The organism is Lysobacter sp. Root983 (genome assembly GCF_001429345.1).
Classification (GTDB): Bacteria; Pseudomonadota; Gammaproteobacteria; order Xanthomonadales; family Xanthomonadaceae; genus Lysobacter.
This window is the reverse complement of the sequence record NZ_LMJO01000012.1, coordinates 1,025,088-1,081,856: the sequence shown is the minus strand read 5'-3', so window position 1 is coordinate 1,081,856 and position 56,769 is coordinate 1,025,088. Positions and strand designations below refer to the sequence as shown.

Here is a 56,769-nt window from a genome sequence, read left to right as displayed (position 1 = left end):
CCCAGTGCTCGCACAGGTACCACAACGCGGTCAGATCGCGCTGGTCGGGCAGGCAGTCGGTGTGGGTGAACAGCATGTCGCCGAAGCTGGCGACGTTGGTATAGGCGCGATACGGTTTGTAGCCGTAGCCCGTGCCGGTGAAGCCCAGCACCGCGCGCCGGGTCAGGTCGAAGATCGGCTGCTGCACCAGGGCCTCGAGCTTCACCTCGGTGGCCCAGTGCTTGTAGTCGTTGGTCTCCGGCCGCGCGACCTCGGTGCGCGTGAACGGCGCACGCGCCAGACTGCGCACGTAATCGCCGACGTTGGACAGCAGGCCGTCGTACACCCGCAGCGGGCGGCCGTCGATCAGGAGTTCACGACTGGCCGCGATCGCGGCGGGGTTTGCGACGGACATGCAGGTCTCAGCGGGCCAATGCGGCGGCGATGCGTTGCTGTTCGTCCTTCAGCGCCTGCGGCATACGCGGACCGTACTCGTCCAGGTAACCGCCGATACTGTCGAACTCGGCGCTCCAGCCGGCATGGTCGAAGCCGAACAGCTTGGCCCGCGCTTCGTCGGACAGGCTGACGCCGTCGAGATTGAGATCGCCCGGCGCCGGCAAATGGCCGATCGGCGTTTCCACCGCGCCGGCCTCGCCCTTGACGCGTCCGATCATCCACTCCAGCACGCGCAGGTTGTCGCCGAAGCCCGGCCACAGGAACTTGCCGTCGTCGCCCTTGCGGAACCAATTGACGTGGAAAACCTTGGGCAGCTGGGCCTGGGCGCCGTCGAACGACAGCCAATGGCTGAAGTAATCGGCGAAGTTGTAGCCGCAGAACGGCTTCATCGCCATCGGATCGCGGCGCATCACGCCGACCGCACCGGTCGCGGCGGCGGTGGTTTCCGAGCCCATCGCGGCGCCGACCAGCACGCCGTGGGTCCAGTCGCGCGCTTCGAACACCAGCGGCACCAGCGAGGCGCGGCGGCCGCCGAACACGATCGCCGAGATCGGCACGCCCTGGGCGTCCTCGGCCTTGTCCGAATAGCTCGGGCACTGCTTGGCCGACACCGTGAAGCGCGAGTTCGGATGCGCGGCCGGGCCCTTGGCCGGATCGTAGGGATTGCCGCGCCAGTCGGTGACCGGGGTCTGGCCGTTGTCCAGGCCTTCCCACCAGGGCTGGCCGTCGGCGGTGACGCCGACGTTGGTGAAGATGGTGTCGTGCTGGATCGTCGCCAGCGCGTTCGGGTTCGACTTGCTCGAGGTGCCCGGGGCGACGCCGAAGAAACCGGCTTCCGGATTGATCGCGTACAGGCGGCCGTCGGCGCCGGGGCGCATCCAGCAGATGTCGTCGCCGACCGTCCACACCTTCCAGCCGGCGTCGCGATAGCCCTGCGGCGGAATCAGCATCGCCAGATTGGTCTTGCCGCAGGCCGAGGGGAACGCGGCGGCGACGTAATGGGTCTCGCCCTGCGGGTTCTCGATGCCCAGGATCAGCATGTGCTCGGCCAGCCAGCCTTCGCTGCGCGCCTGATGCGAGGCGATGCGCAGGGCGTGGCACTTCTTGCCGAGCAGGGCGTTGCCGCCGTAGCCGGAGCCGAACGACTTGATCGTCAGTTCCTCGGGGAAATGCATGATGAAACGACGCTCGGGATCGAGCTCGCCGATCGAATGCAGACCGCGTACGAACGCCCCCTCGCGCTCGATCCGCGCCAGCGCCGGCGCGCCCATGCGGGTCATGATGCGCATGTTGGCGACCACGTAGGGGCTGTCGGTGATCTCCACGCCGCAACGCGACAGCGGCGAATCGATCGGGCCCATGCAGTACGGGATCACGTACAGGGTGCGGCCGCGCATGCAGCCGGCGTACAACGCGTCCATCTTGGCGTGCGCCTCGGCCGGCGCCATCCAATGATTGTTCGGACCGGCGTCCTCGGGCGAGCGCGTGCACACGAAGGTCAGGTGCTCCACGCGCGCCACGTCGTCCGGATGCGAGCGGTGCAGATAGCTGCCCGGATGGGTCTGCTCGTTGAGCTGCTCCAGGGTGCCGTCGGCGAGCATGCGCTCGATCAGCGCGGCGTTTTCCGCATCGCTGCCGTCGCACCACTGGATGCGGTCGGGACGGGTCAGGGCCGCGACCTGCGCGACCCACTCGTTCAATGCGGCTAACCGGCTGCCTGCGCTCCCCAGCGCGGGCGCAGTCGGTACGTCTTTGGAAATGGCATTCACGGCAAGGGCCTCCAGCCGGGGGACTGTTTAAGAGTTAGGGATGAGCGTGGCCATCATGTGCTCGACATAGGCCTCGAATTCGTCGTGCTGCATCCGCGTCTGGTGCAACTGCAGATTGAGCTGCAGGAAACCGACGTAGGCGGCGTACAGCAGTCGCGCGCGATGTTGCGCATCGGTGCGGCTGAGTCCGGCCTGGCGGAAGGATGCGGTCAGATAGTCCAATCGGCGCTCGGAGACGCGGCCGATCACCGGCTGCACGGCCGGATGGTCCAGCGCCTTGAGCAGCTCGGAATAGATGATGTGCGACTTGACCTCGTGGGCGACGAGGTGGAACAGCGAGCGCAAACGCTGGCGCGGATCGGGGATCGGTTCGAGCTGACCGAACACGGTCTCCTGCTCGACTTTCTCCCAACGCTCCAGCGCCGCGACCAGCAAGGCGTCGCGCGACGGGAAATGCCAGTAGAAGCTGCCTTTGGTGACGCCGAGCCTGCGCGCAAGGGGTTCGACCGCGACCGCGGCCACGCCCTGTTCGGCGATCAGGTCTAGGGCGGCCTGCGCCCAATCGTCGGCGCTCAGGCGGCCGTTGCGTTCTTGCTTGGTCTGGACGGGCTGGCTCATGGATGACAAGTGTAACCATACGCCACCGACGGGAACAGTATGCACCGCAGCATCGGCGAGTTGACAGCGGCCGGGGAACCTTACCATACTCGTGCGTATGTTGAGCGTTTGATGCTGGCGTTTGAACGCGGCGCGGCCCGCAAGCCCACGCGCTAAGGCACTCGCATCACGCCCGCCCGACTAGCCTGAGCCTAGCCAACACGTCGTAATACCGCTGGAGCGTCGCCATGAGCATCGCCATTCCCTTCCTCGCTTTCCTCCTTGTTGGTGCGATCGCCGCCTACCACCGGCTGCGTCTGCCGGTCTGGGCCGCCCTCACCGCGACCGTGCTGGTCGCGTGCTGGCTGTTCGGCGCCAATCCGATCGCGACCATCGTCGCGGCCGCGATCGTGGCCCTGATCGCAGTGCCGCTGCTGATCCCGCAGATCCGCCTGCCGCTGATCACCAAGCCGCTGCTGGGCTTCTACACCAAGATCCTGCCGCCGCTGTCGGAAACCGAGCGCACCGCGCTGGAAGCCGGCACGGTCGGTTTCGAGGGCGAACTGTTCTCGGGCAAGCCGGACTGGGACGCGCTGCTGTCGCAGCCCAAGCCCGAGCTGAGCGCCGAGGAACAGGCCTTCCTCGACGGTCCGGTCGAAGAGCTGTGCAAGATGACCAACGACTGGGAAATCACCCACGTCTACGCCGATCTGCAGCCGGAACTGTGGGACTACATCAAGAAGAACAAGTTCTTCGGTCTCAACATTCCCAAGGAGTTCGGCGGCCTGGGCTTCAGCGCGCTGGCCAACCACAAGGTGATCCAGAAGCTGGCCTCGGTGTCGAGCGTGGTCAGTTCCACCGTCGGCGTGCCCAACTCGCTGGGCCCGGCCGAGCTGCTGATGCACTACGGCACCCAGGAGCAGAAGGAACACTACCTGCCGCGCCTGGCCGACGGCCGCGAAGTGCCCTGCTTCGGCCTGACCGGTCCCTGGGCCGGCTCCGACGCCACCTCGATTCCGGACTACGGCATCGTGACCATGGGCGACTGGAACGGCGCGCGCGTGGTCGGCGTCAAGCTCACCTTCGACAAGCGCTACATCACCCTGGCGCCGGTCGCGACCCTGATCGGCCTGGCCTTCCGCATGTACGACCCGGACGGCCTGATCGGCGACAAGCGCGACATCGGCATCACCCTGGCGCTGCTGCCGCGCGACACCGCCGGCGTCGAAGTCGGCCGCCGCCACTTCCCGCTCAACAGCACCTTCCAGAACGGCCCCATCCACGGCAAGGAAGTGTTCATCCCGCTCAGCCAGCTGATCGGCGGCGAAGCCTATGCCGGCAAGGGCTGGCAGATGCTGGTCGAGTGTCTGTCGATCGGCCGCTCGATCACCCTGCCCTCCACCGGCAGCGGCGGCGCCAAGATGGGCGCGATCGTGACCGGCGCCTACGCGCGCATCCGCAAGCAGTTCGGCCTCTCGGTCGGCCGCTTCGAAGGCGTCGAGGAAGCGCTGGCGCGCATCGCCGGCCATGCCTACGCGGTCAGCGCGCTGTCGCAGGCCACCGCCGCGGCGGTCGCGCGCGGCGAAAACCCGGCCGTGCCCTCCACCATCGCCAAGTACCACTGCACCGAGATGGCGCGCGAAGTCGCCAAGGACGTGATGGACATCCACGGCGGCAAGGGCATCATCCTGGGCCCGAAGAACTACGCCGGCCGCAACTGGCAGGCGCTGCCGATCATGATCACGGTCGAGGGCGCCAACATCATGACGCGCTCGCTGATGATCTTCGGCCAGGGCGCGATCCTGTGCCATCCGTGGGTGCTCAAGGAAATGAAGGCAGCGATGCTGCCCGACAAGAAGGAAGCCCTGCGCGAGTTCGACAAGAACCTGTTCGGCCACATCGGCTTCGCGATTTCCAACGCGGTGCGCAGCTGGTGGTACGGCTTCACCGGCTCGCGCATCGGCGCCGCCCCGGGCGACAGCTACACCCGCCGCTACTACCGCAAGCTCAACCGCTATTCGGCGACGCTGGCGGTGATGGCCGACACCTCGATGCTGCTGCTGGGCGGCAAGCTCAAGTTCAAGGAGTCGCTGTCCGGGCGCCTGGGCGACGTGCTCAGCCAGCTCTACATCGCCAGCAGCATGCTCAAGCGCTACGAGGACCAGGGCCGTCCGGTCGGCGACCAGCCGCTGCTGGCCTGGGCCTTCCACGACGCCGTGCACAAGATCGAGCTGGCGCTGTCGGGCGCGCTGCGCAACTTCCCGATCCGTCCGGTCGGCTGGCTGCTGTGGGCGCTGATCTTCCCGTGGGGCCGCCGCGCGCAGGCGCCCAGCGATCGCCTGGGCCACCGCGCCGCGGCGCTGCTGATGTCGCCCAACGATGCCCGCGACCGTCTCGCCGAGGGTGTGTTCACCACGCCTTGCGCGAACAACCCGGCCGGCCGCATCAACAGCTACCTGCAGAAAGTGATCCTGGCCGAGCCGGTGGAGCGCAAGTTCCTCAAGGCGCTCAAGAACAGCGACATCGAAGCGCTGGACTTCCCCAGCCAGCTCGACGAGGGCGTGCGCGAGGGTTGGATCACCGCCGAAGAGCGCAAGCAGCTGGAAGAACTGCGCGAGATGACGATCGATGCGATCAGCGTCGACGACTTCGACGCCGAAGAGCTGCGCTCGGCCGGTTACCGCGGCCTGCACGACCACGGCCACGACGCGCGCGCCGCGGCCTGACGCGGGCGCCGGCGTGCAACGCCACCACGCATGATCGCGACGGCGGGCCCTCGGGCCCGCCGTTTTCGCATGCGGCGGCGAGATGCGCCTGGCCGCCCACCCCATCGATGCAGCGCGCGTCGCCGTTCGACACGACGAACGCGCCCCAGCGGAAATCCCGACATGAGCAGCAACGTCCTCGCCCTCTACCGCAAGTTCGAACGCATGCCCGCCGGGCGCTGGCTGTTCTCGCGCGCGGTCTGTCTGAAGGCGCCCTACTTCGCCAGCATCTCGCCGCGCTTCGTGGCGCTGGAGCCGGGCCGCTGCGAAGCGACCCTGCGCCACCGCCGCCGCGTCACCAACCACCTCGGCACCGTGCACGCGATCGCGCTGTGCAACCTGGCCGAACTCACCGCCGGGGTCATGACCGACGCCACGATCCCGCCGAGCATGCGCTGGATCCCCAAGGGCATGACGGTCGAGTACCTGAAGAAGGCCACCGGCACCATGCACGGCATCGCCACGCCGGATATCCCGGTGGTCGAAGCCGCGTCCGGCTACGACCTGCCGGTCAGCGTGGTGGTCAACAACGAGGCCGGCGAAGCGGTGTTCCGCGCCCGCATCGCGATGTGGGTGTCGCCGCGCAAGTGAGCGCGATTCCCGGTCGTCCGATGCGGGACATTCGGTCGATGGCGGCACAATCCGCGCCGCGGGCATCGGCTAGAGTGCGGCCATGAGCGCGCATACCTGGATCTGGCTGGGCGGCCTGCACAGCCTGGCTTTCGCCGGCTTCCACCTGGCGTTCTGGAAACTGTTCCGCTGGCGAGACACGCTGAAGACCGCGACCGTGGCCGATCGCGCGATCCTGCAGATCCTCAACCTGCGCCTGATCTACGTATTCCTGGGCGTGGCCGTGCTGTGCTTCTTCTACACCGACGAATTGCAGACCAGCGCGCTAGGGCATGCCGTGCTGGCCGGCATGTCCTTGTTCTGGGTCGGACGCACGATCGAGCAGTTCGTGTTCCTGCGCATCAACCGGTCGCTGGTGCATGCGCTGACCGCGCTGTTCGTGCTGGGCGCGGTGGTGTTCGCGATGCCGTTGCTGGGTTGACGGGTTCGCAGGCCGAACCATCGCCCTTTTGCACATCATTCCCGCCAAGGCGGGCTCCGCTCTGCTTTGGCTGAACCGAACATCCAGCGCCTTGGGCGAGTTCGCAACGTGTCGAACCACGCCCGCTGAAGTCGCTGGATTCCCGCTTTCGCGGGAATGACGAAGCGGAGCATTCGCAGGGCGGTGGAATAAGGCATCGCGGGCCGACCTGGCGCGCGAAGCGGCGCGCCTGCCGCCTATCGCCTGCCGCCTATCGCCTGCCGCCTATCGCCTGCCGCATCGCTCGACGGGCCCGATCAACCCGCCAGATACAGCGCCGCGATCGCGGCCAGCGCCGGCACCGCCTGCACGAAGAAGATGCGGCGGTTGACCGTGGCCGCGCCGTAGACTCCGGCCACCACCACGCAGCCCAGGAAGAACAGCGCCACGTCGCGGCGGCCGCCGGCCGCGGCCCAGATCAGGCCGGCGGCGAGGAAACCGTTGTACAAGCCCTGATTGGCCGCGAGCACCTTGGATTGCTCGGCCTTCTCGCGCGACTGGCGGAACACCTTCAAGCCGGCGGGCTGGGTCCACAGGAACATCTCCAGGACCAGGAAGCCGGCGTGCAGCGCGGCGACCAGCAGGATCAGCGAGACGGCGAGCAAGGACATGGCGACTCCGACGAGGTTGTATCCGGCCTAGTCTAGGGCCGGAACCGGCCGCGCGCTCAAGGCCGCAGCTGCACGCCCTGGCGCAGGCCGAACTCGGTCTGCGCGTCGTAGCGACGGGTCAGGCCGGTGTAGCGCCGCAGCTGCGCGCGCGCGGCATCGTCCAGCGCGCGCCGCAGCAGTTTGCAGTCGGGCGCCGATCGCCGCGCCAGCATCGCGTCGCGCACCGCGATCACCGCTTCGCGGCCGTGCTGGACGTGGCCGGCCTCGTGCGCTTGCAGGCTTTTGTAGAAGCGCCGCCACTCGCGCGCCAAATCGCTGTCGACGCGCGCGCCGCTCCACTCCGGCAGGGTGGTCACGATCTCGGCGCCCACCGTCACCGAGATCAGTTCGCAGCGGTCGCGCCGCGGCAGCGACTGATAGGTCCAGGTCACGTTCCAATCGGTGCTGCCGGCCAGGCGGCGCCCGCCGTAGGCGTGCTGCGGGCCGTACTGGCGCATCTGCCCGGCCAGCTCCAGCGCGCTGCGCCCGAAGATGCGGTAGGTCGCGATGCGCTCCTCGATCGAGACCTCGGCGGTCGGCGCGTCCTGCGCGGCGCAAGGCAGCGCCAGCGCCCACAACGCCATCGTCCATCGCCACGCGCGTCCGCCTGCGGCCATGCCTCAGCGCTCCTCGTCGTGCTAACGACAGGCCCGGTCGCGATCGCGGCCCTGCCCGCACAGATGCAGCCTGGAAATCTCCGGCGGCACGCCGAAGCGGATCGGCAGGATGCTGGTGCCGATGCCCTGTGTCACGAACAACTGCCGCCCGCCCTCTACGAAATGCCCGACCGGATACGCGCCGTCGGCCTCCTTCCACAAACCCGGCCGCCCCAGCAGCGGAAACGCGATCTGGCCGCCGTGGGTATGCCCGGCCACCACCAGCGACGCGCGCGCGGGCATGCGCCGGAACACCAGCGGATTGTGCGTGATCGCCAGGGCCGGGGCTTGGTCATGGATTGCGGAAAACGCGCGCGCGACGTCGTGCGGCGCCTCCAGCAGATCGCCCACGCCGACCATCCACAGGCGGCAGCGGCCCAGCCTTACTTCCCGCGCCTGGTCCTCCAGCACCACCACCCCGGCCGACTCCAGCGCGCGCCGCACGCGCTCGCCGTCCTTCCACCAATCGTGGTTGCCCAGCACGGCATACACCGGCTTGCGCGCGGTCAGCGGCTTGAGGTGCTCGGCGACGGTCTCGGCGGGGATGTAGGTGCCCAGGAACACGCTCAGGATCACGTAGTCGCCGGCCATCAGCACCGCCTGCGCATCGCTGGCCGCGAGCCGCGCGACCAGGCGGTCGAACTGCTCCACGCCGTTGCGCGGCGAGCCCACGTGCAGGTCGGACACCAGATCCACGCGCAGGCCGTCGCATTCGCGCGGCCAGTTCGGCAGCGCGAACGCGTAGTCGCGTTGGGTCAGCGACCCGGGCTCGATCACGCAACCCCAGACCGCGAAGCTCAGCACCAGCAGGGCGAGGATGCGCGCGCTCCAGCGCGGCCGCCACATCCACCGCCGGCGCGGCGCGCTCATCCCGCCTTGGACTTGGCCTGTGCGTGCCAGGCCGCCAGCACTTCGGCCTCGCGCGCGGCGGACAGGCCAGCCTTGGGCTTGGCGCGGCGTTCGGCGGGCAGGCCGCGCCAGTACGCGAGAGTGTCGCGCACGGTGTCGGGCAGCGGCCGGTAACGCAGGCCCGCGGCCTGGGCCTTGGCGCTGCTGATGCGGCCGAAACCGGCGTACTCGCCCTGCGCCGGAATCCACACCGGCATGTCCTGCCAGGGCCCGACCTTCTGCGCTTCCAGGAATGCCGCCGGCACCCAGGTCACGCTGGATTTCGGCGCCTGCATCCGGCCCGCGACCTGCTGGCAGGTGCTCAGCAGCTCGCCCATGCTCAACTTGCCGGCCGGTGCGTCGGCGTTGTAGATGCCGACATTGCGCTGCTCCAGCGTGCGCAGCAGAAAGGCCGCCAGATCGCGCACGTCGATGAACTGGGTCGGATCCTGCGCGCTGCCCGGCGCCAGGATCTCGCCGCCGCGGTCGGCGCGCGCCGGCCAATAGGTGAAACGGTCGGTGGTGTCGCCGGGGCCGACGATCAGGCCCGGCCGCACCACGGTCACGCGGCCCGGCATTTGCGCTTCGGCGGCGCGCTCGCACAGCGCCTTGAGGCCGCCGTAAGTCTCGCCGGTCACCTCGGTCACCTTGGGATCGGCCAGCTGCGCCAGCGGCGCGCTCTCGTCCTGATTGGGGGTATCGGTCTTGGCGTAGACCGAGATGGTCGACACCAGCAGGTACTGGCCCACGCGCGATCCCAGCAGTTGGGTCGAGCGGGTCACGTCGGCCGGCAGATAGGCCGAGGTGTCGAGCACCGCGTCCCAGCGGCGTTCGCCTTCCAGCGCCTTCATGTCGGTCTTGCGGTCGCCGTGCAGCTGTTCGATGTCGCGAAAATCTTCGCCCGAGAAACGCTCCGGGTTGGTCTTGCCGCGGTTGAACAGGGTCAGCGTATGCCCGGCCTTGCGCGCGGCCTCGACGAAGTGCGGGCCGAGAAAACCGGTACCGCCCATGACCAGGATCTTCAGCGCCTTCGGGCGCAGCTTGGTACGCGCGAATGCGGGCAAGGCCAGCAGGCTGGCGCCGGCGAGGCCGGCAACGAGAAAGTCGCGGCGGTCGGTCATCGGTCGGTCCCCGGCGTGGTGGCGTCGACCGGCAGCGTGCGCTGGGCGCGGATCACCCGCCATGCGCCGAAGGTCATGCCCAGGGCCACGCCGATGCCGGCCATGAACACCATGCGCGTGCCGAACACGGCCAGCGCCTTGTGCAGCCAGACGAAGGTCAGGTCGCCGGCGCGGTAGACCACGGTGTCGATCACCGCCTTGGCCTTGTAGCGCGACTCGCGGTCGACCCGCGTGTAGATCGTCTCGCGGCCCGGCTTGGCCAGCGAGAACTCGCCCGCGCGCGTGGCCACCTGCACGATCGCCACCAGCAACGGCAGCGGCGACAACGCCAGCAGCGCGTAGCCGAACAGGATCGCGAACGCCGGCACCAGCAGGGTCGGCGCCACGCCCCAGCGCCGCAGCAGGAAGCGCGTGAGCAGCAGCTGCACCAGGATGGTGGTGCCGTTCACGAAGCCGTCGATGATCGAGTAGTAGCGCGCCGCCGCCTGCGCGTTCGGGTAGAACTGCTTCACGATCGCGGCCTGTTCGTTGTACAGCAGCGTGCCCACGCCGACGCCGAAGAACATCACCAGCGCCAGCGCGCGCAGCACCGGCCGCTGCCAGACCAGCTTCAGGCCAGCCAGCACCGAGCCGCCCATCGCGACTTCGCCGCTGGCCGCGCCGGTGACCTGCTCGCGCCGGATCGCCCACACCCGCAGGCGCAGGATGCACAGCAGGCACAGGCCCAGGAACGCCGCCGACACCAGCAGCAGGTTGGCCACGCCCAGGCGTCCGACCAGCAGCCCGGTGATCAGCGGCCCGACCAGCGCGCCGATCGTGCCGCCGGCGCCGATGTAGCCGTACACGCGCTTGGCGTGCTCGTGATCGAACACGTCGGCCATGAAGCTCCAGAACACCGTGACCGCGAACAGGTTGAACACCGCGACCCAGACGAAGAACAACGCGCCGCGCCCGGGCAGTTCGCGGTGGAAGGCCCAGTAGAAGCCGATCAGGCAGGCCACGAAGATCAGATACACCACCGGCAGGAACACCCGCCGCGGGAAGCGCGACACCAGCGCGCCGTAGATCGGCTGCAGCGCCAGCATCGCCAGGAAGGTGCAGGTGAACAACACCTGCAGGGTGAATTCCTTCAACGACACGCCATGGCTCAGGGCCCAGGCGATCAGGCCGGGCGGGAACACGGTCTCGATGTCCCCCGAAGCGCCCATCGCGTCGCGCACCGGGCGCAACACGTAGTAGCCGCAGAGCAGGCTGAAGAAGTACAGCAGCGACCACAGCAGCGGCGGCGACTCGGCCACGGCGGCGCGGAAACGGCCCCAGCGGCCCGCCATCGCGGCCGCGCCGCTGGCGGGGTCGGCGGCGGCGCGGACCGGATCAGTCACGCCCGCGGCCTTGCGGTCGGCGGCGGCCGGGGATCGGCTGGCGGGGGTCGCGCGTCATGTCCTCGCTCCCGTGCGCGCTGGCCGGCACGTGCTGGCGGAACGTTAGCCCAAGCCGCCTTACCCCGCCAGCGCGGCGAACCGGAGCGATTGGGAGCATTTGCTCTAATCGCCGGGCTTACGGTCGCCCGGTCACAGACAGGGCGTGGGCGTGTACGACTACATCATCATCGGTGCCGGCTCGGCCGGCTGCGTGCTCGCCAATCGCCTTAGCGAAGACCCCGACACCAAGGTGTTGCTGCTCGAGGCCGGGCCGCGCGATCGCCACCCCTTCATCCACATGCCCGCGGGCCTGGCCAAGCTGGTCGGCAAGAAGGGCGTGAACTGGGATTACGACACCGCGCCCGAGCGCGAGCTCAACGACCGCACCCTGTGGTGGCCGCGCGGCAAGGTCCTGGGCGGGTCGAGCTCGATCAACGCCATGTGCTACATCCGCGGCGTGTCCGGCGACTACGACGACTGGTCGGCCCAGGGCGCCAGCGGCTGGGACTGGAAGACGGTACTGCCCTACTTCCGCCGCTCCGAGCGCAACAGCCGCGGCGACGACGCCCTGCACGGCGCCAACGGCCCGCTGTACGTGTCCGACCTGCGCTACGCCAACCCGCTGTCGCAGGTGTTCATCGAGGCCGGGCGCGAGGCCGGCTACGCCGCCAACCGCGACTTCAACGGCCCCGCGCAACAGGGCTTCGGTTTCTACCAGGTCACCCAGAAGAACGGCGCGCGCTGCTCCAGCGCGGTCGCCTACCTGGACCCGGCGCGCGAACGCCACAACCTGACCATCGTCACCGGCGCCCAGGTCAACCGCATCACCTTCGACAAAGGCCGCGCCAGCGGTGTGATCTACACCGCCGGCGGCCAGGCCTTCCATCAGGAGGTCTCGCGCGAGGTCCTGCTCAGCGGCGGCGCGATCAATTCGCCGCAGCTGCTGATGCTGTCCGGCGTCGGCCCGGCCGCGCAGTTGCGCAAGCTCGGCATCGACGTGGTCGCCGACGTCGGCCAGGTCGGCGAGAACCTGCAGGACCATCTCGACATCTGCACCCTGCAACACTCGACCCAGCGCGTCACGTACGACCGCGTCAGCGATGTGCGCATCGCCTTCGACTACTACCTGCGCGGCCACAGCGGCCCCGGCAGCAGCAACATCGCCGAGGCCGGCGCCTTCGTGCGCTCGGCGCTGGCGCCGGACGAGCGCGCCGACATCCAACTGCACTTCGTACCGGCCATGCTCGACGACCATGGCCGCCGCCGCCTCGTCGGCGATGGCTACACCCTGCACGCCTGCTTCCTGCGTCCGCGCAGCCGCGGCCGCATCTCGCTGGTCAGTGCGCGCGCGTCCGACAAGGCGCGCATCGAGGCGCGTTACCTGACCGACCCGGAAGGTTTCGACCTGAAGATGATGCTGGAGTGCGCCAAGCTCTCGCGCGAGGTGTTCGCGCAGAAAGCCTTCGATGCCTACCGCGGCGCGCCGATTTTCCCGCCGCGCAACGACTACAGCGATGCCGAGCTGATCGAGTTCATCCGCGAGAAGGCCGAGACCGTCTACCACCCGGTCGGCACCTGCCGCATGGGCAGCGATGAGGCCTCGGTGGTCGACCCGCAGCTGCGCGTGCGCGGCGTCGAAGGCCTGCGCGTGGTCGACGCCTCGGTGATGCCCACCCTGATCGGCGGCAACACCAACGCGCCGACCATGATGATCGCCGAGCGCGCCGCGGATTTGATCCGCGGGCGTACGCAGTAACAGCGCGATGGCGGGCCGGAGCCCGCCATCGCGCTAAACCGAAGACCGTAGCGCGGCCACCGCGGGCCCAAGCCCGCGACAAGCCCTTACATCTCGACGATCGGCCCGTTCGGATCCGGCTCGGGCGGACAGCCGTTGCTCGCCGTGCAGATGCCTACCAGACGCCAGGCACCGCCGCGGCACTGGTAGTAGTAGCCCGGATCGACCGGATGATCGTAGGGCACCAGGAACATATGCCCCTCCGTTTCCGCGGTGCACACATAAGTCGGTTCCGCCGCGACCGGAGCGGCCAACAGCATCGCACCGACGAACAGCGCCAACCCCACGCGTTTTGCAGCCCTTCCTTTCATTGCGGTTTCCTCCATTGAAAGCCGCTGAACATCGTCCCTACCGGGCAACGAAAGCGCTCGCTCCTACTGACAGACAGCCCCAGCGAACCGCTCAGGGAGGCAGCGGCGGCCTCCGCACGCTAGTCGGAGCCACACGCTAGCAGATTCCACTGGCCGGTCAGAAGCACGGTGCAACGCCCCCGCTGCCGCACGCCCCAACGCCGGCGCCCGCTGCCACTGCGGTTGCGGTTGCGGTTGCGGTTGCGGTTGCGGTTGCCGTTGCCGTTGCCGTTGCCGTTGCCGTTGCCGCGGCATTCAAATCCAAAAGCCCCGCACTCACACGACCAACCGTAGACCCGAAGGGCGGCGCGCAGGACGCGCGCCGTTTTTCGAATGGACAGGGATGTCCATTCGAAAAATCCCGGCGCAAGCCTCGAACTCGCAGGGGAGGGTTGGTCNAGGGCGGCGCGCAGGACGCGCGCCGTTTTTCGAATGGACAGGGATGTCCATTCGAAAAATCCCGGCGCAAGCCTCGAACTCGCAGGGGAGGGTTGGTCACGCCAGCCCTTCTCTTTGGTTACTTTCTCTTGGGCTAGCAAGAGAAAGTGACCCGCATGCGCAGCAGGCGGAAGCCGTTGACCTTCGGCCAGAAAAGACGAAAGCAAAGCAAAAGCAAATCCTCCCCAACCCTCCTTTTTCAAAGGAGGGAGCTAGGAGCAAGAGCCTGCCGGCGTTCACCCGTGCACGAACCTGCGGTTCGTAAGCCGCACGGCTTCACCCTTTTCCAAAGGAGGGAGCTAAAGGCAAAGGAGGGAGTCACAGGCGGACTTGCGTGCAGGAGGACGCTAAAGGCACTGGATCCCCGCCTTCGCGGGGATGACGAGCAAAAAAAGCAACTGGCGAACGCTTTCAGGCCTTGGCCAACATCGCCGGCAACGGACAATGCAACACCGCGCAGATCGTGCGCAGCAACTCCGCCTCCGCCACCGCCACCCGGTTGTCGTGGCTGATCGCCGCGGTCACCGCCTCCACCAGCGACTGCTTGGCCAACGGATCCAGCGCATCCAAGGCCTCCCACACCCGATCCAAGGCCAACACCCCGTCCGCGGGAGGCGCATAGGGGCGGTGCTCCTGCGGCAGAATGCGTTGCAGACCGGCCAGATACGCGCGCTGCGCCAACGTCGCATCGGCGTGACCGCTCTGCGCGACCACCGCCAACAACGTCGCCAGCTCGGCCGCCACCGCCTGCGGCTTGCGCCGCCCGAAGCGCGCATGCCGCGACGGATCCAACGACTCGGTCACCTGCACCGTCAGCAAACGCGCCAGGCAGTATTCGAACAGCGAGACCCGGCCGTCGGCGTTGACCGCCGCCTGCACCGCGTCCATGAACGCATCCAGCTGCGGCCGCGGGCGCAAACGCAGCACCGGGAAAGCCAGCGAGGCCAACGGCAGGCGCAGCATCGGATGCAGGCCGACCAGCGACCGCGCGCGCAGATCGCGCGCCGCATCGGCCAGCTCCGGACCCAGGCGCGCGGCGATCTCGTAATGCTGGCGCGCGGCGATCCGCGCGTCCTCGTCCAGCAGCAGGGCTAGCAGCAGCGGCACCACCGCGTCGCGCTGGGTTGCCAGCGCGCGCAGCGCATCGGGCAGGCTGGCGACGATGCTATCGGCGCGGCGATAGTCGTCGGCGCCGGGATGCGCGACCTGGGCCGCGACCATCGGTGGCGTCAGCGCATGCTGGCTGTCGCTCCGCGGCAGCGGCGGTGGCTGGGCCGGATCGGCCAGGCCCATCGCACGGTCCTCGTCCAGCCCCTGCGGCGGTTCGATCGCCCAACGACGCGTCAGCCCTTCGAGCTGGTCGGCGCGGAACGACGGTTCGAGCGCGCGGATGCGTTCCAGCAAGGGCGGATGGGTCGCGAACCAACCGCTGAAGCCCACGCCATCGCCGAACAGCATGTGGCTGACCTCTTCGGCGTCGGCGCGGTCGTTGAGCTTGGCGCCCTCGTGCAGGCCGCCGATCTTTTTCAGCGCGCCGGCCAGGCCCGAGGTCTGGCGGGTGAACTGCACCGCCGAGGCGTCGGCCAGACGCTCGCGGCTGCGGCTCACGCTGGCCTTGATCATGCGGCCGAAGAACAGGCCCACGTAGCCCACCAGCATCGCCACCAGCGCCGCGACCAGGACCGCGCCCACGCCCTTGCTGCTGCGCCCGCCACCGCGCCCGCCTTCGAGGATCTTGCGGCCGATGATGGCCAGCATCAGGATCCCGAACAACACGCCGATCAGGCGGACGTTGAGGCGCATGTCGCCGTTGAGGATGTGGCTGAACTCGTGCGCGATCACGCCTTGCAGCTCGTCGCGATTGAGCCGGTCCAGCGCGCCGCGCGTCACCGCCACCACCGCGTCGGACGGCGAGTAGCCGGCCGCGAAGGCGTTGATCGCGGCTTCGTGTTCGAGCACGTATAGCTTGGGCACCGGCACGCCGGAGGCGATCGCGATTTCCTCGACCACGTTGCGCAGGCGGCGCAAATTCAGATCCTGGGTATCCTCGGGCACCGCCGTGCCGCCCATCTGCAGGGCGACCGATTCGCCGCCGCCGCGCAGGCTGGAGATGCGGTACAGCGAGCCCAGCGCGATCACGCCGATCGTGCCCAGCGTGGCCAGGCTCAGCAGGCCGGGATGCGCGCCGGCGAATATCAGCACCGCCAGATCCACCGCCAGCACGATGCCGAGCACGGCCACGCCGAACAGCAACACCAGCCGGGTCGACGTACGCCGGGCTTGCGCCTGGTGTTCGAAGAAATTCATTGCGGACGGGTATAGGGAATGATGAATGGGGAATCGAAAAGAGCGACGGCGACATCGCCGCGGTACCACCGCCTCATCGGCTCTGGCGATTCCCTATTCACCATTCCCGATTCCCGGCTTGTCAGAACCGCACCTTCGGCGCTTCGCGCATTTCGGCGCGGTCGGCCGGGATCTCCAGCAGCGCGGCGGCGGCGAAATTGAACATGCCGGCGACCACGCTGGAGGGGAAGATCTCGCGCCGATTGTTGTAGGCCATGACCGAGTCGTTATAGGCCTGCCGCGCGAACGCGACCTTGTTCTCGGTGCTAGTCAGCTCCTCGGTGAGCTGCATCATGTTCTGGTTGGCCTTGAGGTCCGGATAGGCTTCCGAGACCGCGAGCAAACGACCCAGCGCCCCATTCAGCTGGCCCTGGCTCGCCGCCAGCTGCTCCATCGCCGCCGGATCGCCCGGGTTGGCCTTGGCCGCGGCCAGGCCGGACACGGCCGCGCCGCGGGCCGCGATCACCGCTTCCAGGGTCTCGCGTTCATGGCTCAGATAGCCCTTCACCGTCTCCACCAGATTCGGGATCAGGTCGAAGCGCCGCTGCAGCTGCACGTCGATCTGGGCGAAGGCGTTTTTATAGGCGTTCCGGGACGTCACCAGGGCGTTGTAAATGCCTACGACCCAAACTGCGACGATCACCACTAAAGCCAACAAAATCAGAATGCTGAACATGGTTGTTCCCCAATCCCCTTAGATCGGCGCTATGATCGAACGCAACCCCAGCATACGCAGGCGCTGCGACCGATGAAAGACGAGCCGAACCCGCGGTCGCGACGCATCTTCTGGCGCGTGGCTAGCCTAGCCGGACTGCTCACGCTCACCCTCGGTTCGGCCGCGCAGACCTCGTTGCGCTGGAACCCGCCGACGAATGCGCAGGCCACCAACGCGCACGCCGCACAGGGTCTGCCGCAGCCGGTATCGACCCAGGTCATGCGACGCGGCAACATCATGCCGCTAGCCTCGGGCTTCGACGTGCAACAGTTCGAAGGCATGGCCCAGCAACTGGTCGCCAACCAGCGCGTGCCCGGCCTGGCCATGGCGATCGTGCACAACGGCCGCATCCTCAGCGCGCGCGGCTACGGCATCACCGACGTGCGCGCGGCCGAGCCGGTCGACGCCCACACCGTGTTCCGCCTGGCCTCGCTGTCCAAGGGCGTGGCCGCGACCATGGCCGGCGTGCTGGTCAACGACGGCACCCTGCGCTGGGACAGCAAGCTGGTCGACTACATGCCCGGCTTCCAACTGGTCGATCCCTATGCCGCGCAGCAGATCACCGTCGCCGACCTGCTCAGCCATCGCGTCGGCCTGACCCACAACACCTACGACCGCGACCTCGAGAACTACACCGACTACCGCACGCTGACGCAGAAGCTGGCCTACGCGCCGATGTCCTGCCAGCCCGGTACCTGCTACGGCTACCAGAACATCGCCTTCAGCCTGATCGGCGACGTGGTGTTCGCGGCTACCGGCGATTTCTACAGTCAGGAAGTGCAGCGCCGCTTGTTCAAGCCCCTGGGCATGAACGATGCCAGCCTCGGCCTGGAAGGCATCACCGCCAGCGCGCGCTGGGCGCGTCCGCACGTGCGTGCGCGCGGCGGCTGGACCTCGGTGACGCCGAAGCCGACCTACTACCAGCTGCCGCCGGCCGCGGGCGTCAACGCCAGCGCAAGCGACATGGCGCAGTGGCTGCTCGCCCAGACCGGGCATCGTCCCGACGTGCTGCCGGCGCCGCTGCTGGCGACCTTGCACCAGCCGCTGGTCGAAACGCCCGGCGAAACCCGCGGCTCGGCCTGGCGCCGTTCGCGCGTGAGCTCGGCCGGTTACGCCCTGGGCTGGCGCGTGTACGACTACGCCGGCCACCAACTCGTGTTCCATGGCGGCGCGGTGCAGGGTTATCGCGGCCTGGTCGCGCTGCTGCCCGAACGCGACCTGGGCATCGCCGTGCTCTGGAACAGCGAGAGCGCCCTGCCCTCCGGCCTGCTGCCGACCATCCTCGACCGCGCGATCGGCTTGTCGCCCGAGCGCTGGCTCGACGTCGACTTCGACGACCCGACCCTGTACGTCGACGCCGGCACCAGCGGCCGTCCGCCGGCCAACCCGCCGGGCAGCGAAGCCTCCACGGCCACCGCCGCGCCGCGCTAAGCGGCGCGCCGCGTTCTTCCCTATCCAGTCGCTGCGCGCAAGCGCGGCGGCGTTTGCGCGCGCGCCAGCGACGGCGCGAGGCCAAGGGCGATGCGTCGAGCCTCACGCCCTTGCGCCGCTCGTAGGATGCGGTGACAACCGCATCGGCGCGGGGTACCGGGGTGGCGCGATGGTGCGGTTCGCCTGCGGCTCACCACACCCTACGGCGAACGTAGCCGCGCGGGCGGATCGGACGGGGCTCGTAGGATGCGGTGGCAACCGCATCGGCGCGGTGCGTCGGGGTGGCGCGATGGTGCGGTTCGCCTTCGGCTCACCACACCCTACGGCGTGCGGAGGCGAGCGTGGCTGCGCGCGCGGATCGRACGGGCTCGTAGGATGCGGTGGCAACCGCATCGGCGCGGWGCGTCGGGGTGGCGCGAYGGTGCGGTTCGCCTGCGGCTCACCACACCCTACGGCGCATGGGCGTCGATGATTCTGGCGCGCGCGAAGGCGATGGCGAGGCGCGGTCGGCGGGAACGGCGAGGCCGCGATCCACGGTCGGCAGGCCGGCGGCAGCGGTGCGCGCGCCTACGGCAGCCATCGAACGCCAGAGCCAGGGTCTCTCATCGGCGCTGCCTCGGGCGTCGTCCTGCTCCGCCGGTCGACACGGGCCCGCAGAACTTTCGGGGGCCCAAATAAAAAACTCTCCCCCCGCCTGGGCTGCGGGGAGAGAGCGGGATTACGGCTATCGGGGCTTTATTAGATCAGCGGAGCCGGGGTTGCCGGCAGGGCCGTCGCGGCCGGCTTGCGAGCCGACTTCTTCGAGGCCTTCTTCGCTTTCTTGGCAGGCTTCTTGGCAGCCTTCTTAGCAGCCTTCTTGGCAGCCTTCTTAGCAGGCTTCTTGGCTACCTTCTTAGCGGCCTTCTTGGTCGCCTTCTTGGCGGCCTTCTTAGCCGGCTTCTTGGCTACCTTCTTAGCAGCCTTCTTGGCGGCCTTCTTAGCAGGCTTCTTGGCTACCTTCTTCGCGGCCTTCTTGGCCGGCTTCTTGGCGACCTTCTTAGCGGCCTTCTTCGCCGGCTTCTTGGCTACCTTCTTCGCAGCCTTCTTGGCGGCCGGCTTCTTGGCGACCTTCTTCGCAGCCTTCTTGGCGGCGGGTTTCTTCTTCGCAGCTTTCTTCGTGGCCATGTGATGGCTCCTCGTCAGTGGTTGATCAGCGATTGATCAGGGGTATTGCCGGTTTTAAAGCCCAGTTGAACCAGAGCCGCGGGAGTCGGACCCGCGAGCAGCCGCCGACGCGCGGAGCGTGCCGGTACGGATTCTTCGACGCGGTCCCCGGGGGCGGGAACGCGTCCGGCCGCGTACGGCGGCCAAACAAAAACCCGATCCGCGCAGGGCGAACCGGGTCGTATGGGGTGCGACGCCGACGGGGCCGAGAAGAACGATTGCGTTTTCGCGAGGGAAACGAATCCTGCGTCCACCGTTTTGACTGTCCGGGCGGAGGTTCGTTTTTTGCTGCGCGTTGTCGCGTTCGTTGTACTCACTCTCTTCCGCAGGAAACGTCTGCTGGGCGAAACCTAATCACGCTTTTTCGCACTGTCAACAACTCCGGCAAAATTTTTTCCGGGCCGGCCTCCGCCGCCCCCGCCGGAAATCGTCGTCGGCGACCACGTCAATGCACGACGATCGCGCGCACGACAACGCATCGTTTTTTTTCGAACACGCTGAAAGCTATATTTGGCGCGGCTTCCAGCGCATCGAAATTTTTTTATCGCGCGCGCGCGTCGCATCGCGCGCGTCGCGACGCAGCGCGTTCGAGCGCGTTCCGAGCGCCCATTCGCGCCCGTCGGCGGCGCCGCCGAAAGGCGCCGGGTTTCGCGCCGCACAAGCCGATTTGCGCGAAAGTGCGCGAACTTTTTCCGCCGCCGCGGACGCCGACCGCGACCGCCGCGGCGGCGCGAGCGGCGGCGTCGACACGTTCGCGCGAACTCGCCGACGGCGGACGCGCGCGGCGCCGATCGTCGGCGCGCGTGCCGGCGCGCACCTCGCCCGCGGCCGTTCGAGAAGCTCGCGACGCACGCACGCGAACGCTGAAAACAAGGGGTTTTCGACGGAACGCCGGATCGTCGCGCGGGCGCGACGCCAGCCGCGTCCGCCGACTCGGCGGGCGCGCGAGCGGATCGCGACGACGCCGACGCGCCCCAACCGCCCCGCGCGCGACCGACTCGGACGCTCGACGGCGCCGCATCGGCGCGTCGGACCGGCTTCGACGGCCGCGCGCGGACACGCGGCCGCCAAGCCGACGCGAGCGCGTTGAGTGCGTGAGGAGCGGGTGAAGCGGCTCGCCGCGACGATCGCGCGGGTCGCCGCGCGCGTCGGCGACCGCCCGCGAACGCGCCGCGCAGCCGGTGTCGCGTCTCGCGACGGCGCCGGCGAAGGCGCTCTTGCGCCGGCGCGAACGTCGGAGCGCGGAGCGCGCGATGGCCGCCACGATCGCGTCATCCCCGCCCGCCGACGCCCACGCCCACGTCGTCGGCGCTCCGATCGCGCGCGCAAGCCTCGATCGGCGCGGCGAAGGCGTCCCCGCCGTTCGTCCGCGGTCGGCGCGTAGCAGGCTTCGGAGCGCGCGCAGGTCCTGTGGCCGGTCGCGTGGCGGACGCGTCCTCGAAGGGCGCGAGGAGTGCCTGGCGCACGCCGCGCGGCGCGCGGCTCCGGAAACGCGAACGGCCGCACTAGGCGGCCGTTGCGTGGGCAGGATCCGCGTGGCGGTCCGGCCATACCCGGGCGCGGACCGCGAAGGTCCGGCGACGCGGGCTTACTCAGTGATCGTCGTCTTCGAGCAGCTCGGCGTAGTCGTCCGGCGCCAGCAACTCGTTGAGCTGATCGGGCTCCTCGACCTCGACGGTGAAGATCCAGCCTTCGCCGTAGGCGTCTTCGTTGATCGTCTCCGGCTTGTCGGCCAGGGCGGCGTTGACGGCGGTGACGGTGCCGCTGATCGGCGCGTAGACGTCGGAGGCGGCCTTCACCGACTCGACGACGGCGCAGGCGGTGCCGGCCTCGACGCGGTCGCCGATGTTCGGCAGCTCGACGTAGACCAGGTCGCCGAGCAGGCCTTGGGCATGGTCGGAGATACCGACCGTGACCTTGCCGTCGCCTTCGACGCGGGCCCACTCGTGGGATTTCATGAACTTCAGATCGCCGGGGATTTCACTCATGGCTGGCCTCGAACTCTGCGGGGGCGGCTGGGGAATTGCGCCTAGTTTAGCGGCGCTGACGCAACATGCGAGAGGGTGCGGACACGGAGGTCACGCTACCCGGAATGGCGCGCGGCCGCTGAGCAGGGCCTGACGCAGATCGTCGACGCGATCCTGGCCCCAGAACGGCTCGCCGTCGAGGACGTAGCCGGGCAGACCGGGCAGGTCGGCGGCGATCGCGTCGTCGGTGTTGCGCTGGTAGGCGGCGACGCTATCGGCGCCGTCGGCGGCGGCGAGCACCGACGAGGCGTCGAAACCGTGACGGGCTAGCAATTCCGCCAGCACCGCCGGGGCGGCGATGTCGGCCTCGTGCGCCCACAGCGCGCGGAACGCGGCGTCCATGTACGCGGCCGGGTCGGCGCCGGCGGCGACCAGCGCGATCGCGCAGCGGTCGGCCAGGCCGGGATCCAGCGGGAAGTGCTTGGGCGCCAGGTTCAGCGGCAGGCCGCGGCGTTCGCGCCAACGCTGAAGCTCGACCAGACGGTAACGCTGACGCGCGGGCGCGCGCTGGCCCAGGGGCAGCCCGCCGTTGGCCTTGAACAGCTCGAAGATCCGCGCCGGCCGATAGACCACTTCGGCGCCGGCCTCGCGCGCCGCGTCCAGGAACGCGGCGTGACCCAGGTAGGCGTAGGGCGAGATCAGACTGAAGTAGTAGTCGACGCGCGCGGCCATGCCCGTGCTCAGCCCAGCACGCCGTCCTGGGGCTGGCCGTCGCGCACGAACGGGAACTTGACCACGCGCACCGGCACTTCCTTGCCGCGAATGTCCACGCGCACCTGGCCCGGCTCGCCGGCCGGCACGCGCGCGAACGCGATCGACTTGTTCAGCGTGGGCGAGAAAGTGCCCGAGAGGATTTCGCCGTCGCCGTTGGCGGTCAGCACCTTCTGGCCGTGGCGCAGCACGCCCTTCTCGTCCATCACCAGGCCGATCATCTGGCGCGGGGCGCCGGCGGCCTTCTGCTGCTCCAGCGCGGCGCGGCCGATGAAGTCGCGCGGCGTTCCATCAGCGCTCCCGTCCAGCGCCACCGTCCAAGCCAGCGCGGCCTCGTAGGGCGACACGCCGTCGTCCATGTCCTGGCCGTACAGATTCATGCCCGCTTCCAGGCGCAGGGTGTCGCGCGCGCCCAGGCCGGCGGCCTTCACGCCCGCGGCCAGCAGCGCGTCCCACAGCGCGACCGCGGCGGTTTCCGGCACCACCACCTCGAAGCCGTCTTCGCCGGTGTAGCCGGTGCGCGCGACGAACAGCGCGGTGCCGTCCAGGGTCTGGGCCTCGCCGGCGACGAACTTGCCGAGCTTGCCGATGCGCGCGCGGTCCTCCTCGCGCAGCAGGCCGATCACCTTGTCGCGCGCGTTCGGGCCCTGCACCGCGATCATCGCGTAGTCCGGGCGCTCGGTGACCTGCACGTCGAAAGCGCGCGCCTGCTCGCCGATCCAGGCCAGGTCCTTTTCGCGGGTGGCGGCGTTGACCACCAGGCGGAAGAAATCCTCGGCCAGGAAGTACACGATCAGATCGTCGATCACGCCGCCCTGCGGATTGAGCATGCAGGTGTAGAGCGCCTTGCCGGACTTTTGCAGCTTGTCGACCGAGTTGGCGACCAGGTGGCGCAGGAAATCGCGGGTGCGCGCGCCACGCAGATCGACCACGGTCATGTGGCTGACGTCGAACATGCCGGCGTCGCGGCGGACCTGATGGTGCTCCTCGATCTGCGAGCCGTAGCTGATCGGCATGTCCCAGCCGCCGAAGTCGACCATCTTGGCGCCGAGTGCGCGGTGGGCGTCGTTGAGGATGGTCTTCTGGGTCATGAGCGGCGGGGCCTGGACGGTGGGGAGCCCGGGATTATCCCATGGAGAACCGCTGCGATGCGCCCTGGGCCACGGTACGCCGGCGCATGGATGCGGGCCTACGTCAGCGCCAGCGATGCGAACGCAAGTCGCGATGCGCGTTGCGGTTGTCGTCGCAGGTGGAATCCGATCGCGGCTCACGCCGCTCCCACAGGAAGCAGGTTGCAGGAAGCAGGCTGGGGCGACGGGCGCCTACTCGGCGCCGAAGCCTTCGTTGTAGCAGCGCACGCTGGCCGGCGGCACGTCGACGAACTTGCCGCTGTCGCGGTCCAAACGCACCGCCCAGCGCCGCGCCTCGAACATTTCCTGCGCGGCGGCGTCGGGCACCGCGGTATCGACGATGGCGATCAGGCCCGGATCGTCGACGCCGTCGCGCTGGCAGGTCGCGACCGAGACGTACTCGCCACGCTTGAGCTTGGGATAGGGCACCACGTCGGTGATCTTCCAGCGCGGCTCGTTGCCTTCGCGGCCGGCGAACTCGCCGGCGTAGAACTTCAGCGAACGGTCCTCGGCGTCGTCCAGGGTGCCGATCGAACGCGCGCAGATCTGTTCGGGCGCGCTACCCGAGCCGACGCAGCTGCCGGTGTTGGATTTCAGCCCGTCCGGGTACGGCGGCACCACCCGGCCGATCCAGCTCGGCGCCGGCGCCGCAGCGGGCGCCTGCGTGGTCGCCGCCACAGGCGGACCGGCCCAGGCCGGGCACGCCAGGGCCCAGGCCGCGAGCGCTACCAGGCCACTGCCGATCCATTGGGCTTCACGCCGCTTCATCGCATCCCCTTCCGCGCACGCTCGCGGAGCCGCACTATTCGACCGCCTCGACCCGCAGGCTCATGCCCTCGCTGGCGACCACGCGCACGTTGGCGCCGGTCGGGAGTTCGGGACCGATCACTTCCCAGTACGCGTCGGCGATCTGGACCCGGCCGCGGCCCTGGACGATGGCGCGGTCCAGCGCGACCACGCGCCCGACCAGTTGCTCGCCGCGACGGTTCAGCGCCGGCTGGTCGCTGCTGCGCTCGCGGCCGCGGAACCAGACGCGGTAGATCTGGATCGACAGGAAGCTCAACACCACGAAGGCCGCGACTTGCGCCAACACCGGCATGCCGGGAAACACCAGCACGCCCACGAACACCGCGGCCGCCGCGAAGCCCAGCCAGAGCATGAACGCTCCCGGCGCCAGCGCTTCGGCCGCGAACAACAGCAGGGCCACCGCGGCCCAGGTCACGATCTGCCAATCCAGACGCATCGCTCAGCCTCCCGTGCGCGTCGGCACCGGCGGCACGGCGGCGCGTCCGCCCTGGCGCTCCAGCGCTTCCTTGGCCAGCTCGGCGATGCCGCCCAGCGAACCGATCACGCCGGCCGACTCCATCGGCATCATCACGAACTTCGCGTTCGGCGCCTCGGCCAGCGACTTGAAGGCCTCGATGTACTTCTGCGCCACGAAGTAGTTGATCGCCTGCACGTTGCCCTGGGCGATCGCGTTGGACACCATCTCGGTCGCCTTGGCCTCGGCCTCGGCCAGACGCTCGCGCGCCTCGGCCTCGCGATAGGCGGCCTCGCGCTTGCCCTCGGCCTCCAGGATCGCGGCCTGCTTGTCGCCTTCGGCGCGCAGGATCTCGGACTGGCGATGGCCTTCGGCCTCCAGGATGTTGGCGCGCTTCTCGCGCTCGGCCTTCATCTGACGCGCCATCGAATCGACCAGGTCGCGCGGCGGCTGGATGTCCTTGAGCTCGATGCGGTTGACCTTCAGGCCCCAGGGATGGGTGGCCTGATCCACCGCCACCAGCACCTTGGCGTTGATCTCGTCGCGGCGCGACAGCGATTCGTCCAGGTCCATCGAACCGATCGAGGTACGGATGTTGGTCATGACTAGGTTCAGGGTCGCGACCTCGAGCTGGGCGACCTCATACGCGGCCTTGGCCGCGTCCAGCACCTGGAAGTAGACGACGCCGTCGACCTTGACCACGGCGTTGTCCTTGGTGATGACGTCCTGCGACGGCACATCCAGGACCTGCTCCATCATGTTGATCTTGCGGCCGACGCCGTAAACCACGGGGATCAGGAAATGCAGCCCCGGGGTCATGGTGTGGGTGTACTTGCCGAAGCGCTCGACGGTCCATTCGTAGCCCTGCGGCACCATGCGCACGGTCTTGAACAGGATGATCACGCCGGCTACCAGCAGCACGACGATCAGAATCGGTCCCATGGTGTCCCCTCCTTATAGATAGGCGGAGTATAGGCGTCCGCCAGCGGCTGCGACGGTTTGCCGCCCGGCCGCATCCAGTCCGGTAATGACAGCCCGACCCATGCCCGCCACGTCCAGCTTCGCGATCGATGTGCCCGATGCCCTGCTCGCCCGTGCGCGCGCCGGCGAGCGGGCCGCGTTCGAGCAGATCTACCGCTGGTTCGAGCGCCCGGTCTACACCCTGGCGCTGCGGATCCTGGGCGGCAGCGGCGGCGATCGCGAGGAGGCTTCGGAAGTGCTGCAGGACACCATGCTCAAGGTGCTGGGCCGGATCCAGGACTTCCGCGGCCAGGGCGGCGGCGGCGACAGCCCGTTCTGGGGCTGGCTGCGCCAGATCGCGATCAACGAAGCGTTGATGCGCCTGCGCAGCCAACGCCGGCACGAACATGCGCTGGTGTTGGAGGACGACCGCCTCGCCGACGAGCATGCGCCACCGCCGCCGGCCGCCGCCGACGCCGCGGCTTTGGGACGCGCTCTGGCGCAGCTGCCGGCCGCCACCCGCAGCGTGCTCTGGCTGTACCACGCCGAGGGCTATACCCACGACGAGATCGCGGCGCTGATGCAGCGCACGCCCAGCTTCTCCAAATCCCAGCTCGCGCGCGGCGGACGCCGCCTGCGCGAATTGCTGGAACCCACCAAGGAGGCCTCCCATGCCTGACGCCAGTTCCCGTCACGGCCCGCCCCCGCCGCCGCAGGACTGGGCCGGCGCGTTCGCCGCGCTGCCCGCCGAGACGCCGCCCGCGGACGGCTGGTCGCGCCTGTCCGCGGCCCTAGACGCGCGCGGCACCGCAAGCGCACCGCGCGACCCGCGCCTCGCGCGCCGCCGGCGCTGGCCGCAATGGGCCGTGGCGGCCGCGTTGTTCGGTCTGGTCGTCGCGCTGCCGATCGCGCGCATGGGCGATGGCGAGCGGCCGGCGCAGGACGCCGCGCGCACCGCCGCCACGACCGCGCCCGCCGCATCCGCGGCTGGCGCGCCGCGCACCGATGCGCCCGCATTGACCGCACCCGAACGGCGCGACCCGCCCGCCGCCACGACCGCACCGGCCACCGCCGTCGCGAGCGCCGACGCGATCCGCAGCGAGGCCACGCCGCCACGCAAGCTCGCCTCCGCCCACCGGCCGCGGGGCAAGGCCGTGCGCCGCGACGGCGCGCCTGCGCCCGCGCTCGCCGCGACCGACACCCCGGCCGACGCCGACGCCGCGATCGCTGTGGACAGCGCCGACATCACCGCGATCGCGCGCTGGCAGTCCGAGTCGGCGCAACTGGAAGCGCTGGTGGCGCTGGCGCGCGACGAACGCGTCGGCAACGCGGGCGCGACCTTGATGAGCGCCGATCTCGACAGCCAGATCGGCGTGATCGATGCCGCCCTGCGCCAGGACGCGCTACCGCTCGCGCAACGCGCCTCGCTGTGGGAGCAACGCGTGCAGACGCTGCGCGACCTGGCCGGTGTCGAGAGCACCCAACGCTGGCTCGCCGTGCACGGCGAGCGCTACGACGGCGCGCTGGTGCGCGTCGACTGATCCCTACGTCTCGTCCACTTCATCCAGAGGTCCGTATGACATCCCGCCGCCTCCGCATCACCGCGCTCGCGTTCGCGATCGCCGCGACCGTCGCCTCGGTGGCGATCGCCCAGGACGCCCAGGTGCGCACGCGCACCATGGTCGCCAGCAAGAGCGACGCCAAGACCGACGCCGAACTCAAGGCCGCCATGGACGAGTTGCGCCAGGCTCAGCGCCGGGTCGCCGAACTGGCGCGCGCGCGCGGCGAAAGCGCGCGCGGCCAGGCCGAACTCGCGCGCGAAAGCGCCGGCCTGGCGCGTCTGTCCGCGATCGACGCGCAACGCCAGGTGGTGATCCGCCAGACCGAACGCCGGCCGCTGCTGGGCGTGGTCCTGAACGCCGATCCCAGCGCCGGCGCGCGCATCGTCGCGGTCACCCCCGACAGCGCGGCGGCCAAGGCCGGCCTGCGCAGCGGCGACCGCATCGTCAGCGTCAACGGCACCGCCTTGCGCGGCAGCGACGGCGAAACCCGCCTGGCCGCGACCCGCTCGGCCCTGGATGCGCTGGACGTGAAGGTGCCGGTCGCGATCGACTACGAGCGCGACGGCCGCAAGAGCACGGTCCAGGTCACCCCGCGGCTGGGCGAGCACGTGCTGGTGTTCGACAGCGACGACGGCGGCATGCTCACGCCCGACGGCGACGTGGTCATGCGCCGCTTCGCCTTCGACCCCGAAAACGCCAAGAACTTCGCCTACGACATGCAGCAGGTGCCGGCGATCAAGCAACGCGTGCGCGAGGAGATCGCGCGCCTGGGCCCGATCGCGACCTGCAAGAAGGGCGAGGACTGCCCGACCCCGGCGCTGATCGAAGCCTTCCGCTGGAACGGCCTCAACCTGGCCTCGGTCGATCGCGGCCTGGGCCGCTACTTCGGCGCCGATCGCGGCGTGCTGGTGCTCAGCGCCGGCGCCGATCTGGCCGGCCTGGAGCCGGGCGACGTGATCCGCAGCATCGAAGGGGTGGCCGTGAGTACGCCGCGCGATGCGATGGAGGCCTTGCGCGCGCGTCCGGACGGCAGCGAGGTCTCGGTCGCCTATCTGCGCGACCGCAAGGAAGCCAGCACGCGGATCAAGGTGCCGCGTACCGTGCGCCTGTTGCTGCCGGCGCCGCCGGCACCGCCCGCGCCGCCCGCACCGCCGATGAAGCCGCCAGCACCTCCCGCGCCGCCCGCTCCGCCGATAGCGGCACCCTCGGTCGCCGCACCGGCACCACCGCCGCCTCCTCCGCCGCCGCCCCCGGTTCCGCCGCCGCCCCCGACGCCGCCGGTTTTGGTCTGAGTCGATCTCGCTTACGCGAACGGCGTCCCTCGGGACGCCGTTCGTTCATGGCATCCAGCGCAGACCTCGCATCGCCAGCCGGATCCCGGCAAACCGATTCAAACCCGCGCACCGCTCGCCCGCGCAGCGACCTCGGCGCTACTCCCGCGGCGCCGCCTCCACCCATTTGGCGAACACCGCATCGATCTCCTCGTCGGCGACCGCTTTGCCCTGCTCCAGGCTGCCGGCCTGTTCGAACAGCGGAATGATCATCGCCATGCCGTCGATCTTGGTCTTCAGATGCACGCCCGGCGCCTGGCCCAGAAAGCCGTCCCAACGCTGGCGCACCTTGGCCCAATAGCCACGGGTCGCGTCCCAGTAACGGTAGGCCGGTTTGAAGTCCACGTCCCGGGTCTTCTGGTAATCGTTGAAACCGAACTCGCGCGCCAACTCGACCTGGCTGCCGTCGGGTTTGCGCAGCACCTTGGTGTTGAACTGCTCGTGGGTCCAGCCGCCCGGCGTGAGGGTGTGGCGGTTGATCGCCGACACCGCGTTGTAGTCGCTGCGCTTGGTGTACTCGCGGCGCGGCAAAGGCCGCCAGCTCAGGTCGCTGGTCCAGGTGGCGATGCCATTGCGGTACTCCCAGCGGCCGGTACCGCAGTAGCGCGGCGCATCGCTGACCTCGAACACGCATTGGGTCCAGGCGCCGCGATTGAGCTCGGCCGGAATCGCGCGCACCTGCCAGGTCTGGTCGGCGCTGAACTCGAAGCGCGTGGGCGCTTCGTAGGTCCAGTCCTGACGCCAGTGCTTGGTGACGTGGCCGCTCTTGCCGTCGACCAGGATGTGCTGCAGGACGATCCGGGTCGGGCTGTTCTCGACCACGATCACGGTCTCGTTGCCGCCGCTGCGCATGGCCGGCGCGCGCTCGTAGCCGGGCCGCAGCAACACGGTTTCGTCGAAGGCGAAATCGACGATGTACTCGCCCTGCATGGCCAGGATCGAGGCGCGGTCGCGCGCGGTATCGGCCGCGGCGGGCGCCGCGGCGAAGGCTGGCGTTGCCGCGCAGGAAAGCGCCAGGCAGGCGGCTAGCGGTCGGAGCTTCATGGATGGGTTCTCGCTTGAGGACACGGATGGAAAGAAAGAGAAAAAGCGCCGTCGCTCACCGCGACGCGGGCGCAGGCGCGTTGGAGAGGTCGGATGCGGCGCGACGCGCCATGCAGCAGCAGGTGTCCGGCCCGGTCCGCAGCGTCGCGCCTTCCGCGACGGCGATGCGGCGCGCGTGTTCCAGACCCAGCGCCGAAGGTTCGCTGGCGTCGGCGACCAGGATGCGGCGGCCGGCGGGGTCGCTGGCCAATTGCAGGCGCAGGGCCTGCGCGTTCCAGCCGCCGAGCCAGCCTCGCAAGGCGCGCGCGAGGCGGCCCCGATTGCGCTCGGCGTCGGCCGCGGGCAAACCGGCGACCGCCAGATCCCAGGCCAGGAAATCGCTATCGGGCAGCAGGTGCAGGCGCCAGCACGCGCGTCCGCGCGCATCGCGGAACACGATGGCTTCGCCTGCCGCCCCAACACCTTCGCCGATGCGGCGCTGCGCGCTCACGCTGGCCAGCCAGCCGGCCAGCACGTCGCGCTGACGGCGCGGGTACAGGCACAGCACCGTCGCGACCGCAGCCAGCCGCTCGGGCGCGGGCAATGCGCCCGCGTCCGTGCTCCCCGCCGTTGGCGATCGCGCGGCGCGCATGCGCTTACCAGTTCACCGCCAGGCTCACGCCCAGGTTGCGGCCGGAGGCGCTGTAACGGTCGATGGTGGCGCTGGTCGAGGCCAAGGTGCTGGGCAGATCGCCGCCGTCCCAGTACTTCTTGTCGCCCAGATTGAACACGCCGACGTTGACCTGGGCGCCCGGCGCGAAGCTGAAGTGCGCGAGCAGGTCGAGTACGCCGTAGCCGGGTGCGGCGAACAGGCCGGCCTGCGGCAGGTCGCGCTTGCGGCGCGCGAAACGCCCGGCGAGTTCGACGCCCCAATCTTCGCGGTCGTAGGCCAGGCCCAGCGAGCCGCGCAGCGGATCGATCGACGACAGCGCCGCGCCGGTGCCGCGGTCCTCGCCCTTGGACCAGGCCGCGGCGCCGCGCAGCGACCAGCCGGCCAGCGCGGGCGAGAATGCGCCGAACTCGACGCCGCCGCGCAGCTCGACGCCGCGGATCTCGGCTTCGGCCACGTTCTGCGACTGGAACACCATCAGGCCCTGGGCGTTGTTGCCGATGTAGCGCTGCGATTCGATGAAGTCGTCGTAGCGGTTGTAGTAGGCCGAGGCCTCGACATAGACCGCCTCGCCCGAATAGCGCAGACCCAGTTCGACGCCGTTGCTGGTCTCGGGCTTGAGATCGGGATTGGGGATGGCGGTGTAGCCGAACTGCAGATTGGTGAAGCCCAGGTTGACGTCGTTGTAGGGCGGCGCGCGGAAGCCGTGCTGGTAGCCGCCGAACAGCGACCAGTCTTCGGCGAAATGCCAGACCGCGCCCAGCTTCGGCGACACCGCGGTTTCCTTGAGCCGGCTCACCGCCACGCCCGGGTTGTCGCCGACGAAGATCGGATCCAGTTCGGGCTTGAGTTCGTAACGGTCCACGCGCAGCGCCGGCACCAGCCGGAACGCGCCGTCGGCGAAACGGATCTCGTCCTGCATGAACAAGGCCGCGACCGTGGTTTCGCTGACCGGGAAATCGCGCACCGGAAACACGTCCGGCGAGATCGTCTTGGTGATCACGCCGGTGGTCAGGTTGGTGGCCTGGCCGTCGCGCTTCTGGCGGGTGTCGGTGCGGCTGTACTCGAACCCGTAGGTCAGCGTGTGCGCGACCGCACCGGTGGCGAAGTCCTTGTGCAAGGTGGCCTCGGCGCCGACGGTGCGCTGGTCGAAGTTGAACTCGCGCTCGCGTCGGGTCGGGCTGGTCGGGCGGCCGCCGATCAGGGTCACGCGCTCCTCGGTGGTGCGCTGGGTGGTCTCGCTGTCCTGGCGGTAGATCTGCCACTGCAGCGAATCGGCGAAGGCGGCGTCGAGCGTATCGATCTCGTGCGCGAACGACACCCGCGCGCGGGTCTGACGATCGTCGCCCAGCAGCGACAAGGTGCGCACCGTCGGCGCGCCCGGCGCGCTCAGGGCGTTGCCGCGCGCGCTCAGCACGTCGGTGTCGGTCTGGTCCTCGTTGCCTTCCACAGTCAGCTTGAAGCGCTGGTGGGCGCTGGGCGCGAACACCAGCTTGGCCAGCAGGCTGCGGCCGTCGCTGTCCTGCGGGTTGGCGGCGGTGCGGGTGGCGTCGTCGCTGCGGCGTGTGCCCATGCTTTCGGTTTCCTTGCCCTGGCGGTGGCCGACCGCGACCAGACCGGACCAGCGCTCGCCGCCGAAGGCCGCGGTGGCGCCGCCGAACAGGCCGCTGTTCTCGCCCTGATAGCCGAGCTTGAAGCCGAAGTAGCTGCGCTTGCCGTCGAGCAGATAGTCGGACGGGTCCTTGGTGACGAAGGACACCACCCCGCCCAGCGCGTCGGAGCCGTACAACGCGCTGCTCGGGCCGCGCACGATCTCGACCCGCTTGAGCGTGTCCAGATCGACGAAGTTGCGATTGGCGTTGGAGAAGCTGCCGATGTTGAAGCTGTCGGACACCGAGATGCCGTCGGTCTCCACGCGCACGCGGTTGCCGCCGAGACCGCGGATGCGGATATCGCCGATGCCGAAGCGGCCGACCACGTTGCTCACGCCGATGCCGGGCTCGTAGCGGAACAGGTCCTTGAGATCGCGCACGATCTCCTCGTCCATGCGCTCGCGGTCGATCGCGGTGACCACCGCCGGCACGTCCTGCGCCTCGCGCTCGGTGCGGGTGGCGGTGACCACGATGCGTTCGAGCTCGCGCGCGCCGGCACCGGAACCGTCGGGCGATTCGCCGTCCGCCTCGGCGGGCGCAGCCGGCGCGGTGGCCGGCAGGGCCAGCATCAGGGCCAACGCGAGGGCGCTGGGGACGTAGGGAGTGCGGATGGAACGGCGCGGGCCGGCGATGCGGTGGAGGCGATGCATGGAGTCAGACTCGAAAGGTGGTTTCGGAGGCTGGCTGGCATGCCGTGCGGGCGTTGCTGGCGACCTGGAGAGAGCATTGGCTGCGCCGTCCTTGGCGCGGAATCCGATGAGCGCGGCGCATGGCCGAGGCGCAACCGGCATGGCATGGCCGCACCGCCTCCCGTCCTTGGGAACGCGGCGCGGCCATGCCGCACGGCTACCGCGGGCGGCTCTTACTTGGTGAGGATCAGCTTGTCGTTGCGGGTATGACGCAGGCGATAGACCTCGCCGCCGTGGCGGATCAGGACTTCGCGCGCGCCGCGCAGGAGCGCGCCGCTTTCGACCAGCATCGCGTTGGCCGCCGACACCGCGGGGGCGGCTACGGCGGCGGCGACGACCGGGGGGAGGGAGCGATCAGTACGAGGTTTGAGCTGCAACACCGGCTGGCGCAGGGACATGGCAGGTGACTCGATCGGGATTCGAGTTTGATGATAATGATTCTCATTTGCGAGTCAACACCCGTTTGCGCCGTTGGTCGGGCGCAAGCGGGCGGCACCCGGTCGCCAGGGTGCCGGATCGGCCTCGACGAAGGCTCAGGCGGTGGCTTTTTCGACGCGGTCCCAATCCGGCTCGGAATAGCGGTCGACCAGTTCCAGGGCTTGCAGGTTCTGCAGCAGCTGCTCGGGACGGGTCGCGCCCAGGATCACGCTGGACACGTGCGGATTGCGCAGGCACCAGGCGATCGCCAGCGGCGCCGGCTCGGCGCCCAGCTCGCGCGCGACCGCGGTGTAGGCGCGCGCGCGCTCGATCCGGCGCTGCTCCGGACTGAGCACGCTGCGTTGCAGCCAGCGGTAGTCCTCGTGGTTGAGGCGCGAATCCTCGGGCACGCCGTCGTTGTACTTGCCGGTCAGCAAGCCCGAGGCCAGCGGCGACCAGATCGTGGTGCCCAGGCCGAGCTCGGCGTAGAGCGAGGCGTATTCCAGCTCGACGCGCTCGCGATGGAACAGGTTGTACTGCGGCTGCTCCATGGTCGGCGCATGCAGATGCTGCTGGCGCGCGATCTTGTGGGCCTCGCGGATCTGCGCGGCCGACCATTCCGAGGTGCCCCAATACAGCACCTTGCCCTGGCGGATCAGCGCGTCCATCGCCCACACGGTTTCCTCGATCGGCACGTCCGGATCGGGGCGATGGCAGTAGTACAGGTCCAGATGATCGACACGCAGGCGCCGCAGCGCGCCGTGGCAGGCCTCGGTGACGTGCTTGCGCGACAGGCCCTTCTGGGTCGGCAGCGGATCCGCGGCGGAGCCGAACATCACCTTGCTGGACACGCAATAGCCGTCGCGCGGCAGGCGCAGGTCGGCGATCACGTCGCCCATCACCCGCTCGGCCTCGCCGTTGGCGTAGCCCTCGGCGTTGTCGAAGAAATTGACGCCGTGGTCCCAGGCGGCGGCGATCAACTCGCGCGCCGGGCCGCGCCCGATCTGGGTGCCGAAGGTGACCCAGGCGCCGAAGGACAGCGCCGACAGTTGCAGACCGGAGGAACCCAGGCGGCGGTAGTGCATGACGTGCTCCGATGACGTTCGTTCAGGTACGCATGCTAACCGGGCGGGCGTTAGGGCAGTAACTAGAGAAGGGCAGGAACCAGTAACGAGTAAAAGCGGCTCCTACTAGCTACTAGTTACTGCTCTTTTAGTTACTGCTTTCCACTCGTTCCTGCCTTCCATCGTTAAGCCACGGCCCGTCGCAACCCGCTACAATGCCCGCACTTCCTCCTCCGGGGAGTAGCCCACCCGCCGCCGATCCGGCATGCGGGGACCTGCGTCAACACACTTGGCCCACCGGCCATGGCGCAGGAGCGGCAGCCAGCGTGAGACTTCGCGTCCGCGCCAGCGACCACGGGCAAGACCGAAGGCAGGCGTTGCGCGATTACTCAGGCGAGAGCCGGGTCGGGCCGTGCAGCGTTTGCCTTCGCCTCCGCGCGAAGCCCGGCCCCGGAGTTCCCATGGATACCTTCCCGCTGGCCACCGCCGCCCTGTCGACCGGCACGGTCGCGCTCGCCGAAATCGGCGACAAGACCCAATTGCTGGCCCTGCTGCTGGCCGCTCGCTTCCGCCGCCCCTGGCCCATCGTCGCCGGCATCCTGGTCGCGACCCTGCTCAACCACGCCCTGGCCGCCTGGCTGGGCGCCCTGGTCGCGCAGTGGCTGCAACCCTCGACGCTGCGCTGGATCGTCGCCGGCAGCTTTCTGGCGGTGGCGTTGTGGACGCTGAAGCCGGACAAGCTGGACGGCGAAGGCGAGCGCCTGCCCGCGCGCGGCGCCTTCATCGCCACCACCATCGCCTTCTTCGTCGCCGAGATCGGCGACAAGACCCAGGTTGCGACCGTGCTGCTGGCCGCGCGCTATTCGCCGCTGTGGGAAGTCGTGGCCGGCACCACGGCGGGCATGCTGCTGGCCAACGTGCCGGTGGTGCTGCTGGGCAGCCGCTTCGCCGACCGCCTGCCGCTGAAGGCCGCGCGCACGGTCGCGGCGGTGGTGTTCGCGGCGCTGGCGCTGTGGGTGGCGGTGCGCGGGATCTGATTCGGGCCCGCGCGGCCCGGATCCGGCAGGGCCGCGACGCGGCGGCGGGCGCCCTGCCCTCGCCGCCGCACGCGCGCTATGCTCGGCGGGCTCAACGGGGAGACACCATGCACGCCACGGGCGAACGCCTGCGCGACATCGCGGTATCGCTGTTGTCGCGACCCGACGAGATCATGCTCGAGATCGGCGCCGGCGGCGAACTGCTGGTCGCGCGCCTGCGCGCCGTACTCGCGGCGATGCTGCTGATACTGCCGCCGCTCAACGCGATCGGCGGCGGCACCATCCAGGAAACCCTGATCGGCCTGGGCGGGGCGATCTTCGTCAATGTGTTCGCGCAGCTGTGGCTGGCGCTGGCGCGGCGGCCGCGACGCTACCGCTGGCTGCCGTTCGCGACCGCCGCCTTCGACGTCACCGCCACCACCCTGGTGCTGATCGCACTGGCCCTGCAGCACCTGCCGGCCGGCCTCAACAGTCTGATCGTGTGGTGCGGCTACCTGCTGTCGATCGTGCTCACCGCGCTGCGCAGCGACGGTCGCGTGACCCTGTTCGCGGGCGGCCTGGCGATCGTGCAATACACCGCGCTGGTGCTGGCGGTATTCGGCCTGGCGTCCTCGCCGGAGCAGCTGATTTCCAGCGATTACGGCGCGGTCACCCCCGGCGGCCAGGGCCAGCGCGTGGTGCTGCTGATGATGGCGGCCCTGATCACGGCCATGGTCGTGTACCGCATGCAGCGCCTGATCGAGATGTCCGGCACCGACGGCCTGACCCGGCTGCCCAACCGGACCTGGCTGGTGCACCGCATCCAGCGCCTGTTCGACGCCGTGCGCCACGACGGCGGCAGCCTGACCCTGGCCCTGATCGACCTGGACCACTTCAAGCGCATCAACGACGACAACGGCCACCATGCCGGCGACCGCGCCCTGCGCCACGTGGTTTCGGTGCTGCGCGAGCAGTCCGGCTCGACCGAATGGCTGGTGCGGCTGGGCGGCGAGGAATTCGTGCTGCTGCTGCGCAAGCCCCTGGGCACGGCCTGGGAGCAGGTCGACGCGATCCGCCAGGTCCTGGCCGAGCGCCCGTTCGAGCCCAGCCGCGGCGCCGAGCCGCTGTACCTGACCTTCAGTGCCGGCCTGGCCGGCTACCCGCAGGAGGGCTCGGACCTGTCGCGCCTGCTGCGCCGCGCCGACCGCCGCCTGCAGCAGGCCAAGCAGCAGGGCCGCAACCGCGTGGTCGCGCGCGACACCTGAACCGGGCGCGCGGCTTGCCGCGACGCGGACCCGTGGACTAGGCTGCGCCTCCGGCCGCGAAAAAGGCCGGCGGCCGCGCTCGGCGTGGTCCAATAACGATAATTTCGCCGCCGGGGTCCCGGACGGCTCGGGGAGAACTGAGTGGATTCGATCGTCCGGGTGTTATTCGGCCTGTTTGGTTTGGCGGTGCTGGTCGGCATCGCGTGGCTGTTCTCCAACAACAAGCGCCGGGTCGACTGGAAGCTGGTGGCGACCGGCGTGTCGCTGCAGATCGCGTTCGCGTCGCTGGTGCTGCTGGTGCCGGGCGGCAAGGACGTGTTCGATGGGATCGGCCATGGCTTCGTGACGGTGCTGAGTTTCGTCGGCGAGGGCTCGAAGTTCATCTTCGGCGGCCTGATGGACATCAACACCTACGGCTTCATCTTCGCCTTCCAGGTGCTGCCGACCATCATCTTCTTCGCCGCCCTGATGGGCGTGCTGTACCACTTGAACGTGATGCAGGCGATCGTGCGCGGCATGGCCTGGGCGATCACCAAGGTCATGCGCGTGTCCGGCGCCGAGACCACCAGCGTCTGCGCCAGCGTGTTCATCGGCCAGACCGAGGCGCCGCTGACCGTGCGCCCCTACATTCCGAAGATGACCGAGTCCGAGCTGATCACGATGATGATCGGCGGCATGGCCCACATCGCCGGCGGCGTGCTCGCGGCCTACGTCGGCATGCTCGGCGGCGGCGACCCGGAGCAGCAGGCGTTCTACGCCAAGCACCTGCTCGCGGCCTCGATCATGGCCGCGCCGGCGACCCTGGTGGTCGCCAAGATTCTGATCCCCGAGGTCGGCGAACCGCTGACGCGCGGCACGGTCAAGATGGAAGTGGAGAAGACTTCCAGCAACATCATCGACGCCGCCGCGGCCGGCGCCGGCGACGGCCTGCGCCTGGCGCTGAACATCGGCGCGATGCTGCTGGCCTTCATCGCCCTGATCGCGCTGGTCAACGGCCTGATCGGCGGCGTCTGGGCCTCGCATCTGATGATCCCCAGTGGGTACGACACCGCCCATAGCCAGTTCACCTACTGGCTTGCGCCCAGCCTGCAGGACGGTTGGTTCTCGCTGTTCGGCACGCGCCCGGAACTGTCGCTGCAATCGCTGCTGGGCAACCTGCTGGCGCCGCTGGCCTGGGTGATCGGCGTGCCCTGGCAGGACGCGACTACGGTCGGTTCGCTGATCGGTCAGAAGGTCGTCATCAACGAGTTCGTCGCCTATCTGCAGCTGGCCGACATCGTCAACGGCAAGACCGCCGGCGTGTCGCTTACCGATGAAGGCCGCCTGATCGCGACCTACGCCCTGTGCGGTTTCGCCAACTTCAGCTCGATCGCGATCCAGATCGGCGGCATCGGCGGCCTGGCCCCCGAGCGTCGCGCCGACTTGGCCCGCTTCGGCCTGCGCGCGGTGCTCGGCGGTTCGATCGCGACCTTCATGACCGCGACCATCGCCGGCGTGCTCACCCACTTCTCGTCCTGAACCATGAGCAAGGTCGTCGTCGTCGGTTCCTTCAACGTCGATCACGTCTGGTCGGTCGCGGCGCTGCCGCGACCCGGCGAGACCCTGGCCGGGCAGTACCACACCGGCCCAGGCGGCAAGGGTTTCAACCAGGCCACCGCCTCGGCGCGCGCCGGCGCCAGCACCAGCTTCGTGTGCGCGCTGGGCGAGGACGCGGGCGGCCAGCTCGCACGCGCGCTGGCTACCGCCGACGGCATCGACCTGCGCGACCTGCGCAGCGACGCGCCGACCGGCACCGCCGGCATCTACGTCGATCGCGACGGCCGCAATTCCATCGTGATCGGTCCCGGCGCCAACGCCGAACTGTCGACCGTGTTCGTGGATCTGCAACGCGAAGCCATCGCCCAGGCACGCGTGGTGCTGGGGCAGCTGGAATCGCCGCCGGCCTCGGTGGCGGCCGCGTTCGCGCATGCGCGCGGCGTCGGCGCGCTGGCCCTGCTCAATCCGGCCCCGGCCGACGCGGTGGTCACGCCGGAGCTGTGGGCGCTGGCCGACGTGGTCACGCCCAACGAAACCGAGTTCTGCGCCCAGCTCAAGCGCCACACCGGCGCGGTGGTCGATCCCGAGCGCCTGGCCGCGCTGGCCGACGACGAGCTGCACGCCGACTGCCGGCGCCTGCTGCCGCACGGCAGCGTGGTGGTGACCCTGGGCTCCGCCGGCTGCTTCGTCTCGCATGCCGACGGCCGCCTGCACGGCGACGCGCAGGCCTGTTACCGGGTCGCCGCCGCACCGGTGCGCGCGGTCGACACCACCGGCGCCGGCGATGCCTTCAACGGCGCCCTGGCCGCGTCCCTGGCGCGCGCGCCCGACGCCGCCTTCGCCGACCACGTGGCCTACGCCACCCGCTACGCCGGCCTGTCCACCGAGCGCTCCGGCGCCGCCTCGGCGATGCCGCGCGACAGCGAGCTGCGCGCGCGCTTCGGCGCGTAAACACGGCGGGCCGCGGCCCGCTTTCCGCCTGGCAAGCGCCCCAGCCCTCGCCATACGCCAGGCGCACGGGAACGCCCCCGCATGTCTCAAAGCCCGCCGTAGCCAACGCCGAGCTGCCAGCCGACCCCACCTCCTGCTGTCAAATGAGAATAACTCGCATTATCATAGCGGTCCCCTGCAGTTCCCGGACTCGGTAATGCCTCCTCGTCACCTGCTCGCCAGCGCCCTGCTGGCCGCCCTCGCCGCGCCCGTCGCCCACGCCGCCGACGCGGCCACCGACCTCGACCGCGTCACCGTCTCGGCCAGCACCAGCCGCATGCCGAATTCCGAGGCCGCGCTGCCGAACACGATCACCGTGATCGACCAGGAGCAGCTGCGCCAGCAACTCGCGGTCACCCAGGACATCTCGCAGGTGCTGGCCAACCTGATCCCCTCGTTCTCGCCCTCGCGCCAGAAGCTCACCAACGGCGGCGAGACCCTGCGCGGGCGCAAGCCGCTGTACCTGGTGGACGGCGTGCCGCAGTCCACGCCGCTGCGCGAAGGCGGACGCGACGGCCACACCGTCGATCCGGCCATGATCGAACGCATCGAGGTCATCCACGGCGCCAACGCGCTGCAGGGCCTGGGCGCCTCGGGCGGCATCATCAACATCATCACCAAGCGCGCCCCGCGCCAGGACGGCGAAACGTTCCAGGACGTCAGCATCGGCGCCAGCACCGCGCTGCCGAACCGCAGCGACAGCACCGGCTATCGCGCCTCCTATCTGTTCGGCACCCGCAGCGGCGCCTTCGATTTCGTCGGCGGCCTGTCCTACGCCAGCGAGGGCCTGTACTACGACGGCAACGGCGACGCGATCGCGGTCAACGACATCCAGGGCGACCTGATGGACGCGCGCAGCCACAACCTGTTCGCCAAGTTGGGCTGGGAACTCGACGACGAGCGCCGCCTGCAACTCACCGCCAGCCGTTACGAGCTGCAGGGCAACAACGACTACATCACCGTCAACGGCAACCTCGCCACCGGCCAGCTCGCGACCTCCGCGCGCGGCAGCCGCGAGGGCGAAGGCGCGCGCAACCGCTCGACCTCGGTGGCGCTGGACTACAGCGACAAGTCGCTGGCCGGCGGCTATTTCCAGGCGCAGGTGTACTGGGTGGACTTCAACGGCCTGTACGGCGCGTCCGACTGGGGCGACTTCTGGCGCGACGGCCGCGACCTCCACTGGTGGGACCAGTCGCAGAACGTGTCCGAGAAGCTCGGCGGCAAGTTCAGCTGGTCGCGCGACAACCTGTTCGACCAGCGCCTGCGCGTGACCCTGGGCCTGGACTGGGGCCGCGACACCACCTATCAGGAACTGGTGGTGGCGCGCATGAACTGGGTGCCGGAAACCCAATACGAATCCTGGTCGCCGTTCGTGCAGGCCGAGTGGTGGCTCACCGACAAGATCATGCTGACCGGCGGCCTGCGCTACGAGCGCGGCAAGCTCAAGGTCGACGACTTCACCACCATTCCCGCCAACGCCGGCGGCAGCCGCTTCGTCGCGGGCGGCACGCCCAAGACCAGCGAGACCCTGCCGAACTTCGGCGTGGTGTTCGAGGCCACCGATTCGCTGAAGTTCTACGCCTCCTACGCCGAGGGCTACACCGTCGCCGACATCGGCCGCGTGCTGCGCGGCATCACCGCGCCGAACCAGCGCGTCGACCAGCTGGTGGATCTGTCGCCGGTGGTGTCGGACAACCGCGAGATCGGCGTCGATTTCGACAACGGCCGCTGGCTGGCGCATTTGGCCGCGTACTGGTCGGATTCCGATCTGGGCTCGCGCCTGGCTTTCGACACCGCCACCCAAAGCTACAACGTGGTGCGCGAACGCACCGAAATCCACGGCATCGAAGGCAACGTCGCGTTGCAGTTCTCCGAGGCCGGCCGCGTCGGCCTGGGCTACGCCGGCGCCAAGGGCCGCTACGACAGCAACGGCGACGACCGCGTCGACAGCGACCTGCCCGGCATCAACATCAGCCCCGACCGCGTGACCGCGTTCTGGGACCAGCGCTGGACGCCGACGATCTCCACCCGCCTGCAGGGCAGCCGCTCGCTGGACCGCGACTTCGACCTGCGCGGCACGCAAGTCGCCAGCGCCGACGGCACCACCACCGTCGATCTGCAGGCGCGTTTCGCCCTGCCGCTAGGTAGCCTGAGCCTGGGCATCGAGAATCTGTTCGACGAGCAGTACATCACCTACCACTCGCAGAGCACGCCGCGCGCCGACACCTATGTCGCCGGTCGCGGGCGCGTGTTCAGCGCGAGCTGGTCGCACCGTTTCTAAGCGCAAGCCCACACCATTCGAGCCCAGCATGACGTCGCGCCAGGCATCCCATCCGATCAAGCGCCGCCTGCGAGCGACGCTGAAGTGGCTGCATCTGTGGCTGGGCCTCGGCGCAGGCCTGGTGTTCGCGCTGGTCGCGCTGTCGGGCACCGTGCTGGCGTTCCAGCGCGAGCTGCTGGCGTGGTCGCATCCGCAACTGATCGAACACGCGCCGCCGTCGCCCGCACAGCGCGAAGCCGCGCTCGCGCGCATCGTCGCCGACTGGCGGGCACAGGGCCTGAGCTCGCTGGACCTGCCGAGCGCGCAGTTGCCGGTATGGCAGGGCTATTTCCCCGACGGCGAGCGCCGCTACTTCGACGGCGCCAGCGGCGAGCTGCTGTTGGTGCGCAACAAGGGCAACGACTGGGTGCTGTGGTTGCGCGACTGGCATACCCATCTGCTGAGCGGCAAAGCCGGCGAACAAGTGCTGGGCGTGGTCGGCCTGATCGCGCTGTTTCTGCTGTTGAGCGGTCTGTACCTGTGGTGGCCGCGCTGGTCCGCGCTCGGCGCGAGCTTGCGCTGGTACCGCGGCCCGCCGACCCGACGCTGGTTCAGCTGGCACCGCGGCGCCGGCGTGCTGTGGCTGCCGCTGACCCTGCTGGCGGTGCTGACCGGCGTCGGCATGGTCTACGACGGCGCCGCCCGCAGCGGCCTGCGTTTCGCGTTCGGCGACGGCGAAGACGCGCGCAAGCCGCCCAAGCTGGCCGCCAGCGCACGCGCGATCGATTGGCCGGCGGTGCTGCGTGCGGCCGACGGCCGCCTGGCCGGCGCCGAACTGCGCCGCATCGGCATGCCCAAGGCCGACAGCGGCCTGGTCTCGATCCGCATGCGCGCGGCAAGCGAATGGCACCCCGTCGGCCGCAGCGTGGTCTGGCTGGACCCCTACCGCGTGGCCGTGCTCGGCGTGCACGACGCCACCGCCCAGGACCGCGGCGCGCGCGTCAGCGAAGCCCTGTATCCCTTGCACGGCGGCTTCGTCGGCGGCCGGGTCTGGCAGGCGCTGGTCGCCTTCACCGGCCTGGTGCCGAGCTTCCTGCTGGTCACCGGCTTCCTGTTCTGGCGCCGTCGCACCGCCCGGCGCTGAGTGGCCCTGGCGGCCGGCTCCCGATGGACCGGTAACAAAGCCTGGTCTAGTGTGCTTGACTAGGGTCCTAACCCTTCCAAGGAGGAAACACGATGGCCGGCAAGTTCGAGATCAGCAAACGCTCCAACGGCGAGTTCCAGTTCGTGCTCAAGGCCGGCAACGGCCAGGTGATCCTGACCAGCGAAGGCTATGCGGCCAAGGCGTCCTGCACCGCCGGTATCGAGTCGGTGCGCAAGAACAGCCAGGATCCCAAGCGCTACGACCGCAAGACCGCCAGCAACGCCAAGCTCTATTTCAACCTGACCGCCACCAACGGCCAGGTGATCGGCACCAGCCAGATGTACGCCGACGAAAGCGGCCGCGAGAACGGCATCGCCTCGGTGACGCTGAACGCGCCGGGTGCCACGGTCGACGATCAGACCGACTGAGTTCCCTGCCCGGTCGGCTCAGGCCGGCCGGGCCCCTGAGCGCACGCGAAGCGGGCTGCCCGGCGCCCGCTACAATGGCCGCATGCGCATCGGTCCCCACGACATCGATCCCCGCGTGGTGCTGGCGCCGATGGCCGGCGTCACCGACAAGCCGTTCCGGGTGCTGTGCAAGCGTCTGGGCGCCGGTCTGTGCGTGTCGGAGATGACCACCAGCGACGCGCGCTTCTGGAACACGGCCAAGTCGCGTCACCGCATGGACCACAGCGGCGAACCGGCGCCGATCAGCGTGCAGATCGCCGGCACCGTGCCCGAGATCATGGCCGAGGCGGCGCGCCACAACGTCGACCACGGCGCCCAGATCGTCGACATCAACATGGGCTGCCCGGCCAAGAAGGTCTGCAACGCCTGGGCCGGTTCGGCGCTGATGCGCGACGAGGCCTTGGTCGGCCGAATTCTGGATGCGGTGGTGCGGGCGGTGGATGTACCGGTCACGCTCAAGATCCGCACCGGCTGGGATCACGATCAGCGCAACGCCTTGAACATCGCGCGCATCGCGCAGGCCGCGGGCATCCAGGCCCTGGCGGTGCACGGCCGTACCCGCGATCAGCAGTACACCGGCAGCGCCGAGTACGACACCATCGCCGCGGTCAAGGCGGAACTGCGCATCCCGGTGCTGGCCAACGGCGATATCGATACGCCGCACAAGGCCGCGATGGTGCTGGCGCGCACCGGTTGCGACGCGGTGATGGTCGGCCGCGCGGCGCAGGGGCGGCCGTGGATCTTCCGCGAGATCGCGCATTACCTGGCCCACGGCGAGCTGCTGGCGGAGCCGTCGCTGCGCGAGATCCGCGACTGGCTGCTCGGCCACCTCGAACACTTGCACGCGTTCTACGGCGAAGTCTCGGGCGTGCGCATCGCGCGCAAGCACCTGGGCTGGTACGCCAAGGACCGGCCCGAGAACGCCGCGTTCCGCGCCGTGGTCAATCGCGCCGAGAGCGCGGACGCACAGCTGCGCCTGACCCGCGACTACTTCGACGCGCTGATCGCCGGCGTGGCGCCGCAACTGCCCGCGGCGGCCTGATCGCGGGCTTCGCGACGGCTCGGCGCATGTCGCTCGAGCCGCCATGAACCCTGTCGCCAGGGCGTCAGCGCTTCTTCTTCGCCTTGCTTTTGCTCTGGGCGTATTCCTCCGGGGTCTGACCGCCCTCCGGCACCGCTGGAAAACTCGGCGCGGCGCAACCGGGCGTTTCCTCGACCAGCGTCACCGCGAGCGGGTTCGGACGCAGGTCCTTGGTGGCGCCGCTGGCGGCGTCCACGCCCACGCCGATCAGCCCTCCGACGAGCACGTTACCGGCCATGCCGGCCGCGCCCGAACCCGCGATCTGGCTGTGCACTTGAGTCAGCACCGGACGGAATCCGCTTTTGCACAGTTCCACGGCGAGCGGATACTTGCGCTTCAAGGTCAAGGTACACGGCGTTTCGCAGCGCTCGCCATTGGATAGCGAGACCGTCGCGCCGATCGGCGTGCTGTCGATGGTGAGCGCTTGCGTCGTGCCGCGCGTGATCGTGGCGCAACCGACGCTGGCCAGCGTCATGAAGACGCCCGTCGCCAACCCGAGTCGGCGTAGGAAAATCGGCATATTGTTCCCCTGTGCATGAAGGACGCATGCGTCCTGCGACCCCCAGTCGCGGTCGCATATCAGCACAGCGAATCGGCGCTAGCAACTGCGACGTACGCGCACGAAAACGCCCGCACGCAAAGCGCATTCGCTCTCAACATCAATGGCACACAACGTGTGCCTTCATTGCGCGGAGGGCGCGCCCGCGTCGGCTGTGCCGACGGCCGCCGCCGGCTCGTTCCAGATGCGCGTCCACATCGCCGGCAAACGATCGGCGGCCTGCCACGGCCATTGCAGCTGCTGCGCGGGCACCTCGCTCCAACCGTCGGCACCGCGCCGGGCGACCACGAAGCGAAAGTTGTAGTCCGGCTCCAGCCCCATGCGCAGATCGCTGAGCACCAGCTGGCCGTCGCGTTGCTCGGCCTTCATGAAGCCGTGGTTGAACCAGGCCAGACGCGCGACGGCCGGATACGCCGCGACCTGGCGATAGGCATCCACGTCGGAGCGGTAAGCCTGGAAACGCATGGGACCGCGATCCGCGTACAGCGAACGTTCGCCCTCCACATAGCCTTCCGGCGTCATCGCCACCACCCGCCACAGCAGGATGTTGAACGGCATCGGCACCGAGAAGCGCGGCGCATCGGCCAGGCCCATCGCCAGCAACGCCGGTTGCGCGGCGCGCTCGGTGCGCTGCTTGGCCCATAGCGAACCGCCCAGGTACAGCGTGCTCAAGGCCAGGCCCAACAGCAACGCCGGCTGCGCGCTGGCCTTCGCGCGCGCGAACCAGGCCCAGATGCAGGCCGCCAGCAGCCACACGGTGTAGAGCGGATCGATGATGAAGATGCTGGACCACATGACCGGTCGCACCGTCAGCGGCCACAGCAACTGCGTGCCGTAAACGGTGAACGCGTCCAGGATGGGATGCGTGAGCAAGGCCGCCTGCATCGCCCAGAACCAACGCCGCGGCGATTGCGCCACGCGGCCGCCGCGACGGCGGAACCAGGCCCACACGGCCCAGGCCACGAACGGCAGCACCAGCAGCGAATGGCTGAGGCTGCGGTGCCAGGTCATGCGCGCGACCGGATCGTCGGTGAGCAGGTTCACCGGTATCACGTCCAGGTCCGGCAAGGTGCCGAGGGCGGCGCCGGCCAGCAGGGCGGCGCGACGATGGCCGGCCGGGGCGATGGCGGCGCTGAGCGCGGCGCCGAGCACGATCTGAGTCAGGGAATCCATGCCCGCATGCTAGCGCGCACGGCGTTGCCGCTACGCGGGCGGCAGCGCCGCGTCGTACGCGTCGGTTCAGCGGCGGGCCGGCGCGCGCTGCGGCCGACCCGCATCGCGCTAGCGCTGGAACGGCCGGATCAAACCGACCGGATTGCCCTCGGGGTCCTGGATCATCGCGAAGCTGTAGCCGTCGGCGTCGGCGGGCGCCATGTACTGACGCCCGCCGGCCGCGATCGCCGCGTCGATGGTGGCCTGCAGATCGTCGACCAACAGATAGAAGTTGTGCCCCGGTTCGAAGCCGGGCGTGTTCGGGTCGGCCTGGCCGATACCGCCCAGCAGCGGTTGCATGCGCACCGGGAAATGCACGTAAGCGAAGCCAGCATCGCCGTTCTCATAGCGCCAGCCGAACACTTGGCTGTAGAAGCGCTGCATCGCCGCCTGGTCCCGGGCGATGATCTCGAACATCGCCACCGGATGCCGGTTCACGGACGCGTCGCTGTCGCTCATCCCATGCCCCCCTGGGTTTCGATGTACTCGTAGCTGGGGCCTACAGTGCGGCCCGTGCCGTCGCCGATATCGGTCTGCATCATCGCCACCGCCAGCACGCGCAGGTCGTACATCAGGCCGATCGCGCGATCCAAGGCCTGCGGCGTGCCGTTGAAGGCCTGATGCAGGGCGTTGAGCAAGGCGCTGTAGTTATAGGCGAATTGCTCGATGCGGCTTCGCGCCTGGGTGCCGGGCGCGAAGTCGGCGATCTTGCAGTTCGGTTTCAGCGGCCAGATCGCCGACGGGTCGAACTCGATCGGCACGCCGGCGTAGGCGTAGCCCTCGGGCGTGGTGATCAGTTCGCGTCCGGCCACGATCGATCCGAACATATAGAAATGCGCCGGATCGCCCGGCGACTGGAACGGCGTGACCGAGCTGCCCTCGCCTTCCAGCTTGATGATCTCGATGGCGTGGCAGGCCGACTCCGGGCCTTCGATCGGAAACAGCTTGTCGGGCGGGAACCAGGCGCTGTTCACCACCTGCGGGGGCGCGCTGGTGTGCACGAAGATGTCCTGGCCCAGTTCGCGGATGCGCTGCTGGATGGCGTCGTAGAACTCGCCGATGGTCGCGTATTCGGGTTCGGTGCCGGCCTGCAGCATGCGCTGGCGGATCGGGATCTCCTCCTCGGGCTGCTCGATGGCCATGAACACGTGCTTGACCAGGCCCATCGAGAACGCCTCGATGCCGACCCGCAATCCGTCGCCGATGTCCATCGGCAGCGGGCCCGGGTACTTGGGCACGAAGTCGCGGGTGTTGATCCGCGGGCTGCCGCCGATCGCGATCAGGATGTTGGCGGCGATGCTCATGTGCAGCATCTCCTGCACGATGATGCTGCGGATCATCGCGGCGATGCGGCGGTTGCTGCCCGGCCGCAGCGACAGCATCGCGGTCAGGTAGGGCGGTATGGTGCTGTGTTCCAGCTCGACCGCGTTCTGCAGGTATTTATGCAGATCGACCGCGGTCTCGGCGGCGCGGATGCCGCTGAGGATTTCCGGACGCAGGCGGATCATGGCGTGTCTCCCGGTTCTTGGCCCTGCCCCGCCTTGCGGCGCGCCAGGTACTGCAGGACGAACGCGGACTTGCCCGCGCTTTGCAGCGGCGCCAGATCGACCGGCGCGGGTTCCTGCGCGACGACGGCGGCGGCGACGGGGGTCCCGGCGACGGTGGGCGCCAGCGGCGGTTTGCCGAGCAAGGGCAAGCCGTCGGGCGCGGGCGTGTCCAGCCAGCGCAGGATGGTGGCGCGGTCGCCGGCGCTGAGGTCGCGCGTGACCGGCATGTGGTTGGGATCGCGGCGCGGCAGCGAGAATGCCAGGCGCAGCGCCTTCAAGCGCGTGATCACCGAGTCGTAGCTGCGCAGATCGACCACGTAGCGGCTCATGATCGGATAGAGGTTGCCGTACTGGGTAAACAAGGGCTGGATGTCGTCGTACCAGGTCGGTGCCGCCGGCGGCTCGGTCTTGCTGTAGACCAGCACGCTTACGTAGTTGAGCGGATTGGCGACATAGCCCGAGGGCTGGGCGGCGAGCTGGTAGCCGATGCCGTAGAGCTGGCCGGCGATGTAGCCGCGCGGCCGGCCCGGCCCGGCGTCGGACGCGCGCAATTCGACCTGGGCGCGGCCGGCCGCATCGGTGGTCGCGGTCGCGGCGTAGGCGATGGCGTCTGTGGGCGTGCCGATGTCGGGAATCGCCGCATGCGGCCGCGTCGGCGGCGTCATCGTGTCGCCGCCGCCGGAACCGCCCATGAAACCCTCGGTGGCGCTGAGCGCGATCCCGGCCCCGGCCAGCGGCTGGCCGTAGCGGGTGGCGTAGAACTCCAGCCGGTCGCGCTCGCCCGGATCGAGGCGGAACACGAAGTCGTCGGCACGCAGGTACTGGCCGTCCAGCGACTCCTGCATTAGCACCTTGTAGAAGCCCGAGGGCTGCGGCGACAGCAACAGCAAGGGGCAGGCCGGTAGGAAGCTCTGCGCGCGCGGGTTCGCGCTGAGGTCGAAATCGATCACGCCCGCGGTCTGCGCGTACCAGTCCGGCGTTTGGTACGGCACTTCGCCGATCAGCGCGACCGAGTTGGCCGGAATGTCCGCGACCAGCTCAGCCGGCGGATTGAAGCTCAATACGCCGATCACCAGCGGGCCGAGATCCTCGAAGCCGCTGTCGGCGCTCTTGATTGGCAGGGTGTTGCCCAGGTCCAGGGTCAACGCGCTTGAGTCGGCCGCGACCTGGCCCTGGGCATCGTAGACGCCGTTTTTGGGCGCCAGCGGCGACTGCCCGGACGGCATCGCGATCATCTGGCGGCCGCGCACGAAATGCTTGGGCTCGCCGCGCAGATACGGGCCGATGCTGCCGACCACGTGGCCCATGGTGTAACGCGGGATGGTGGCGTCGCGACCGTAGCCGTAGACGTTGAACGCGATCGACAGCAGACCGTCCTCGGTGGCCTCGCGCAATGCGCGCAGCAGCGGCGAATCCAGGGCCGCGTCCCAGGCGATGTCCTCCAGCACCGACTGGTAGTTCGCCGCCAGCTTCTGATCCATGGGCACGCCGCTCTTCTGGCGTTGCCACAGGTTGCAGAACGCGACCGGCTTGAACTCGCCCTGCAGCACCGCCTTGCGCGCCGCGTCCAGCAGGCGCAGCTGCATGCCCCAGATCTGCGAGACCATCTGCTGCTGCGGGTCCAGATCGACCAGCTTGCCGGGCGCGCGCTGGTCGGCGTTCTCCAGCAGCATGCCGATCGCGGGATCGTCGCCGGCGCCGCGCAGGGTCTTGCCGGCGAGCGCGCCGCCGGTCACCGCGCAATCCAGGAAGCGGAAGATGCCGGTGCCTTCGGGGTTCCAGCTGCCGTTCTGGTTGTACTGCTGGTACTCGGGGACGAAGGAGTCGTTCTGGAACGTGCGGACGTCGTTGTTGATGGTCGAGACGTCGGCCTGGAACCAGCCGCTGAAGTGCAAGCGCGGCGCGTCTAGGTAACTCATCGGGTGTGCTCCTGGCTATCGCGGCGCCGAGCGTCCGGGCCGCGTCCTTGCTGGGATTCGGGTTCGCGAGAACCCGGCCGGTCCTACGGCTGCTATTTCTTCTGCTTGCCCGCCTGCTCCTTGTCCGGGCAGTCGCCGTCGAACAGACAGCACCACTCCGGCTCGACCGGACACATCTGCGCGACCTGGTCCCAGGTCGCGGCCGGATCGGGGCGCTCGGCGCGGAAGCTGCTGTAGTTCTGGCTCACGATCGGCGCGTTGGGCGGATCGGCGGGATAGCCCGAGAAAAAGAACGACTGCGGATGACGGTAGGCCGGTGCGTTCGCGTCCATCGGATAATCGGAGGTCGGCTCGCGCCAGAACGCGTAGCCGAACAAGATCTTCTGCGGCCCCACTTCGCGCGCATAGGCCTGCACGCTACCGTTCAGGTGGGTGCTGCGTTGCGCGTCGTAGGGCAGATGCTTGATGAAGTCCAGGCGCGGCGGGTGGTTTTTGGGCGAGAACTTGCAGCACTGCGGCGTGCCCGGCGGACGGTCGGCGTAGCGCAGGAAGTAGGCCTTGTTGCCCAGCGAGACGAAGGCGCAGGTGAAGTTGTTGGCCGAGGGGAAGATCGGCAGGCACTGCTTTTCGTAGTACTCCATCATCGCGCCCTCGCCGTCCTTGTCGGCGGGCACGTAGGTCGAGTCGTAGTAGGTCGCGCCGTAGGAGACCTGGTAATCGCCCGGCGTCAGGCCCGCCGGCGGCGAGGTGTAGGGCGGCGGATATTGCTCGTAGTTGGCGAACACCCGGTACATGGTCCAACCGCTGGTCCACCACTTCGGATACAGCGGGTCGCTGGGCTCGCCGGGCTTGCGCGCATGGATGCAGCGCGAGGCGGGCACGCAGCCTTTGTCGTTGTGGACGCCGCCGGTGTAGTAGATGTGGCGCTCGGCCGGCGTCTGCTTCGGCTTCGCGGCCTCGATCCTGGGGCCGGACGCCGCCGCCGTGCCGGCCGCCAGCATCAGCGCCAGCGCGCACCGGACCGCGATGCCTCGTGCCGATGCCCCTGTTCTGTTCCTCGACGCTGCGCTTGCGGAGATCCTGCTCATGGCGTTACTCCTCGATCGTGTTCACGGGATACAGCGGAGCCCGCGCCGGCCAGCAGCCGGCGCAGGAGGATGCGATGGATCAGCCACACCAGGGCCGGCAGGGCGAGTAGGGTCGGCAGCATCGCGGCCGGATGCGGTTCGCTCAGGCCCAGCCAGGCGCTGGCGCCGTACAGCGCACCGACCGCGCAGGACGACAGCGCCGCATGCGCGAACGCGGCCAGCGGCGGCACCCGCCACACGCCGGCCAGCAAGGCGCTGAGTTCGGCCAGCACCGGCAGCGGCCGCGCGGCGACGATCCACCACAGCGCCTGGCGCCGCGCCGACGCGCGTGCGCGATCCCACAAGGCCGCGCCGATCCAGCGACGCAGGCGCGTCTCGGGCAGTACCCGGCCCAGCGCGTAGCCGAGCGCGAACGCGAGCAGGCCACCGGTCGCGACCGCAAGCCCGCCCCACAACGGCCCCAGTCCCCAGCACAGCAGCATGCCGATCACGCTGCTCGGCACCGGCAGCACCACATCGGCCACCAGCAGCGCGATGCCCAACGCGGCCAGCCACAGACGCGCGTCCTGCGCGGACAGCCAGGCCGGCGCGGCGCGGTCGAGGGCATCGCCCCACAGCGCGAACGGCACCAGCACGCAGGCCAGCAACACGACCGCGAACACCCCCAGGCGCCACCACGCCGCGCGGCCTGCCGATACGATGGGCGCGTTGCCGTTCATTGCAGCGGCCAACGCAGGGCCAGGCGCAGTCTGCGTCCGGGCGAGTCGGTGCCGATGGTTTCCTCGCTACGCGCGTCGGCGAGGTTGTCGATCGCCAGCAGCAGCTGCGCCGGCCCCCATTGCTGGCGCAGGCTCAGGTCCAGCGTGGTGGTCGCGTCCAGCCGGCGCTCGCCGGTGGGAATCGAAGAATCGTAGCGTCGGCCCAGGTGTCGCAACGCCAGGGACAGTTCGCGACGCTCGCCCAGCGGCATGCCGACGGATGCGCTCCACTGCGCGCGCGGCCGATAGCGCAGCCGCGTTTCGCCGCCGTCGCCGTCGTAGGCCTTTACGCGCATCCAGCTGCCTTCGAATTGCAGGCGCCAGTCGTTGGCGTAGCGCCGTCCCGCGCGCCACTCCAGGCCGCGCGTTTCGATGCGCGCCCGGTTCACCAGTTGCGGCGGCGGGCCGGCGTCGAAATCGATCAGGTCGCGATAGCGCGCGTCGAACAGCGTCAGACGCAGGCTCCAGGGTGCGTCGGCCGCGGTCGCGTAGTAGAGCTCGCGATGCAACGCGCGCTCGGGCTTGAGCGCGGGGTTTCCGACCAGCGGATGCGCGAGCGCATAGAAGCTGGGCCGCTTGGACGAGCGCGCGACCGACAGGCCCCATTCGCCGTGCTCGCCGCCCAGCGCGCGCTGCAACGACAGCATGGGATGGGTGGCGTCGTCGCCGCGATCGGGATGCTCGTAACGCAGGCCGCCCTGCGCGGTCCACGGCCCCGCTTGCCAACGCGCCTCGGCGAAGGCGCTGGCGGTACTGCGGCGCAACGAGAAGCCGGCCGGCAGCGCGAAGCCGCCGAAATCGATCAGGCTGTCGAGGTCGCCGCGCTCGCGCTGGTACTGCGTGCCTAGGGTGAACATCAGCCCGTCGCCGGCCCGCAACAGCCAGTGCAATTGGGCTTCGTCGCGGCGATAGTCGCCGAGGCTGCGCATCGCCGGCAGGCCGAAGGGATCGCGCAGGCCCGGTGCGACGCCCGGCGTATCCTCGTCGCCATCGCGCGCGAGCGTCGCCAGTTGCGCTTCGATCGCGCCGCCGTGGCGCAGCCGGTATTCGCCACGCAAGGACAGCTGGCGGCTGCGGCTGCGGCGGCTGTCCAGGCTGCGGATCGCGGCATACGCGTCGCCGCCGCTGTCGTCGGGGAAGGCCAGATTGCGGCTGTCGCTGTAGCGCGCGGCCGCGTGCAGGCGGGTGCGCTCGCCCACGGCCCCGTCCCAGCCGAGGTTGGCGGCGCGCACGCGGTTGCGCGCGCCGCCTTCGCCGTTTTCCTCGCGCTGGGTCGCGCTAGCGCGCAAGGCCGTGCCTGCCCACGACGCCTGCGCCGCGCGCAAGCCGTCGCCGCCGACACTGGCGCCCAGGGTGGCGCCGGGCGCGGCGCGGCGGGTGAAGATATGGATCAATCCCGCGATCGCTTCGGCGTTGACCACGCTGGCGTTGCCGCGGACGATCTCGATGCGTTCGATGTCGTCGCTGGACAAGGTATTGAGATCGACCGCGCTGCCACGCGAAGACAAGGGGTCGTTCTGGCGCACGTGATCGATCAGGACCACCACGTGGCTGGGATCGGCGCCGCGCAGATACAGCGCGCCGAAGCCGCCGCTGCCCGCGCCGCGATCGATCACGATGCCGGCCTGGCGCGACAGGATGTCGGCCGCGCTCAGTCCCTGCAACGCATCCAGATCGGCGCGCTCCAGCACCGTCACGTGCTGGCTCGCGGCCGCGGCGGTGATCGGCAGGGCGCTGGCGCTGACCCGCTCGCGGTCCAGAGTGTGGATGTCGTCGGCGGCCTGCGCCGCGCGCAGCGGCGGCGCGACCAGCAACAGCGCGATAGCCAGAAGAGGGGGCGCGCAACGCGCCACGGGCATCAAGACATCCGGATCCTTCCGAACCATCGCGCACCGTCCCTGGTCGCTAAGCCGTTTTGTGGCCGGCGGCGCGGTCGTGCCGCGTTTACGCGTCGCTGCCGGCATCCCCTGTCCGCGGTCCGCGGCCATCGCTCCCCGATGCCCGTGTCCCGCCGTTCGGCTGGGGGACCCTCCCGCGGGGCTGAGGTTGGCACAGAATCCCGCGCCACGCCAATGCCCTCGCGCGGTGCAAGCAGGCGATGGCGCAGGCGTCGCATCGCGACATGGCGGGCGCCGCGGTCCTGGCTCGCGCGCGCCTGGAGCGGCGGCATCGGGCCGCGATTTTCGGTATTCGCAAATCGCGTGCAAGCGCGCATCGATGCCGGCACAGCGCGCGCTCGCGCGGCGACGAGACATCGCGATGCGATGCCGCCAAGCGCGCGTACGTTGCTGCCGTTCGTCGGTTTCGTCGCTTACATGACGTCAGTCACGGGCCGTTCCGGCACTCGTTCGCTTGCGCGCTAACGCGAATCATACGAGTGCCGGAGTCACCCCACACCGGCCTGCGGCGACGTCGCAGCCACAGGGCCAGGAGGCCCGACCGGAGAACGTCATGAACGCAAGAACCGCACTGTTCGTCGTCGCGATGGCCGCTACCGCACCGGTCTATGCGAATGAAGTCGTCGGCACGCTGTCGCAGGAAACCGGCCTCAGCGAACGCAAGGTCCAGATGATCGTCGGCAACCGCACCGCGTTCGCCGAATACACCCGCAGCTACGATCGTTCGCTCGCGCAGTTCAAGCGCGCGCTCGGCAACGAACGCTACCAGCGCCTGATGGCCGGCCAGACCATCCAGGTCGGCGAGCACCGGGTCGCGCTGGGCGGCATGCAGGACCGCGACGTAGCCGCCAAGTAGTCGCGACGCATCCGCCGCCGCTTGCCGCCCTCCCCTACGCTGGGCGGGCGGTTGGCGGATGCGGGGGTGGGTTTTTGCGGCTGAGCTCGTTGGCTACAGCTTCGCGCGCAGCGCGGGGTTTGGTCTAGTGTGGCCGCTGCGTTCTGAGGCGAGCTCACGAAGTTCGGCGTTCGACGGCACGCCTCGACATGACGCTGAAGTCACTGGATCCCCGCCTTCGCGGGGATGACGAATCGAGATGACGCCGACTGGTCGGCGTCTACCTGAATCGCACGCCAGGAATCGAACGTTTCGACTAACTTTCAAGCCGCGTGCGGGAGCTGCGCGTCCGGCAGGCGCGGCGCGCGCGCCGGCAGCATCGCCAGGGTGTCGCCGTTGTGCGAGAGCAGGCGCAGGCTGCCGTCCGGATCCTCGGCCAACGCGGTCAGGCTCTCGACCCAATCGCCATCGTTGGCGTAGACGCAGCCGTCGCGTTCGAACAGACCCGGGCGGTGGATATGCCCGCAGATCACCCCGTCCAGGCCGCGTCGGCGCGCGTCGTCCAGGCCGGCCTGCACGAAGCGCGCGATGTAGCGCTCGGCGGCGCCGCTTCGGCGCTTGAGGAATTCAGACAGCGACCAGTAGCGCAGGCCGAAGCGGCGCCGCACGCGATTGAGCATCTGGTTGCCGGTGAGGATGCGGTAGTACAGCCAGTCGCCGAACTGCTCCTGCAGCCCGCCGAAGTGGGTCACGCCGTCGTAGTCGTCGCCGTGGGTGACCAGCAGGCGGCGGCCGTCGGCGGTGACGTGGATGCTGCGGCGCCGAATCGACATGCGCGGCAAGGCCAGGCCGCAGAAGCGCCGGATCGGCCGGTCGTGATTGCCGGGCACGTAGATCAGTTCGGTGCCCGCGCGCCGCAGCGCGTGCAGAGCCTCGATCACGCGGTACTGGGCCGCGCCCCAGGTCATGCGCCTCTGCGCCATCCACCACAGATCGACGATATCGCCGACCAGATAGAGACGGTCGCAGCGCAGGTGGCCGAGGAACTCCGCCAGTTCGGCGGCGTGGCAATGCTTGGCGCCCAGATGCACGTCCGACAGGAACACGGCGCGGCGACGGGGCGGCAGTTGGGCGATCGACGGGCTCATACGCGGCTCTCGCTGGCGACGGAAGCATCGTCGTGGCGCGCCGCGGCCGCTTCGGCCGCCGGGTCGACCACGCTCAGATAGCGTTCGCGCTTCTTCGGCCGCACGCGCTCCAGATCGACCTCGATCAGGCCGTCGACCGCGTCGCTGAAGGCCGGGTCCACGCCGAAGGCGAGGAACCGCGCCCCGCCCGGCTCGCACAATTCGGTGTACTGCTTGTAGAGCATGGGCAAGGTCGCGCCCAGCGCGTCCAGATTGCCGCGCAGCACCCGGAACGCGGTACCGGCATCGAGTTCGTCGAACTGCGGCGGCGCGGCGCGGTAGACGAAGGGCTGCTTCGACACCGCTTCGCCCTCCTCGGCGCCGTAGTAGCGCGCGTAGTAGGCGACGATCTGTTCGCGCGCGGCCGGCGGCAGCGCGGCGCTGATCGAAACCGGGCCGTACAGGTAGCGCACCTTGCGATGCCGGGCCAGGTAGGCGCCGATGCCCTGCCACAGATAATCGATGCTGCGGCTGCCCCAGTAGTCGGGCGCGACGAAGCTGCGCCCCAACTCCATGCCCTGGGCCAGGCGCGGCACGGTGTCGTCGGCGTAGCGGAACAACGAGGCGGTGTAGAGCCCGGCCAGGCCGCGCTCGGCCAGCACCTGGGCACCGCGCGCGATGCGATAGGCGCCGGCGATCTTGGCCGCGGCCGCGTCCCACAGCACGATGTGCTCGTACCAGCTGTCGTAGAGGTCCACGTCCAGGCGCCGCCCGGTGCCCTCGCCGACCGCGCGGAAAGTGAGCTCGCGCAGGCGACCGATCTCGCGCAACAGCTTGGAGCCCGGCTGCAGCCGGCCGACCCGGATCTGCTTGCCGTCGAAGGTCTGGCCCAGCGAGGTCAGGGCCGCGATCTCGATCCGCAGGGCGATCGGGTCGACCGCGTCGATCAGCGGCTCGGGGCCTTCCGGCGCCGGGCGCTCGCGCACGGTGCCGATCGCGTGCAGCTCGCGCCGCACCTCGCGCAGCAGGCGGTCGGGGTCGGCGTCGGCGGGCAGGCTCAGCGGGCGGCCGATGCGCAAGGCGATCCGGCGCGAGCCGCGCGCGAACATCTCGCGCGCCAGCAGCGCGGTGCCGGCCGGCTTGAACAGGGCCGAGGCGCCGTAGAACAGCGCCGAATTGCGCGCCTCGATGCGCACCGGCAGCACCGGCGCGCCGGTCTTGCGCGCGAAACGCAGGAAACCGCGCCGCCAGCGCCCGTCGGTGACCCCGCGCAGACCCAGCCGCGCGACTTCGCCGGCCGGGAACACGATCACGCACTGCTCGGCCTCCAGCGCCGCCTCGATCGCCTGCAGGCTCTCGGCGCTGGGCCGGCCGCCGAGGATCTTGACCGGCAGGATCAGCCCGTCCAGCCCTTCCAGGGCCTGCAGCAGGTCGTTGGCGACGATGCGCACGTCGCGGCGGACGCTGCCGACCAGGTCCAGCAGGGCCAGGGCGTCGATGGCGCCGGAGGGATGGTTGGCGACCACCAGCAGGCGTCCGCTGGCCGGAATGCGCTGCTTTTCGGCCGGATCGGCGCTGTAACGCGCCTGCAGGAACTCCAGGGCCGCGCCGACGAAGGCGAAACCGCGCAGGTGGCCGTTCTCGGCCAGGAAACCGTCGACCGCGTCGAACTTCGACCAGCGCCCGATGGTGCGCAGCAGCGGCCGGGCCAGCCGCTCGCGGCGGCCCCGAAACCACTGCGGGAAGCGTTCTTGCAGGCGGCGTTCGAGTTGCAGCATGTGCTGGCGTCGCGGTGGCGGCGGTATGCCGCGCAGCCTGGGCCGCGCCGGAGACAGTCCGATGGCGCTGGGGCTTCAGGCGTGTGACAGCCGCTTAACGACCCGGCAACGCCGGAAATGGG

Annotated in this window: 51 protein-coding genes (1 of these 51 cut by a window edge); 18 read left to right on the top strand and 33 right to left on the bottom strand. The window is 69.5% G+C overall.

What is annotated here, in order from left to right; all coding sequences use genetic code 11:
- The 3 genes from ASE43_RS22610 to ASE43_RS12170 all read right to left on the bottom strand — a co-directional run.
- Positions 1-394 carry the 5' portion of a 2OG-Fe(II) oxygenase gene (locus tag ASE43_RS22610; RefSeq protein WP_056179651.1) on the bottom strand. 200 nt of this gene lie to the left of the window's left edge, so the window shows 394 of its 594 coding nt (coding positions 1-394); it begins with the start codon at positions 392-394; its stop codon lies off the left edge, out of view.
- Between the two features lie 7 nt (positions 395-401).
- Entirely contained in the window at positions 402-2,135 is a 1,734-nt protein-coding gene (locus ASE43_RS12175) for a phosphoenolpyruvate carboxykinase (GTP) (RefSeq protein ID WP_235568709.1), read from the bottom strand.
- Between the two features lie 96 nt (positions 2,136-2,231).
- Entirely contained in the window at positions 2,232-2,822 is a 591-nt protein-coding gene (locus tag ASE43_RS12170) for a TetR/AcrR family transcriptional regulator (protein ID WP_056179647.1), read from the bottom strand.
- 227 nt (positions 2,823-3,049) lie between these two features.
- On the opposite strand from ASE43_RS12170, the gene ASE43_RS12165 reads away from it, so the two are divergent.
- The 3 genes from ASE43_RS12165 to ASE43_RS12155 all read left to right on the top strand — a co-directional run bounded on the left by ASE43_RS12165 (position 3,050) and on the right by ASE43_RS12155 (position 6,617).
- On the top strand, positions 3,050-5,527 hold the full coding sequence (locus tag ASE43_RS12165; RefSeq protein ID WP_056179644.1) for an acyl-CoA dehydrogenase: 2,478 nt from the start codon (positions 3,050-3,052) through the stop codon (positions 5,525-5,527).
- A gap of 162 nt (positions 5,528-5,689) precedes the next feature.
- Positions 5,690-6,157, top strand: coding sequence for a hotdog fold domain-containing protein (locus tag ASE43_RS12160; RefSeq protein WP_057160618.1), 468 nt, complete (start codon positions 5,690-5,692; stop codon positions 6,155-6,157).
- Positions 6,158-6,239: 82 nt separating this feature from the next.
- Complete coding sequence (locus ASE43_RS12155; RefSeq protein WP_057160617.1) at positions 6,240-6,617, top strand: hypothetical protein; 378 nt, start codon at positions 6,240-6,242, stop codon at positions 6,615-6,617.
- Positions 6,618-6,913: 296 nt separating this feature from the next.
- Here ASE43_RS12155 and ASE43_RS12150 read toward each other — a convergent pair whose 3' ends face one another.
- From ASE43_RS12150 to ASE43_RS12130, 5 genes are read right to left on the bottom strand one after another with little or no spacing between them, the layout of a single operon-like run.
- A complete protein-coding gene (locus tag ASE43_RS12150; RefSeq protein WP_056179636.1) occupies positions 6,914-7,267 on the bottom strand; it encodes a DUF1304 domain-containing protein in 354 nt (117 codons plus the stop codon).
- Between the two features lie 56 nt (positions 7,268-7,323).
- Entirely contained in the window at positions 7,324-7,923 is a 600-nt protein-coding gene (locus ASE43_RS12145) for a DUF922 domain-containing protein (protein ID WP_082607241.1), read from the bottom strand.
- A 21-nt stretch (positions 7,924-7,944) separates the two neighbouring features.
- Positions 7,945-8,832, bottom strand: coding sequence for a metallophosphoesterase (locus tag ASE43_RS12140; RefSeq protein ID WP_082576507.1), 888 nt, complete (start codon positions 8,830-8,832; stop codon positions 7,945-7,947).
- Positions 8,829-9,971 (bottom strand): NAD-dependent epimerase/dehydratase family protein, encoded by a 1,143-nt coding sequence (locus ASE43_RS12135; RefSeq protein WP_082607240.1) that lies wholly within the window; start codon positions 9,969-9,971, stop codon positions 8,829-8,831. Before ASE43_RS12135 ends, ASE43_RS12140 begins: the two co-directional genes overlap by 4 nt.
- Positions 9,968-11,302 carry an MFS transporter gene (locus tag ASE43_RS12130; RefSeq protein WP_057160677.1) on the bottom strand — a complete coding sequence of 445 codons (1,335 nt, stop codon included), beginning with the start codon at positions 11,300-11,302 and terminating at the stop codon, positions 9,968-9,970. The genes ASE43_RS12135 and ASE43_RS12130 overlap by 4 nt, the downstream gene beginning before the upstream one ends.
- A gap of 259 nt (positions 11,303-11,561) precedes the next feature.
- Between ASE43_RS12130 and ASE43_RS12125 the strand changes: the two genes are divergently transcribed.
- Positions 11,562-13,148, top strand: coding sequence for a choline dehydrogenase (locus tag ASE43_RS12125; RefSeq protein WP_057160676.1), 1,587 nt, complete (start codon positions 11,562-11,564; stop codon positions 13,146-13,148).
- 86 nt (positions 13,149-13,234) lie between these two features.
- Here ASE43_RS12125 and ASE43_RS12120 read toward each other — a convergent pair whose 3' ends face one another.
- The 3 genes from ASE43_RS12120 to ASE43_RS12110 form a co-directional block, all read right to left on the bottom strand.
- The gene (locus ASE43_RS12120) at positions 13,235-13,498 is read right to left on the bottom strand and encodes a hypothetical protein (protein ID WP_162258786.1); all 264 of its coding nucleotides are present in this window, start codon (positions 13,496-13,498) and stop codon (positions 13,235-13,237) included.
- A gap of 888 nt (positions 13,499-14,386) precedes the next feature.
- Entirely contained in the window at positions 14,387-16,282 is a 1,896-nt protein-coding gene (locus tag ASE43_RS12115; RefSeq protein WP_057160614.1) for a M48 family metallopeptidase, read from the bottom strand.
- Between the two features lie 121 nt (positions 16,283-16,403).
- Positions 16,404-16,997, bottom strand: coding sequence for a LemA family protein (locus tag ASE43_RS12110; protein WP_057160613.1), 594 nt, complete (start codon positions 16,995-16,997; stop codon positions 16,404-16,406).
- Between the two features lie 72 nt (positions 16,998-17,069).
- Here ASE43_RS12110 and ASE43_RS12105 point away from each other — a divergent pair, with 72 nt between their 5' ends.
- The gene (locus ASE43_RS12105) at positions 17,070-18,467 is read left to right on the top strand and encodes a serine hydrolase domain-containing protein (RefSeq protein ID WP_057160612.1); all 1,398 of its coding nucleotides are present in this window, start codon (positions 17,070-17,072) and stop codon (positions 18,465-18,467) included.
- Positions 18,468-19,205: 738 nt separating this feature from the next.
- Here the strand turns inward: ASE43_RS12105 and ASE43_RS21295 are convergent.
- Positions 19,206-19,631: a histone gene (locus tag ASE43_RS21295; protein WP_082576505.1), complete on the bottom strand. Its 426-nt coding sequence runs from the start codon at positions 19,629-19,631 to the stop codon at positions 19,206-19,208.
- A gap of 487 nt (positions 19,632-20,118) precedes the next feature.
- Here ASE43_RS21295 and ASE43_RS12095 point away from each other — a divergent pair, with 487 nt between their 5' ends.
- The gene (locus ASE43_RS12095) at positions 20,119-20,760 is read left to right on the top strand and encodes a hypothetical protein (protein ID WP_057160611.1); all 642 of its coding nucleotides are present in this window, start codon (positions 20,119-20,121) and stop codon (positions 20,758-20,760) included.
- A gap of 502 nt (positions 20,761-21,262) precedes the next feature.
- Here the strand turns inward: ASE43_RS12095 and gcvH are convergent.
- The 6 genes from gcvH to ASE43_RS12065 form a co-directional block, all read right to left on the bottom strand.
- Positions 21,263-21,658, bottom strand: a complete 396-nt coding sequence (gene gcvH / locus ASE43_RS12090) for a glycine cleavage system protein GcvH (protein ID WP_055903584.1) — start codon at positions 21,656-21,658, stop codon at positions 21,263-21,265.
- A 90-nt stretch (positions 21,659-21,748) separates the two neighbouring features.
- Positions 21,749-22,369: a 2-hydroxychromene-2-carboxylate isomerase gene (locus tag ASE43_RS12085; protein ID WP_057160610.1), complete on the bottom strand. Its 621-nt coding sequence runs from the start codon at positions 22,367-22,369 to the stop codon at positions 21,749-21,751.
- Positions 22,370-22,377: 8 nt separating this feature from the next.
- Positions 22,378-23,499, bottom strand: coding sequence for a glycine cleavage system aminomethyltransferase GcvT (gene gcvT / locus ASE43_RS12080; RefSeq protein WP_057160609.1), 1,122 nt, complete (start codon positions 23,497-23,499; stop codon positions 22,378-22,380).
- Between the two features lie 231 nt (positions 23,500-23,730).
- Positions 23,731-24,306: a hypothetical protein gene (locus ASE43_RS12075; protein ID WP_057160608.1), complete on the bottom strand. Its 576-nt coding sequence runs from the start codon at positions 24,304-24,306 to the stop codon at positions 23,731-23,733.
- A 34-nt stretch (positions 24,307-24,340) separates the two neighbouring features.
- On the bottom strand, positions 24,341-24,775 hold the full coding sequence (locus ASE43_RS12070) for an NfeD family protein (RefSeq protein ID WP_056180002.1): 435 nt from the start codon (positions 24,773-24,775) through the stop codon (positions 24,341-24,343).
- Between the two features lie 9 nt (positions 24,776-24,784).
- The gene (locus tag ASE43_RS12065) at positions 24,785-25,741 is read right to left on the bottom strand and encodes an SPFH domain-containing protein (RefSeq protein WP_056179603.1); all 957 of its coding nucleotides are present in this window, start codon (positions 25,739-25,741) and stop codon (positions 24,785-24,787) included.
- A gap of 100 nt (positions 25,742-25,841) precedes the next feature.
- Here ASE43_RS12065 and ASE43_RS12060 point away from each other — a divergent pair, with 100 nt between their 5' ends.
- The 3 genes from ASE43_RS12060 to ASE43_RS12050 are packed head-to-tail and all read left to right on the top strand — an operon-like array spanning position 25,842 to position 28,613.
- Positions 25,842-26,438: a sigma-70 family RNA polymerase sigma factor gene (locus tag ASE43_RS12060; protein ID WP_235567222.1), complete on the top strand. Its 597-nt coding sequence runs from the start codon at positions 25,842-25,844 to the stop codon at positions 26,436-26,438.
- Positions 26,431-27,300: a hypothetical protein gene (locus ASE43_RS21845; protein ID WP_057160607.1), complete on the top strand. Its 870-nt coding sequence runs from the start codon at positions 26,431-26,433 to the stop codon at positions 27,298-27,300. The genes ASE43_RS12060 and ASE43_RS21845 overlap by 8 nt, the downstream gene beginning before the upstream one ends.
- 35 nt (positions 27,301-27,335) lie before the next feature.
- A complete protein-coding gene (locus ASE43_RS12050) occupies positions 27,336-28,613 on the top strand; it encodes a PDZ domain-containing protein (RefSeq protein ID WP_057160606.1) in 1,278 nt (425 codons plus the stop codon).
- A 138-nt stretch (positions 28,614-28,751) separates the two neighbouring features.
- Here ASE43_RS12050 and ASE43_RS12045 read toward each other — a convergent pair whose 3' ends face one another.
- The 5 genes from ASE43_RS12045 to ASE43_RS12025 form a co-directional block, all read right to left on the bottom strand.
- Positions 28,752-29,696, bottom strand: a complete 945-nt coding sequence (locus ASE43_RS12045) for a DUF6607 family protein (RefSeq protein ID WP_057160605.1) — start codon at positions 29,694-29,696, stop codon at positions 28,752-28,754.
- Positions 29,697-29,751: 55 nt separating this feature from the next.
- The gene (locus ASE43_RS12040; protein ID WP_057160604.1) at positions 29,752-30,279 is read right to left on the bottom strand and encodes a hypothetical protein; all 528 of its coding nucleotides are present in this window, start codon (positions 30,277-30,279) and stop codon (positions 29,752-29,754) included.
- A 52-nt stretch (positions 30,280-30,331) separates the two neighbouring features.
- Positions 30,332-32,647 (bottom strand): TonB-dependent hemoglobin/transferrin/lactoferrin family receptor, encoded by a 2,316-nt coding sequence (locus ASE43_RS12035; RefSeq protein WP_235568707.1) that lies wholly within the window; start codon positions 32,645-32,647, stop codon positions 30,332-30,334.
- A gap of 212 nt (positions 32,648-32,859) precedes the next feature.
- Positions 32,860-32,994: a hemin uptake protein HemP gene (locus ASE43_RS22605; protein WP_235567239.1), complete on the bottom strand. Its 135-nt coding sequence runs from the start codon at positions 32,992-32,994 to the stop codon at positions 32,860-32,862.
- Between the two features lie 225 nt (positions 32,995-33,219).
- On the bottom strand, positions 33,220-34,188 hold the full coding sequence (locus ASE43_RS12025; RefSeq protein WP_057160603.1) for an aldo/keto reductase: 969 nt from the start codon (positions 34,186-34,188) through the stop codon (positions 33,220-33,222).
- Positions 34,189-34,628: 440 nt separating this feature from the next.
- Here ASE43_RS12025 and ASE43_RS12020 point away from each other — a divergent pair, with 440 nt between their 5' ends.
- The 8 genes from ASE43_RS12020 (at position 34,629) to dusB (ending at position 43,887) form a co-directional block, all read left to right on the top strand.
- Positions 34,629-35,204: a TMEM165/GDT1 family protein gene (locus tag ASE43_RS12020; protein ID WP_057160602.1), complete on the top strand. Its 576-nt coding sequence runs from the start codon at positions 34,629-34,631 to the stop codon at positions 35,202-35,204.
- Positions 35,205-35,311: 107 nt separating this feature from the next.
- Positions 35,312-36,448, top strand: coding sequence for a GGDEF domain-containing protein (locus ASE43_RS12015; RefSeq protein WP_056179574.1), 1,137 nt, complete (start codon positions 35,312-35,314; stop codon positions 36,446-36,448).
- Between the two features lie 141 nt (positions 36,449-36,589).
- Complete coding sequence (locus ASE43_RS12010; protein ID WP_056179571.1) at positions 36,590-37,966, top strand: nucleoside transporter C-terminal domain-containing protein; 1,377 nt, start codon at positions 36,590-36,592, stop codon at positions 37,964-37,966.
- Between the two features lie 3 nt (positions 37,967-37,969).
- Entirely contained in the window at positions 37,970-38,935 is a 966-nt protein-coding gene (locus ASE43_RS12005) for a ribokinase (protein WP_057160601.1), read from the top strand.
- Positions 38,936-39,131: 196 nt separating this feature from the next.
- Positions 39,132-41,255: a TonB-dependent receptor gene (locus ASE43_RS12000; RefSeq protein WP_057160600.1), complete on the top strand. Its 2,124-nt coding sequence runs from the start codon at positions 39,132-39,134 to the stop codon at positions 41,253-41,255.
- Positions 41,256-41,283: 28 nt separating this feature from the next.
- A complete protein-coding gene (locus ASE43_RS11995; RefSeq protein ID WP_057160599.1) occupies positions 41,284-42,378 on the top strand; it encodes a PepSY-associated TM helix domain-containing protein in 1,095 nt (364 codons plus the stop codon).
- 92 nt (positions 42,379-42,470) lie between these two features.
- Positions 42,471-42,806 carry a YegP family protein gene (locus ASE43_RS11990; protein ID WP_056179558.1) on the top strand — a complete coding sequence of 112 codons (336 nt, stop codon included), beginning with the start codon at positions 42,471-42,473 and terminating at the stop codon, positions 42,804-42,806.
- An 82-nt stretch (positions 42,807-42,888) separates the two neighbouring features.
- Complete coding sequence (gene dusB / locus ASE43_RS11985) at positions 42,889-43,887, top strand: tRNA dihydrouridine synthase DusB (RefSeq protein ID WP_057160598.1); 999 nt, start codon at positions 42,889-42,891, stop codon at positions 43,885-43,887.
- Positions 43,888-43,951: 64 nt separating this feature from the next.
- Here the strand turns inward: dusB and ASE43_RS11980 are convergent, their stop codons facing one another.
- The 8 genes from ASE43_RS11980 to ASE43_RS11945 all read right to left on the bottom strand — a co-directional run bounded on the left by ASE43_RS11980 (position 43,952) and on the right by ASE43_RS11945 (position 52,868).
- A complete protein-coding gene (locus tag ASE43_RS11980; RefSeq protein ID WP_200943999.1) occupies positions 43,952-44,401 on the bottom strand; it encodes a PEGA domain-containing protein in 450 nt (149 codons plus the stop codon).
- A 207-nt stretch (positions 44,402-44,608) separates the two neighbouring features.
- Positions 44,609-45,658: a metal-dependent hydrolase gene (locus ASE43_RS11975; protein ID WP_057160597.1), complete on the bottom strand. Its 1,050-nt coding sequence runs from the start codon at positions 45,656-45,658 to the stop codon at positions 44,609-44,611.
- A gap of 108 nt (positions 45,659-45,766) precedes the next feature.
- Entirely contained in the window at positions 45,767-46,156 is a 390-nt protein-coding gene (locus ASE43_RS11970) for a VOC family protein (RefSeq protein WP_056179546.1), read from the bottom strand.
- Entirely contained in the window at positions 46,153-47,205 is a 1,053-nt protein-coding gene (locus ASE43_RS11965) for a ferritin-like protein (RefSeq protein ID WP_056179543.1), read from the bottom strand. Before ASE43_RS11965 ends, ASE43_RS11970 begins: the two co-directional genes overlap by 4 nt.
- Complete coding sequence (locus tag ASE43_RS11960; RefSeq protein WP_057160596.1) at positions 47,202-49,163, bottom strand: hypothetical protein; 1,962 nt, start codon at positions 49,161-49,163, stop codon at positions 47,202-47,204. The genes ASE43_RS11965 and ASE43_RS11960 overlap by 4 nt, the downstream gene beginning before the upstream one ends.
- A gap of 92 nt (positions 49,164-49,255) precedes the next feature.
- Positions 49,256-50,164 carry a hypothetical protein gene (locus ASE43_RS11955; protein ID WP_057160595.1) on the bottom strand — a complete coding sequence of 303 codons (909 nt, stop codon included), beginning with the start codon at positions 50,162-50,164 and terminating at the stop codon, positions 49,256-49,258.
- A gap of 83 nt (positions 50,165-50,247) precedes the next feature.
- On the bottom strand, positions 50,248-50,970 hold the full coding sequence (locus ASE43_RS11950; RefSeq protein ID WP_057160594.1) for a VTT domain-containing protein: 723 nt from the start codon (positions 50,968-50,970) through the stop codon (positions 50,248-50,250).
- Complete coding sequence (locus tag ASE43_RS11945; protein WP_162258785.1) at positions 50,967-52,868, bottom strand: TonB-dependent receptor; 1,902 nt, start codon at positions 52,866-52,868, stop codon at positions 50,967-50,969. The genes ASE43_RS11950 and ASE43_RS11945 overlap by 4 nt, the downstream gene beginning before the upstream one ends.
- Before the next feature lie 592 nt (positions 52,869-53,460).
- Here ASE43_RS11945 and ASE43_RS11940 point away from each other — a divergent pair.
- Positions 53,461-53,763: a hypothetical protein gene (locus ASE43_RS11940; protein ID WP_157489415.1), complete on the top strand. Its 303-nt coding sequence runs from the start codon at positions 53,461-53,463 to the stop codon at positions 53,761-53,763.
- Between the two features lie 302 nt (positions 53,764-54,065).
- Here the strand turns inward: ASE43_RS11940 and ASE43_RS11935 are convergent, their stop codons facing one another.
- Both ASE43_RS11935 and ASE43_RS11930 read right to left on the bottom strand, forming a co-directional pair.
- Complete coding sequence (locus ASE43_RS11935) at positions 54,066-54,890, bottom strand: UDP-2,3-diacylglucosamine diphosphatase (RefSeq protein ID WP_056179530.1); 825 nt, start codon at positions 54,888-54,890, stop codon at positions 54,066-54,068.
- A complete protein-coding gene (locus ASE43_RS11930) occupies positions 54,887-56,647 on the bottom strand; it encodes a lysophospholipid acyltransferase family protein (protein ID WP_057160592.1) in 1,761 nt (586 codons plus the stop codon). The genes ASE43_RS11935 and ASE43_RS11930 overlap by 4 nt, the downstream gene beginning before the upstream one ends.
- Positions 56,648-56,769: the final 122 nt, after the last annotated feature.

Coding starts and splice junctions, on each gene's coding strand:
- ASE43_RS12170 (WP_056179647.1), bottom strand. CDS start 2,822: ATGAGCCAGCCCGTCCAGACCAAGCAAGAACGCAACGGCCGCCTGAGC.
- ASE43_RS12165 (WP_056179644.1), top strand. CDS start 3,050: ATGAGCATCGCCATTCCCTTCCTCGCTTTCCTCCTTGTTGGTGCGATC.
- ASE43_RS12160 (WP_057160618.1), top strand. CDS start 5,690: ATGAGCAGCAACGTCCTCGCCCTCTACCGCAAGTTCGAACGCATGCCC.
- ASE43_RS12155 (WP_057160617.1), top strand. CDS start 6,240: ATGAGCGCGCATACCTGGATCTGGCTGGGCGGCCTGCACAGCCTGGCT.
- ASE43_RS12150 (WP_056179636.1), bottom strand. CDS start 7,267: ATGTCCTTGCTCGCCGTCTCGCTGATCCTGCTGGTCGCCGCGCTGCAC.
- ASE43_RS12145 (WP_082607241.1), bottom strand. CDS start 7,923: ATGGCCGCAGGCGGACGCGCGTGGCGATGGACGATGGCGTTGTGGGCG.
- ASE43_RS12140 (WP_082576507.1), bottom strand. CDS start 8,832: ATGAGCGCGCCGCGCCGGCGGTGGATGTGGCGGCCGCGCTGGAGCGCG.
- ASE43_RS12135 (WP_082607240.1), bottom strand. CDS start 9,971: ATGACCGACCGCCGCGACTTTCTCGTTGCCGGCCTCGCCGGCGCCAGC.
- ASE43_RS12130 (WP_057160677.1), bottom strand. CDS start 11,302: ATGGCGGGCCGCTGGGGCCGTTTCCGCGCCGCCGTGGCCGAGTCGCCG.
- ASE43_RS12120 (WP_162258786.1), bottom strand. CDS start 13,498: ATGAAAGGAAGGGCTGCAAAACGCGTGGGGTTGGCGCTGTTCGTCGGT.
- ASE43_RS12115 (WP_057160614.1), bottom strand. CDS start 16,282: ATGAATTTCTTCGAACACCAGGCGCAAGCCCGGCGTACGTCGACCCGG.
- ASE43_RS12110 (WP_057160613.1), bottom strand. CDS start 16,997: ATGTTCAGCATTCTGATTTTGTTGGCTTTAGTGGTGATCGTCGCAGTT.
- ASE43_RS12105 (WP_057160612.1), top strand. CDS start 17,070: ATGAAAGACGAGCCGAACCCGCGGTCGCGACGCATCTTCTGGCGCGTG.
- ASE43_RS21295 (WP_082576505.1), bottom strand. CDS start 19,631: ATGGCCACGAAGAAAGCTGCGAAGAAGAAACCCGCCGCCAAGAAGGCT.
- ASE43_RS12095 (WP_057160611.1), top strand. CDS start 20,119: ATGCACGACGATCGCGCGCACGACAACGCATCGTTTTTTTTCGAACAC.
- gcvH (WP_055903584.1), bottom strand. CDS start 21,658: ATGAGTGAAATCCCCGGCGATCTGAAGTTCATGAAATCCCACGAGTGG.
- ASE43_RS12085 (WP_057160610.1), bottom strand. CDS start 22,369: ATGGCCGCGCGCGTCGACTACTACTTCAGTCTGATCTCGCCCTACGCC.
- gcvT (WP_057160609.1), bottom strand. CDS start 23,499: ATGACCCAGAAGACCATCCTCAACGACGCCCACCGCGCACTCGGCGCC.
- ASE43_RS12075 (WP_057160608.1), bottom strand. CDS start 24,306: ATGAAGCGGCGTGAAGCCCAATGGATCGGCAGTGGCCTGGTAGCGCTC.
- ASE43_RS12065 (WP_056179603.1), bottom strand. CDS start 25,741: ATGGGACCGATTCTGATCGTCGTGCTGCTGGTAGCCGGCGTGATCATC.
- ASE43_RS12060 (WP_235567222.1), top strand. CDS start 25,842: ATGCCCGCCACGTCCAGCTTCGCGATCGATGTGCCCGATGCCCTGCTC.
- ASE43_RS21845 (WP_057160607.1), top strand. CDS start 26,431: ATGCCTGACGCCAGTTCCCGTCACGGCCCGCCCCCGCCGCCGCAGGAC.
- ASE43_RS12050 (WP_057160606.1), top strand. CDS start 27,336: ATGACATCCCGCCGCCTCCGCATCACCGCGCTCGCGTTCGCGATCGCC.
- ASE43_RS12045 (WP_057160605.1), bottom strand. CDS start 29,696: ATGAAGCTCCGACCGCTAGCCGCCTGCCTGGCGCTTTCCTGCGCGGCA.
- ASE43_RS12035 (WP_235568707.1), bottom strand. CDS start 32,647: ATGCATCGCCTCCACCGCATCGCCGGCCCGCGCCGTTCCATCCGCACT.
- ASE43_RS12025 (WP_057160603.1), bottom strand. CDS start 34,188: ATGCACTACCGCCGCCTGGGTTCCTCCGGTCTGCAACTGTCGGCGCTG.
- ASE43_RS12020 (WP_057160602.1), top strand. CDS start 34,629: ATGGATACCTTCCCGCTGGCCACCGCCGCCCTGTCGACCGGCACGGTC.
- ASE43_RS12015 (WP_056179574.1), top strand. CDS start 35,312: ATGCACGCCACGGGCGAACGCCTGCGCGACATCGCGGTATCGCTGTTG.
- ASE43_RS12005 (WP_057160601.1), top strand. CDS start 37,970: ATGAGCAAGGTCGTCGTCGTCGGTTCCTTCAACGTCGATCACGTCTGG.
- ASE43_RS12000 (WP_057160600.1), top strand. CDS start 39,132: ATGCCTCCTCGTCACCTGCTCGCCAGCGCCCTGCTGGCCGCCCTCGCC.
- ASE43_RS11995 (WP_057160599.1), top strand. CDS start 41,284: ATGACGTCGCGCCAGGCATCCCATCCGATCAAGCGCCGCCTGCGAGCG.
- ASE43_RS11990 (WP_056179558.1), top strand. CDS start 42,471: ATGGCCGGCAAGTTCGAGATCAGCAAACGCTCCAACGGCGAGTTCCAG.
- dusB (WP_057160598.1), top strand. CDS start 42,889: ATGCGCATCGGTCCCCACGACATCGATCCCCGCGTGGTGCTGGCGCCG.
- ASE43_RS11980 (WP_200943999.1), bottom strand. CDS start 44,401: ATGACGCTGGCCAGCGTCGGTTGCGCCACGATCACGCGCGGCACGACG.
- ASE43_RS11975 (WP_057160597.1), bottom strand. CDS start 45,658: ATGGATTCCCTGACTCAGATCGTGCTCGGCGCCGCGCTCAGCGCCGCC.
- ASE43_RS11970 (WP_056179546.1), bottom strand. CDS start 46,156: ATGAGCGACAGCGACGCGTCCGTGAACCGGCATCCGGTGGCGATGTTC.
- ASE43_RS11965 (WP_056179543.1), bottom strand. CDS start 47,205: ATGATCCGCCTGCGTCCGGAAATCCTCAGCGGCATCCGCGCCGCCGAG.
- ASE43_RS11960 (WP_057160596.1), bottom strand. CDS start 49,163: ATGAGTTACCTAGACGCGCCGCGCTTGCACTTCAGCGGCTGGTTCCAG.
- ASE43_RS11955 (WP_057160595.1), bottom strand. CDS start 50,164: ATGCTGGCGGCCGGCACGGCGGCGGCGTCCGGCCCCAGGATCGAGGCC.
- ASE43_RS11950 (WP_057160594.1), bottom strand. CDS start 50,970: ATGAACGGCAACGCGCCCATCGTATCGGCAGGCCGCGCGGCGTGGTGG.
- ASE43_RS11945 (WP_162258785.1), bottom strand. CDS start 52,868: ATGCCCGTGGCGCGTTGCGCGCCCCCTCTTCTGGCTATCGCGCTGTTG.
- ASE43_RS11940 (WP_157489415.1), top strand. CDS start 53,461: ATGAACGCAAGAACCGCACTGTTCGTCGTCGCGATGGCCGCTACCGCA.
- ASE43_RS11935 (WP_056179530.1), bottom strand. CDS start 54,890: ATGAGCCCGTCGATCGCCCAACTGCCGCCCCGTCGCCGCGCCGTGTTC.
- ASE43_RS11930 (WP_057160592.1), bottom strand. CDS start 56,647: ATGCTGCAACTCGAACGCCGCCTGCAAGAACGCTTCCCGCAGTGGTTT.